At 40.2% G+C, this 57,671-nt stretch carries 52 protein-coding genes (2 of these 52 only partly in view); 30 read left to right on the top strand and 22 right to left on the bottom strand.

Translation table 11 applies throughout. The annotated features are described in order from the left end of the window. Positions 1 to 862, top strand: the end of a protein-coding gene (locus tag EHS11_RS09510) for an ABC transporter ATP-binding protein (RefSeq protein WP_135764149.1). 1,025 nt of this gene lie to the left of the window's left edge; only the last 862 of its 1,887 coding nucleotides appear in the window; the start codon falls outside the window, past its left edge; it ends in the stop codon at positions 860 to 862. On the opposite strand, the gene EHS11_RS09505 is transcribed toward EHS11_RS09510, so the two are convergent. Next, positions 859 to 1,290 carry a zinc ribbon domain-containing protein gene (locus EHS11_RS09505; protein WP_135764148.1) on the bottom strand — a complete coding sequence of 144 codons (432 nt, stop codon included), beginning with the start codon at positions 1,288 to 1,290 and terminating at the stop codon, positions 859 to 861. The two genes, EHS11_RS09510 and EHS11_RS09505, sit on opposite strands and share 4 nt — an antisense overlap. A 56-nt stretch (positions 1,291 to 1,346) precedes the next feature. On the opposite strand from EHS11_RS09505, the gene EHS11_RS20155 reads away from it, so the two are divergent. Further along, entirely contained in the window at positions 1,347 to 1,736 is a 390-nt protein-coding gene (locus tag EHS11_RS20155; RefSeq protein ID WP_246047734.1) for a sugar phosphate isomerase family, read from the top strand. Then, positions 1,733 to 2,983, top strand: coding sequence for an FAD-dependent oxidoreductase (locus tag EHS11_RS09495; protein ID WP_135764147.1), 1,251 nt, complete (start codon positions 1,733 to 1,735; stop codon positions 2,981 to 2,983). Before EHS11_RS20155 ends, EHS11_RS09495 begins: the two co-directional genes overlap by 4 nt. On the opposite strand, the gene EHS11_RS09490 is transcribed toward EHS11_RS09495, so the two are convergent. Next, positions 2,978 to 3,796, bottom strand: a complete 819-nt coding sequence (locus EHS11_RS09490; RefSeq protein WP_135764146.1) for an SAM-dependent methyltransferase — start codon at positions 3,794 to 3,796, stop codon at positions 2,978 to 2,980. The genes EHS11_RS09495 and EHS11_RS09490 overlap by 6 nt on opposite strands. Before the next feature lie 14 nt (positions 3,797 to 3,810). Here EHS11_RS09490 and EHS11_RS09485 point away from each other — a divergent pair, with 14 nt between their 5' ends. The 4 genes from EHS11_RS09485 (at position 3,811) to EHS11_RS09470 (ending at position 9,002) form a co-directional block, all read left to right on the top strand. After that, positions 3,811 to 4,077 (top strand): metal-sensitive transcriptional regulator, encoded by a 267-nt coding sequence (locus tag EHS11_RS09485; RefSeq protein ID WP_135764145.1) that lies wholly within the window; start codon positions 3,811 to 3,813, stop codon positions 4,075 to 4,077. Positions 4,078 to 4,182: 105 nt separating this feature from the next. After that, positions 4,183 to 4,410, top strand: a complete 228-nt coding sequence (locus tag EHS11_RS09480) for a YgaP family membrane protein (RefSeq protein ID WP_135764144.1) — start codon at positions 4,183 to 4,185, stop codon at positions 4,408 to 4,410. 4 nt (positions 4,411 to 4,414) lie between these two features. Further along, complete coding sequence (locus tag EHS11_RS09475) at positions 4,415 to 5,818, top strand: TolC family protein (RefSeq protein ID WP_135764143.1); 1,404 nt, start codon at positions 4,415 to 4,417, stop codon at positions 5,816 to 5,818. Beyond that, entirely contained in the window at positions 5,805 to 9,002 is a 3,198-nt protein-coding gene (locus tag EHS11_RS09470) for an efflux RND transporter permease subunit (protein WP_135764142.1), read from the top strand. The genes EHS11_RS09475 and EHS11_RS09470 overlap by 14 nt, the downstream gene beginning before the upstream one ends. Positions 9,003 to 9,048: 46 nt before the next feature. Here the strand turns inward: EHS11_RS09470 and EHS11_RS09465 are convergent, their stop codons facing one another. The 5 genes from EHS11_RS09465 to EHS11_RS19810 form a co-directional block, all read right to left on the bottom strand. Further along, positions 9,049 to 11,151: a HAMP domain-containing protein gene (locus tag EHS11_RS09465; protein ID WP_135764141.1), complete on the bottom strand. Its 2,103-nt coding sequence runs from the start codon at positions 11,149 to 11,151 to the stop codon at positions 9,049 to 9,051. 136 nt (positions 11,152 to 11,287) lie between these two features. After that, a complete protein-coding gene (locus EHS11_RS09460; protein WP_135764140.1) occupies positions 11,288 to 12,094 on the bottom strand; it encodes a hypothetical protein in 807 nt (268 codons plus the stop codon). A gap of 189 nt (positions 12,095 to 12,283) precedes the next feature. Continuing rightward, positions 12,284 to 13,090, bottom strand: coding sequence for a hypothetical protein (locus EHS11_RS09455; protein WP_135764139.1), 807 nt, complete (start codon positions 13,088 to 13,090; stop codon positions 12,284 to 12,286). A 189-nt stretch (positions 13,091 to 13,279) separates the two neighbouring features. After that, the gene (locus tag EHS11_RS09450; protein WP_167884404.1) at positions 13,280 to 14,101 is read right to left on the bottom strand and encodes a hypothetical protein; all 822 of its coding nucleotides are present in this window, start codon (positions 14,099 to 14,101) and stop codon (positions 13,280 to 13,282) included. 184 nt (positions 14,102 to 14,285) lie between these two features. After that, positions 14,286 to 14,447: a hypothetical protein gene (locus EHS11_RS19810; protein WP_167884403.1), complete on the bottom strand. Its 162-nt coding sequence runs from the start codon at positions 14,445 to 14,447 to the stop codon at positions 14,286 to 14,288. A 46-nt stretch (positions 14,448 to 14,493) separates the two neighbouring features. On the opposite strand from EHS11_RS19810, the gene EHS11_RS09445 reads away from it, so the two are divergent. From EHS11_RS09445 to EHS11_RS09420, 6 genes are all read left to right on the top strand, one after another. Then, entirely contained in the window at positions 14,494 to 15,159 is a 666-nt protein-coding gene (locus tag EHS11_RS09445; RefSeq protein ID WP_135764138.1) for a transglycosylase SLT domain-containing protein, read from the top strand. 68 nt (positions 15,160 to 15,227) lie between these two features. Beyond that, positions 15,228 to 16,430 (top strand): hypothetical protein, encoded by a 1,203-nt coding sequence (locus tag EHS11_RS09440; RefSeq protein WP_135764137.1) that lies wholly within the window; start codon positions 15,228 to 15,230, stop codon positions 16,428 to 16,430. Positions 16,431 to 16,443: 13 nt separating this feature from the next. Further along, positions 16,444 to 18,981, top strand: coding sequence for a penicillin acylase family protein (locus EHS11_RS09435; RefSeq protein WP_135764136.1), 2,538 nt, complete (start codon positions 16,444 to 16,446; stop codon positions 18,979 to 18,981). A 146-nt stretch (positions 18,982 to 19,127) separates the two neighbouring features. After that, positions 19,128 to 20,393, top strand: coding sequence for a TolC family protein (locus tag EHS11_RS09430; protein ID WP_135764135.1), 1,266 nt, complete (start codon positions 19,128 to 19,130; stop codon positions 20,391 to 20,393). A gap of 7 nt (positions 20,394 to 20,400) precedes the next feature. Continuing rightward, positions 20,401 to 21,354 (top strand): efflux RND transporter periplasmic adaptor subunit, encoded by a 954-nt coding sequence (locus tag EHS11_RS09425; protein ID WP_135764134.1) that lies wholly within the window; start codon positions 20,401 to 20,403, stop codon positions 21,352 to 21,354. 5 nt (positions 21,355 to 21,359) lie between these two features. Then, positions 21,360 to 24,494, top strand: coding sequence for an efflux RND transporter permease subunit (locus EHS11_RS09420; protein WP_135764133.1), 3,135 nt, complete (start codon positions 21,360 to 21,362; stop codon positions 24,492 to 24,494). Between the two features lie 222 nt (positions 24,495 to 24,716). On the opposite strand, the gene EHS11_RS09415 is transcribed toward EHS11_RS09420, so the two are convergent. From EHS11_RS09415 to EHS11_RS19805, 3 genes are all read right to left on the bottom strand, one after another. After that, positions 24,717 to 25,058, bottom strand: coding sequence for a HigA family addiction module antitoxin (locus EHS11_RS09415; RefSeq protein ID WP_135764132.1), 342 nt, complete (start codon positions 25,056 to 25,058; stop codon positions 24,717 to 24,719). Positions 25,059 to 25,073: 15 nt separating this feature from the next. Next, entirely contained in the window at positions 25,074 to 25,355 is a 282-nt protein-coding gene (locus EHS11_RS09410; RefSeq protein ID WP_135764264.1) for a type II toxin-antitoxin system RelE/ParE family toxin, read from the bottom strand. 107 nt (positions 25,356 to 25,462) lie between these two features. Next, positions 25,463 to 25,750 (bottom strand): hypothetical protein, encoded by a 288-nt coding sequence (locus EHS11_RS19805; protein ID WP_167884402.1) that lies wholly within the window; start codon positions 25,748 to 25,750, stop codon positions 25,463 to 25,465. Between the two features lie 922 nt (positions 25,751 to 26,672). Between EHS11_RS19805 and EHS11_RS09405 the strand changes: the two genes are divergently transcribed. Continuing rightward, positions 26,673 to 27,854: a tetratricopeptide repeat protein gene (locus EHS11_RS09405; protein ID WP_135764131.1), complete on the top strand. Its 1,182-nt coding sequence runs from the start codon at positions 26,673 to 26,675 to the stop codon at positions 27,852 to 27,854. A 4-nt stretch (positions 27,855 to 27,858) separates the two neighbouring features. Here EHS11_RS09405 and EHS11_RS09400 read toward each other — a convergent pair whose 3' ends face one another. Further along, positions 27,859 to 29,148, bottom strand: a complete 1,290-nt coding sequence (locus EHS11_RS09400) for a PilZ domain-containing protein (RefSeq protein ID WP_135764130.1) — start codon at positions 29,146 to 29,148, stop codon at positions 27,859 to 27,861. Between the two features lie 93 nt (positions 29,149 to 29,241). Here EHS11_RS09400 and EHS11_RS09395 point away from each other — a divergent pair, with 93 nt between their 5' ends. From EHS11_RS09395 to EHS11_RS09345, 11 genes are all read left to right on the top strand, one after another. Then, on the top strand, positions 29,242 to 29,772 hold the full coding sequence (locus EHS11_RS09395) for a hypothetical protein (protein ID WP_135764129.1): 531 nt from the start codon (positions 29,242 to 29,244) through the stop codon (positions 29,770 to 29,772). Position 29,773: 1 nt separating this feature from the next. Continuing rightward, complete coding sequence (locus EHS11_RS09390; RefSeq protein ID WP_135764128.1) at positions 29,774 to 30,574, top strand: enoyl-CoA hydratase/isomerase family protein; 801 nt, start codon at positions 29,774 to 29,776, stop codon at positions 30,572 to 30,574. A gap of 217 nt (positions 30,575 to 30,791) precedes the next feature. Further along, on the top strand, positions 30,792 to 31,745 hold the full coding sequence (locus EHS11_RS09385; protein WP_135764127.1) for a rhomboid family intramembrane serine protease: 954 nt from the start codon (positions 30,792 to 30,794) through the stop codon (positions 31,743 to 31,745). Positions 31,746 to 31,798: 53 nt separating this feature from the next. Continuing rightward, positions 31,799 to 32,278, top strand: a complete 480-nt coding sequence (locus EHS11_RS09380; RefSeq protein WP_135764126.1) for an LIC11177 family protein — start codon at positions 31,799 to 31,801, stop codon at positions 32,276 to 32,278. 35 nt (positions 32,279 to 32,313) lie between these two features. Beyond that, positions 32,314 to 32,931: a response regulator transcription factor gene (locus EHS11_RS09375; protein WP_135764125.1), complete on the top strand. Its 618-nt coding sequence runs from the start codon at positions 32,314 to 32,316 to the stop codon at positions 32,929 to 32,931. Further along, the gene (locus tag EHS11_RS09370) at positions 32,928 to 34,094 is read left to right on the top strand and encodes a hypothetical protein (RefSeq protein ID WP_135764124.1); all 1,167 of its coding nucleotides are present in this window, start codon (positions 32,928 to 32,930) and stop codon (positions 34,092 to 34,094) included. The genes EHS11_RS09375 and EHS11_RS09370 overlap by 4 nt, the downstream gene beginning before the upstream one ends. Before the next feature lie 8 nt (positions 34,095 to 34,102). Next, positions 34,103 to 36,364, top strand: a complete 2,262-nt coding sequence (locus tag EHS11_RS09365) for a sensor histidine kinase (RefSeq protein WP_135764123.1) — start codon at positions 34,103 to 34,105, stop codon at positions 36,362 to 36,364. A 278-nt stretch (positions 36,365 to 36,642) separates the two neighbouring features. Then, a complete protein-coding gene (gene hisB / locus EHS11_RS09360) occupies positions 36,643 to 37,224 on the top strand; it encodes an imidazoleglycerol-phosphate dehydratase HisB (RefSeq protein WP_135764122.1) in 582 nt (193 codons plus the stop codon). After that, positions 37,221 to 37,850 carry an imidazole glycerol phosphate synthase subunit HisH gene (gene hisH, locus EHS11_RS09355; RefSeq protein WP_135764121.1) on the top strand — a complete coding sequence of 210 codons (630 nt, stop codon included), beginning with the start codon at positions 37,221 to 37,223 and terminating at the stop codon, positions 37,848 to 37,850. The genes hisB and hisH overlap by 4 nt, the downstream gene beginning before the upstream one ends. 1 nt (position 37,851) lies before the next feature. After that, positions 37,852 to 38,586, top strand: coding sequence for a 1-(5-phosphoribosyl)-5-[(5-phosphoribosylamino)methylideneamino]imidazole-4-carboxamide isomerase (gene hisA / locus EHS11_RS09350; protein ID WP_135764120.1), 735 nt, complete (start codon positions 37,852 to 37,854; stop codon positions 38,584 to 38,586). Positions 38,587 to 38,608: 22 nt separating this feature from the next. Further along, on the top strand, positions 38,609 to 39,838 hold the full coding sequence (locus EHS11_RS09345) for a vitamin K epoxide reductase/DsbA family protein (RefSeq protein WP_135764119.1): 1,230 nt from the start codon (positions 38,609 to 38,611) through the stop codon (positions 39,836 to 39,838). Positions 39,839 to 39,862: 24 nt separating this feature from the next. Here EHS11_RS09345 and EHS11_RS09340 read toward each other — a convergent pair whose 3' ends face one another. The 4 genes from EHS11_RS09340 to EHS11_RS09325 are packed head-to-tail and all read right to left on the bottom strand — an operon-like array spanning position 39,863 to position 44,539. Continuing rightward, entirely contained in the window at positions 39,863 to 40,849 is a 987-nt protein-coding gene (locus tag EHS11_RS09340) for an N-acetylneuraminate synthase family protein (RefSeq protein WP_135764118.1), read from the bottom strand. Positions 40,850 to 40,879: 30 nt separating this feature from the next. Beyond that, on the bottom strand, positions 40,880 to 42,949 hold the full coding sequence (feoB, locus tag EHS11_RS09335; protein ID WP_135764117.1) for a ferrous iron transport protein B: 2,070 nt from the start codon (positions 42,947 to 42,949) through the stop codon (positions 40,880 to 40,882). Positions 42,950 to 42,954: 5 nt separating this feature from the next. Beyond that, the gene (locus tag EHS11_RS09330) at positions 42,955 to 43,218 is read right to left on the bottom strand and encodes a FeoA family protein (RefSeq protein ID WP_135764116.1); all 264 of its coding nucleotides are present in this window, start codon (positions 43,216 to 43,218) and stop codon (positions 42,955 to 42,957) included. A gap of 16 nt (positions 43,219 to 43,234) precedes the next feature. Further along, a complete protein-coding gene (locus EHS11_RS09325; protein ID WP_135764115.1) occupies positions 43,235 to 44,539 on the bottom strand; it encodes an ABC1 kinase family protein in 1,305 nt (434 codons plus the stop codon). 124 nt (positions 44,540 to 44,663) lie between these two features. On the opposite strand from EHS11_RS09325, the gene EHS11_RS09320 reads away from it, so the two are divergent. Further along, positions 44,664 to 46,664, top strand: a complete 2,001-nt coding sequence (locus EHS11_RS09320; RefSeq protein ID WP_135764114.1) for a helicase — start codon at positions 44,664 to 44,666, stop codon at positions 46,662 to 46,664. A 17-nt stretch (positions 46,665 to 46,681) separates the two neighbouring features. On the opposite strand, the gene EHS11_RS09315 is transcribed toward EHS11_RS09320, so the two are convergent. From EHS11_RS09315 to EHS11_RS09300, 4 genes are all read right to left on the bottom strand, one after another. After that, positions 46,682 to 46,975, bottom strand: coding sequence for a hypothetical protein (locus tag EHS11_RS09315; protein WP_109020391.1), 294 nt, complete (start codon positions 46,973 to 46,975; stop codon positions 46,682 to 46,684). 44 nt (positions 46,976 to 47,019) lie between these two features. Then, positions 47,020 to 48,819 (bottom strand): apolipoprotein N-acyltransferase, encoded by a 1,800-nt coding sequence (locus EHS11_RS09310; RefSeq protein WP_135764113.1) that lies wholly within the window; start codon positions 48,817 to 48,819, stop codon positions 47,020 to 47,022. Beyond that, positions 48,812 to 49,855 (bottom strand): lipase secretion chaperone, encoded by a 1,044-nt coding sequence (locus EHS11_RS09305; protein ID WP_135764112.1) that lies wholly within the window; start codon positions 49,853 to 49,855, stop codon positions 48,812 to 48,814. Before EHS11_RS09305 ends, EHS11_RS09310 begins: the two co-directional genes overlap by 8 nt. Positions 49,856 to 49,985: 130 nt before the next feature. Continuing rightward, positions 49,986 to 50,915, bottom strand: coding sequence for a lipase family alpha/beta hydrolase (locus tag EHS11_RS09300; RefSeq protein WP_135764111.1), 930 nt, complete (start codon positions 50,913 to 50,915; stop codon positions 49,986 to 49,988). Between the two features lie 401 nt (positions 50,916 to 51,316). Between EHS11_RS09300 and EHS11_RS09295 the strand changes: the two genes are divergently transcribed. Together EHS11_RS09295 and EHS11_RS09290 are read left to right on the top strand one after the other, a co-directional pair. Further along, positions 51,317 to 52,144 (top strand): ankyrin repeat domain-containing protein, encoded by an 828-nt coding sequence (locus EHS11_RS09295; protein WP_135764110.1) that lies wholly within the window; start codon positions 51,317 to 51,319, stop codon positions 52,142 to 52,144. 41 nt (positions 52,145 to 52,185) lie between these two features. Next, positions 52,186 to 52,884: a TetR/AcrR family transcriptional regulator gene (locus EHS11_RS09290; protein WP_246047732.1), complete on the top strand. Its 699-nt coding sequence runs from the start codon at positions 52,186 to 52,188 to the stop codon at positions 52,882 to 52,884. 42 nt (positions 52,885 to 52,926) lie between these two features. Here the strand turns inward: EHS11_RS09290 and EHS11_RS09285 are convergent, their stop codons facing one another. Together EHS11_RS09285 and EHS11_RS09280 are read right to left on the bottom strand one after the other, a co-directional pair. Continuing rightward, positions 52,927 to 53,412: a GNAT family N-acetyltransferase gene (locus EHS11_RS09285; protein ID WP_135764108.1), complete on the bottom strand. Its 486-nt coding sequence runs from the start codon at positions 53,410 to 53,412 to the stop codon at positions 52,927 to 52,929. After that, positions 53,412 to 54,812, bottom strand: coding sequence for a glycine--tRNA ligase (locus EHS11_RS09280; protein ID WP_167884401.1), 1,401 nt, complete (start codon positions 54,810 to 54,812; stop codon positions 53,412 to 53,414). Before EHS11_RS09280 ends, EHS11_RS09285 begins: the two co-directional genes overlap by 1 nt. A gap of 136 nt (positions 54,813 to 54,948) precedes the next feature. Between EHS11_RS09280 and EHS11_RS09275 the strand changes: the two genes are divergently transcribed. Both EHS11_RS09275 and EHS11_RS09270 read left to right on the top strand, forming a co-directional pair. Further along, a complete protein-coding gene (locus EHS11_RS09275; RefSeq protein WP_246047730.1) occupies positions 54,949 to 56,685 on the top strand; it encodes an energy transducer TonB in 1,737 nt (578 codons plus the stop codon). Further along, positions 56,682 to 57,458, top strand: coding sequence for a PrsW family glutamic-type intramembrane protease (locus EHS11_RS09270; RefSeq protein WP_135764105.1), 777 nt, complete (start codon positions 56,682 to 56,684; stop codon positions 57,456 to 57,458). The genes EHS11_RS09275 and EHS11_RS09270 overlap by 4 nt, the downstream gene beginning before the upstream one ends. Here EHS11_RS09270 and EHS11_RS09265 read toward each other — a convergent pair. Then, positions 57,398 to 57,671 carry the 3' portion of a GyrI-like domain-containing protein gene (locus EHS11_RS09265; protein WP_135764104.1) on the bottom strand. It continues 191 nt past the right edge of the window, so the window shows 274 of its 465 coding nt (coding positions 192–465); the start codon falls outside the window, past its right edge; its stop codon occupies positions 57,398 to 57,400. The genes EHS11_RS09270 and EHS11_RS09265 overlap by 61 nt on opposite strands.

The following is a 57,671-nucleotide window of genomic DNA, read 5'->3' as shown; positions in this document are numbered from 1 at the left end:
GAGCATTCTGATCAATTTGATCCAAGCGTCGGTTTCGGCAAGTGATCGTGTTTTTGAAATCCTGGATCGTGATACTGCTATTAAAGAGCCTGTCTCTCCGAAACAACTCGGCCCGCTGAACCAAGGAATTGTGTATCAGAATGTTTCTTATATCTATCCCGGAACGGAAAATTATGCATTGCGGGATCTTAATTTCACAATTCCCAAAGGGGGAACGATTGCAATTGTAGGTTCTTCCGGTGCCGGTAAATCTACGTTAGTTGATCTTCTTCCGAGACTCATAGATCCGAGCGCAGGTAGTATTCTTTGGGACGGGGTCGATGCAAAAGATCTGTCGCTAGACAATCTTCGCAAAAGAATAGGGGTCGTTTCTCAAAATATATTCTTATTCAACGGTTCGATTCGGGAAAATATCGCTTATGCAAAACCGTCCGCTTCGGAAGAAGAAATCCGAAAAGCGGCAGAGGATGCATTTGCATCCGAGTTTATCGACGGGTTTGAAGAAGGTTATGACACGGTTGTAGGAGAGAGGGGAGTGATGCTATCCGGGGGACAAAGACAGAGGATCTCCATCGCCCGAACCTTACTTGCAAATCCGGAAGTTTTGATTTTAGACGAAGCAACTTCCGCACTGGATACCGAGTCCGAACGATTGATCCAACAAGCCTTTGTTAGGTTGTATGAGAACAAAACGGTCGTTATTATTGCGCACCGCCTCTCTACTGTTAAAATTGCAGATATTATTTATTACTTGGAATCCGGTGAAATCGTGGAAAAAGGAAGCCATTCCGAGCTTGTCGGTATGGAAGGATCGAAATACAGAAGATTGTATGAGATGCAGTTTGCCCCAAAACCTGCTTAAGCGAGTTTGCCGGATCCGCAGGAAGGGCAAAAATTTGCGTTAGGTATCGAAATTGCAGTTCCGCAATTTCTGCAAGTCCAACCTTCTACTGTTTTCTGGGGCTCTAGAGTTTGGATCGTTTGTCCGGTTAGGTTCTTTGTCTCTTTGAAATTTTTAATTTCCAATTCCACTTCATCCAATTTCTGCAAGAAAGGAACCGAGAGAGATTGAAACTCTTCTTCCGTTAATTTTCTGGAATGAAAATCAGATCTGACATCCTTCAATGAATCCAAGAGGTTTTGTTTTTTTTGTACAAAGGGAAGTAAATCTTCTTCCGAATCCTTTCCGAAAGGAGAGCTATCTATTTGAAAATAATAGTAAAAAATTAAAAAAGGAGATAAGAGAATGATTCCAAATAGCAGAATATAGAAATATAGGAGAAAATCCATAGTCTCATTTTTTGGAGTTTTTATTTTTCTGCAATCTCTTTATCTTTGTCCATAACATGGCAATTACGAACCCATTTATTGAATCCAAATTGAAAACCCCGGAAGAAGTGGCACTTGCACTTCCCCGCCATGTCACTTCGGGATCTTCCGGGTTTACTCCAGCCGGTTGTCCGAAACTTATTTCTCCTCATCATTCCAGAACTTTACCTATCAATATCATTTTTCCCGAGGATCGAATCCGAACGCATTATGTTCAAGTAAAACCTGACAAGATCAAAGGGATCGTTCGTTTTGTTTCGCATACGGATCATAATGAGCATTCGACCATGATAATTGTAAAAGAACAAAGATTAACTGATATTAGAGAATACCCTCCTAAAAAAAGAACGGAACTGATCATTTCAAAATGTGCTCATCCGATTTTAAAAACCGGAAGTATGAAATGATAGCTGTAATCGGTTCCGGAATCACAGGTTTAACAAGTGCTTGGTTGTTGTCGAAACACTATCCCGTGACTTTATATGAAAAACATTCTGAAATCGGGATGGCGGCATTCAGTGCAAATCATCGGATTGACGGCAATATCTTTGAATTTGATATTCCTTTCCGTACGATCAAAAGGGATTATTATCCTACGCTCTTTCGAATTTATGATAAGGCGGGAATTCAAACGAGACCTGTGGACTATTCATTTCGCGTAGAATCAAAAGGATCTCCCGTATTCGGCTTTCGTTCATATTCCTTCTTGGGAAGTAATTTCGGATTTCCCACACTTGATTCCTTTCGGAGCGGAAAAGGAATTAAAATATTTTATGATTTGCTTAGGTTTTATGCAAATTCCAAAACGGACTGGTCGAAAGAAAAAACTTCAATTAGCATACGTCAGTTTTTGGAAAAAAACAAATACTCTTCAGAATTTATAAATGAGTTTTTGCTTCCCACTTTTGCTTTGGTTAATACTTGTAAAACGGAAACAGTTGGCAGCTATCCCGCCGATACGATCATCGGGTATCATTCCAGAGGATACGCTTATACTCCTCAAGAGACTGCAAAGTTCGGAACTAGGGATATTACAAATCGATTGGTCAGTGGAATTTCCAATATCGAATTAAGTGCAAAGATCAAATCGATTTTATTCAGAAAGGGTAAACCGGTCATTCAATTCGAATCGGGGGAAAGGGAATTCGAACATGTTATCATGACCACTCAGGCAAATCAAGCCTATCGGTTATTAGGTGATTATTTTTCAAAGGAAAAAGAAGCACTTTCTTATTTTAAATACGAACCAAGTGACGTGATCTTGCACACGGACAATTCCTTTTTTGAAAAAAGAGATGTATCTCTTGTTTTTCGGGTAAACGAAAAGTTTGATAAGCCGGAAGTGACTTTGGATCTTGGACGGATTATGCCGGAACTAAAAGGTCAAAATTTATTCCAAACTTGGAATCCTCATAAGATTCCCCCTAAGGATAAAATACTGAAGACGGCTCAATTTGAAAGACCTATTGTAGATGAAAAAACCATTCATGGAATCAAGGGGCTTGCCAATTTACATAAATCGGAAAACCGAAGACTTTGGTTATGCGGTTCCTATTCACTCTTTGGGATTCCTCTTTTGGAAGCCGGTGCCAAATCCGCAATGAATATTGCGGAAATCATTACCAACAAAACAAGTTCCGAACTGATTTTATAAAGAATATTCCGATTTCTCTACCACATAAAACTGGTAGTTTAAAAAACCGAAATGATAAAAATGTAGGATTGTATTTGCAAATATTTGCAGAGACTTCGCTTGCGATTTGGTAAATTCCGCAAATCCAGGATAAACAAATTCTCCCCATTCTGCCGTACGGATGATTTTGAAACCTATTTCATCTAATGTTTGTAAGGTTTGATTATTTGTGTTTTGATTTTCTTTGGGAACAAGGGCTACGGAAGTCAGAAACTCTAAGAATTTATAATACAAGGAAAATCTTCCGATTGATCTCGGAAAAGTAAGATCAGTAAATACAAACTTTCCGTTCGGCTTTAACAACCGTTTCACTTCCTTATAAAAAGAAGATTTGTCTTGGAAATGATAAATACAATCCAGACAGATGATATGGGTAAAAGTGGAATCCTTCAGATCAGAAATGATTTTCCAGTCGCCTTCCTGCCATATAACAGATTCTAGTTTTTCTTTTGCTATCAGATCTTTTGCAAATTTACTTTGTTCTCCTTCCAGATTGACTGCAAGTATTTCCGGTACGCAAAAATCCTTCGCCCAGACAAATACGCTTCCCCCGAGTCCGCTTCCAATTTCCAATAATTTGGAATCTTGATTTAAGCCGGCTGCATCTCCGGTTAATATTGCCATTTTTTTTGCAGCTGTCGGATAATCGAAGTCCTTTTCCCAGTAACCGAAGTTAGAGAAATAATAAGGATGGATTTGAGGAAAATCAAAGGCGGGGCCTGTTGTAAAAGGATAAGGTATCATCGATTTAAGTTTGACAATTTTAATACCCATAGGGGTATAGGTTTATGGCGCTCAGTGAAGAAAAGATAAAACTCATCCATAGACTGAATCGAATCCAAGGACAGCTGGAAGCGATCAAAAATTCGATTCTTAATGAAGAAAAAGACTGCGAGAAGGCGCTTCTACTGCTAAAAGCCTCCCACCAAGCTATGAAAAAATTCGGAGAGGCTTATGTTTTAGACAATATTGAGACTTGTTTTGATGAGAAGAAATCAATGAGTCTCCTTGAAGCAGACACCAAAAAAGCGATCCGAGCCGCATTTTCTCTTTAATTTTCAATACCCCTCTTTTTTTAAACCCGAAAAATTTAGATTGACCTGTCATATACCCTGGTGGGTATATGACATTAATAGTTATATACTATAGGGGGTATGGTAATGTATTTGGCTTCAACTAAAGAATGGTATTTGGAAAGGGTTCTCTTTCTAATTGCAGGGTCAGTGAGTTTGATCGGTTTGGTTTTGGGGTTTTACATATCGCACTGGTGGTTTGTAATCAATTTACTCATTGGGCTTAACCTTACTTTGTTTGCTTTCACTGGTTTTTGTCCGATGGCCGTCATATTAAGCGCATTCGGATTTTCTAGTAAAAACACAAGAGGATAGATTTATGTTTCGAATCCAAATATTATTCTTATTTTTGGCTTTTCCAAACCTATTGATTGCAGAACAAATTTCATTCGCCGATCTTTGGGTGCTGATAAGGGAAAACTCCTCCAATCAAAAATCAAAATATTTAGAATGGAAAGCTTCCGAGATCGCAAAGGATAGGAGCACCAAACATTGGTTACCCAGATTTTATACGGATGTTCGCAGTTATAATACGAATGATCCTACATTGAATTTTATGGGAAAATTGGGTCAGAGATCTGTTACTGAATCGGATTTTTCAACTAGTTCGATGAAAACAAGGCCTGGCAATTATTTGGATTCGAATAACCAGCCGTATACGAATATAAATTCCGATACATTGAATGTCTTTGGAAAAGACACTCTTAACTATCCCGGTTCCAATACTTATACCAAAGGAAGCCTGGGAGTTGATATTCCTTTATATGAAGGCGGCTCGGGAAAAACACTTAGTCGAATTCAAGAGAGGAGATCAAATACATTATTTTGGGAAAGGGAAGCGCTAAAAGAAAAGGAATATATTCATTCCGCCTTTCTTTACAGAGGATTACAATCGTTAAATGAATTTATTCAGCGAATTGAAGATATAAAGAAAATTGAAACTCGCTTCCGTGTTAATTATCAGTTTGTAAATAAATCCAATCCCGTCGGGTATTCGGGATATCTTGCATTAGTAGGTCTGGACAATCGTCTATCGGTTTTGATAATCCAGACAAACACCCAATCCGAACAATTTAAGAATAATCTTACGGTCCTTTCGGGAATGAATTCTGAAGACTTAAGATTGGTAAAGGAAGATTTACAATCTTTCTTGAATCGGTATTTCCCATTGGCTTCGACAGATGAATCTAGTTTAACAAAAGCTATGTCTTCTTATGCGGAAGGTGAAACTTTTCGGTCTGATCTGGAAGCAGCAAAATTTTTGCCTCGCGTGGGTTTATATTCCGAAGCGAACGCTTACAGTGGTTCAAGAAATACTCAAGCCGCCTATAATGCCGGTGTTTATCTACAGATGAATCTTTATAATCCGAAAGATACCGGTGTTGTCGAAGAAGCAAAGTTAAACGCAGAAGCATTCCAAAAAAAATTGGAAGAAATAAAAAGACAGGAAGATTTAAGCATACGGAATTTAAGAGATCAGGAAAAAACATTGACTGAGAGTTATTTGCTTTTGACGGAATCTCTGAGGTTTCAAGAAGAACAAATTTCGAATATGCTGAAACTATTTCAAACCGGGGTTATAACGGCAATTCAATTTACCGAAACCATTAATCGATCGGCAGACATCAGCAAATCATTGTTAGATGTTGAACTTGATTTAATTAAGGTTAGAACTGAAAAGTATTTATTTCAAAAAAAGGAGATTACGGATGTCGCAGATTAAAAACCCGAACAGAGATTTTGCCGGGAAACTTGCGTCAGGTTTCCTTCATTCTCAACTTACTCCTGTCATCATTATCGTCAGTTTGATTATTGGGATTTTTTCCGTGATTCTAACTCCGAAAGAAGAGGAACCGCAAATTAGTGTTCCAATGGTTGATATTCAGTTTACTGCATTCGGATTTTCTCCCGAAGAGACGGAGAGAAAACTAACCGAAGTAGTAGAGAGAGCAGTTTGGGGATTGGAAGGCGTTGAGTATGTTTATTCCTCCAGCAAATGGCACGGAGCTTTAATCACTGTTCGGTTTAAAGTGGGAGAACCAATAGAACCTTCTCTCTTTAAGATCCATCATAAATTGAAGGAAATCCGGAATGTATTGCCTAAAAATGTTTCCGACCCATCCATTAGATCATTTTCCATTGATGATGTTCCTTTTTTAACTTTAAGCTTCAGTTCCGATTCCAAAGACGATTATGAAATTAGAACGGCAGTTTCTCCCATTGCAAGAGGGCTTTCTTCAACTCCCAATTTATCTGCAATAGAAATATTAGGTGGTAGAAGAACGGCAGTTAGAGTGATTGTCGATTCAGAGAAGATGTCGAATTTCGGAATAAACCTGCTTGACGTTTCCTCCAGCTTGGAAAACCAGGGCAGCTTTTTACCTGCAGGAAAAAACTGGTCTTCATCCGAAGTGTTAGATGTGGAAGTAGGTGGAATCATTCGTGATGTAAATACGGTAAAAAATCTTCCTATAGTGCAAAGAGGCGGACGCGCTATCCGGCTGGAGGACATTGCTTTTATCCGGGAGGGGCCGGAAGAAAGAACCAAGGCTTCCATCTTGTATGATAAGGAGTTAGGTGGTATTAAAAGAAGTGCTGTCTCGATTGTTTTTGCTAAACGGAAAGGAACCAATGTAGTCGTTCTAGCTGAAGATCTACTTGAGAGGGTAAAGATCTTTCGGGAACAACTTCCAAAAGACATTAAAATGTCTGTTATGCGGAATTATGGCAGGACAGCGGATGATAAATCCCGTGAATTGATCGAACACTTGATCATTGCAACATTATCCGTTACCATTCTTATCGCAATTTGGATGGGATGGAGGGCCGCTTTTGTGGTTGCTGTCGCCATTCCGGTGACTCTCGCATTGACACTTGCTATCTATTATTTTATGGGTTATACATTGAATCGTGTAACCTTATTTGCATTGATTTTTTCCATCGGAATCTTGGTGGATGATGCCATTGTTGTCGTAGAAAACATAGAAAGGCATTTAGGAGAAAGTCCTCAGCTTGGAATCGTAAAAGCCACCTTAAATGCTGTCTCCGAAGTAGGAAATCCTACAATCCTTGCCACCTTTACAGTGATAGCTGCAATTCTACCTATGGCGTTTGTGAGTGGCCTTATGGGACCTTATATGAAGCCGATTCCGGTTGGCGCGAGCTTAGCAATGATCATCTCATTGTTTGCTGCATTTATTATTACACCTTGGGCATCCGTTCGCCTTTTGAAACATAAACACGAAAGCAAATCCAAAGTTGCTCCGAAAATTTCCAAACTGGATTCCATTTATATCCGTATTGTCAATTGGCTTTTAGTTTCAAAAAAGAATGCTAGTCTGTTCGGACTTATTACTATTTTCCTATTGTTCGTTTCCTTTTTGTTTATTGGGTTTAAATGGGTTAAGGTAAAGATGTTGCCTTTTGATAATAAGGAAGAGTTTCAGGTTTTAGTTGATTATCCTCCCAGTACTTCCTTAACTGAAAGTATAGATCGTTCTGAAGAATTAGCTGAAGATTTGTTAACGGATGAGAATGTAATTAAGATTCAGATATTCGCAGGAGAACCGGCGCCTTTTTCCTTTTCAGGTATGGTAAAACATTCATACTTGAGAAATTACGAGTATATGAATGATTTTCATATTGTTCTTAAAGATAAGAATCAAAGAAAAAAATCAAGCCATGAGATTATTGAATCTTTAAGAAACAAGATAAAAAACTTTTCTAACAAACACAAAGCAATCTCCAAAGTATTGGAAGTTCCACCCGGACCTCCCGTGATGGCGACAATGGTTGCCGAAGTTTACGGCCCTGACGCAAACCAAAGAGAAAAGGTAACAAAAGAAATATTTAATATTTTCTCCAAAGAACAAAGTATGGTCGATCTGGATACAAGTCTTCGTCCCGGAAGGGATAAAATAATTTACCCGATTGATTATAAAAAGGCTGGTCTTCTTGGAATCAAAGCTACGTCACTAACTTTGACCGGCAAACATCTATTTTCTGAATATTCGATCATAAGTTTGGCGGACACTATGGAACCTGAAGAGGTAGTTGTAAATCTTTCCGTCTCTCAAAAAGATAGATCTTCTGATTTCCCTTTCAAAAATCAAAGATTAAGTTCTAACGAAACTGGGGTGATTCCTGCAGAATCGATACTTGGTACTTCTTATCGAACGGGAGATCGAACTTTATTCCGTAAAAACCTAAAGCCTGTCTCTTATGTAACGAGTGAATTTTCCGGTGATGAGGAAGCTCCCGTTTATGGAATGTTAAAGATCGCTCCGCAAATTCGATATCAAACACAAACTGCAGAAATTCCATGGGATACGCGAAAGCCTGTGATCAAATGGGATGGAGAATGGTTTATCACTTATGAGGTATTTCGTGATTTAGGATCTGCATTTGCAATAGTGATGATCCTTATTTATATTTTAGTTCTCGGTTGGTTTAAAAGTTATTCTGTTCCAATGATCATAATGGCACCTATCCCGATTTCCTTGATCGGAATATTGCCTGGTCACTGGATCGTCGGTGCATATTTTACTGCCACATCCATGATCGGATTTATTGCCGGGGCCGGAATTATCGTAAGAAACTCAATTATACTTGTGGATTTCATAGAAGAAGAAATACAAAAAGGTATCCCTTTGAAAGACGCTGTTATTCATGCTGGGCTGGTTAGGTTCCGCCCAATGTTGTTAACTGCTTCAGCCGTGATTGTAGGTTCTTCGGTAATGTTGTATGATCCGATTTTTCAAGGACTTGCCGTATCACTTATATTTGGCGAAATAGCAGCGACCGTTCTCAGTCGTTTTGCGATTCCGGTTTTATATTATTGGTTTGTCGGCAAATCACGACAGAGCCGTCTGCAAATCTCAAAGGAATCTTTGGCAACAATGATATGATAAAGTTCTTTTTTCTGAAAAGATCAAAATGTAATACGCGTTATTATCAGATTCTTTTGAAAGAGACGATTACGATTCTTGTGTTTCCGTCTTCTGAAACATAATAATCGCCAAATTGATTTTGGATCAGAGTTTGAATGATTTCTTCTCCGATCTCAAGTGAAATGGTAAAGTTATGAGTACCCGTATATTCATCCAAGGGACTTAGGTCTATGAATTTTTCCGACTCCCATTTGATTTGAAGATGATCGGCAAAATTGCGGGTGGACACTGAAATTTTCCCTTTATGGCCTATCCAACGCAAAGATGATTTCAAAATATGAATCCAAATTTGAAGAACTTCGCTTTTATAGCCGAATATCAGCCCTTCTTTTAAGTTTTTTTGAATTACAATCTGTTTTCCGAATCTAGAGCGGAACAAGGATAAGGCGGTCCGGATAGTGGAAGCGACATCAATGGATTCCGCAGATGCAGTTTGGAAATGATCTTGCGCATATTCTTTGAGCTGGGAAACGGTTGCCTTTGTTCTTAGGCTGGCATTTTCGATCAGTTGGATGTGAAACAGGGACTGTAGGTTCCATACGATATATTCCATAATCGTAATGGAATCCGTTCGTTTCAAAATGGTTTCCAATTCCTGAGGTAATTCTATGAAACCCAAATCTACCAAGTTCTCTATAAGAAAATTAGAATCTTTGAATAGTTCATAGGCTGACATTTGTTCTCTGATTTTTCTTCTGGTATAAACTCTATCCAAGCCTGTCGGCATACTGGCGGGGGAAGGGGCATTGCGGATTATGGAAAAAATTTGAATTTTGGTATCTTCATCAATTTTAGTCCAATCGATTTTTAATGGAGGCGGTTCACTTTCGCTAAAGAGAGGATTGGACCTTAGATTATTGACACTCGCATAGATAGCGCCGATCGGATTATTGATTTCGTGGGCGATGTTCATTGACAGGATGCCTAGAGAGCTCATCTTTTCCGCCTCAATCAATTGAAGTTGGATTACTTGCAGTTCATCCGTTCTTTCCTGAATTTTTTCTTCCAGGTTGTTCTTTAATTCGTTCAATGAAACCGTCATTTTATTGAAAGTTTGAAGGATGGCCGCCACTTCATCTCTTCCTTCCGAAGTGAGTTTCGTATTCCATTTTCCGGATTCAATGTCTTGAATCCCCGCAAGTAATTTTTGAAACGGAATTTCTATTGTGGATCTAAGCACTATCGGAAATAGGAACGCAATTCCCAAAAGGCAGAAGAACAGGATGATCAAATCATGCCTTACATACTGATCAATATATACACGATAATCCAGGTAACTTGAATTTTGTGGAACTCTATTTTCAACGACAAAATAAAACTGAGACCAACTCATAAATGAAAATATGATACAGGCAACTCCGATCGCAAAGATAATCACTCTTGTTTGAATCTTAATGGATGAAATTCCGTATTTTAAAAAGGAAAGAGTAAGCGCGAGAAATAGTATAAGTGATGCGTTTCCAATCAATGTGGAGTTTAAAGAATTGGGAATGACCTTCAGATCTCTAGTGACCGATAACATCGTGATTATCATAAGGCAACCGAATGCCAGGCGAAGTTCGCTATATACATTCTTGAACTTGTTCCTGTGTAGAAGATAGTATACGATCAGAACTATATATGTTGTTAGATGAAATAAATTATACCCGAAAAAAACGATCACATGAATTTTCTGATTCGGATTAAAAACAGGAAGATAAGTATGGGAATATTCATCCAAATGGAATCGAATGTGAAAAATACACCATAGAAAAGAAACTAAAGCGAATAAAACAAATGTGCCGTAGATTTTGTAATAGTATGTGTTCGGTTTTTCTCTGGAAACTTCAAACAGTAAGCCGGCCAAAGAGAAAACAAAACCTGATCCTCCTATGCTACGCATAGCATAGAGATAAATTGCATAGTTTTCCGTAACGACAAAAAACAAACCTGCATAGGCCAAGGAAAAGATTGCGAGAAAGAAAGATAAGTATCTGTACTTTTTAAAATGAACGGATAAAGTTTCTTTTCGAAACTTAAATTGAATGAATAAGGACGCGATTGAGAAAAAAAATAATGTTACAAAGTGGATGCTATTATAATGAAATAAAAAAAGAGAGCCGCTCATTTTTGTTGTCCAAGCCTGAACAAGAATATCAGTAAATTTTTCAATACCTAGTAGAAAATCATATTAAGTTCAAAAAAAAACCCGAACAAAATGTCCGGGCTTTTCCTTTCAGATAAAGGATAATTGATCTTTCGATCTATCTGTAACCTTCTGTTTTAATTTCAGAGTGGTTCAAATACAATCCTGTTGCCGTAAGAGAAGGAGCTCTATAGTGACCAGTGTATTGAGTGTATGTCACATTAGAATTAAAAGGCCAGATTCCTTCACTTTGAGTGAGGGAAGATTGGCATTTGTCCAATCCACCTGCTTTGTTGTATCCGCAAGAAGAGTGGTAAGCCACAGCATAATCATCTTCACCAGGTAGGATGAGAGATGCACCTGCCATACCTTTGTAACCAGGAACATGGTAAACACCAACGGAACCAGTGTTGTTGTGATTGAAGGCACCGCGAGCAGTTCCAACGATCAAAGCTTTGTCCATTGCATTTCCACCGAAACCGAAAGTAGCGCCATTCAGAGCGGAAGCAAGTTCAGACCCACCGGAAGCAGCAGCAAGTGCAGTTACTTTTGTGATGTTAAAACCTTTGGAAGTAGCAGTTCCGCCTAAGCTAGCTAACCAATATTCGATTGCGTAACAACCTGCAGAGTGACAAACAACCTTACAAGAGTTGGTACCTTTACAGTAGTTAGTAAGTCCTGTAGTTACATTTGTTTGTGCACGGGAAGAACCGTAAGTTCTAGGGTCAGTCGTTCCATCGTAACCGATGAAGATTTTAGATCCTGATACAGTGCTTGTAGAAGTTCCCCAGTAGTTGTTAACGTCTGTGGTACCTACTCCATTGTGGTTAGATCCTGATTTTCCGTGAATGAACACGGTGTAAGTTTGTGCGCTGATCCCTGTTGTAAACAGAATGGCAGCAATTCCCGTAATGATGCGTCGCATACTTTTTTTCTCCAAAGTGTCTTTCCTGAAATAAGACGAAAATATTACAAATGTGGCAACATATTTTTAAAAAGGGCAGAAATAAATTTCTGAACACGGTTTTGTGGGCTTTTATGTAGAAAAGGGCAAAAAAAAGGCTAACTTGTTCGGCTAGCCCTTTCGCAGAAGAATGAAATTAAAAAGTAGAGACTATCTGTAACCTTCAGCTTTAATTTCAGGGTGGTTCAAATACAATCCTGTTGCCGTAACAGAAGGAGCTCTGTAGTGACCAGTGTATTGAGTGTATGTCACATTGGAATTAAAAGGCCAGATTCCTTCACTTTGAGTGAGGGAAGATTGGCATTTGCTAAGTCCGCCTGCTTTGTTGTATCCGCAAGAAGAGTGGTAAGCTACAGCATAATCATCTTCACCAGGTAGGATGAGAGATGCACCGATCATACCTTTGTAACCAGGAACATGGTAAACACCAATAGAACCAGTGTTGTTATGATTGAAAGCTCCACGAGCAGTTCCAACGATCAAAGATTTGTCCATTGCATTTCCACCGAAACCGAAACTGATTCCATTCAGAGCGGAAGCAAGTTCAGACCCACCGGAAGCAGCAGCAAGTGCAGTTACTTTTGTGATATTAAAACCTTTGGAAGAAGCAGTTCCGCCTAGGTTGGACAACCAATATTCGATTGCATAACAACCTGCAGAGTGGCAAACGACCTTGCAAGAGTTGGTACCTTTACAGTAGGTAGTAAGTCCTGTAGTTATATTTGTTTGTGCACGGGCAGAGCCATAAGTTCTAGGGTCAGTCGTTCCATCATAACCGATGAAGATTTTAGAACCGGAAACGGTGCTTGTAGAAGTTCCCCAGCAGTTATTAACGTCTGTGGTACCTACCCCATTGTGGTTGGAATCGGATTTTCCATGAATGAAAACTGTATAAGTTTGTGCGCTGATCCCTGTTGTAAACAGAATGGCAGCAATTCCCGTAATGATTTGTCGCATATTTTTTTTCTCCAAAGTCTCTTTGAGAAACAAGACGAATATATTACAAGTGTGGCAACATATTTTCAAAAAGGGCAGAAATAAATTTCCGAACATGATTTTTCGGGCTTTTATGTAGGAAAAGGGCAAAAAAAAGGCTAACCTTTCGGTTAGCCCCTTTCGGAGAAGAATGAAATTAAAAAGTAGAGACTATCTGTAACCTTCTGCTTTAATTTCAGAGTGGTTCAAGTAAAGACCGCTGGCTGCAACAGAAGGAGCTCTGTAGTGACCGCTGTATTGAACGTAAGTTTGATTGGAGTTAAAAGGCCAGATTCCTTCGCTTTGAGTGAGGGAGGATTGGCATTTGCTAAGTCCGCCTGTGCGGTTGTATCCGCAAGAAGAGTGGTAAGCCACAGCATAATCATCTTCACCAGGTAGGATGAGAGATGCACCGATCATACCTTTGTAACCAGGAACATGGTAAACACCAATGGAACCAGTGTTGTTGTGATTGAAGGCACCACGAGCAGTTCCAACGATCAAAGCTTTGTCCATTGCATTTCCACCGAAACCGAAAGTGATTCCATTCAGAGCGGAAGCAAGTTCAGACCCACCGGAAGCAGCAGCAAGTGCAGTTACTTTTGTGATGCTAAAACCTTTGGAAGAAGCAGTTCCGCCTAGGTTGGACAACCAATATTCGATTGCGTAACAACCTGCAGAGTGGCAAACGATCTTACAAGATTTTCCATTTTTGCAATAGTTGGTAAGTCCTGTAGTTACATTTGTTTGTGCACGGGAAGAACCGTAAGTTCTTGGGTCAGTCGTTCCATCATAACCGATGAAGATTTTAGAACCGGAAACGCTGTTTGTTGAGCTACCCCAGTAGTTATTAACATCTGTGGTACCTACCCCATTGTGGTTGGAACCGGATTTTCCATGAATGAAAACTGTATAAGTTTGTGCGCTAAGTGATCCTGCAAGTGCCAGAGTCATTGCCGCAGTTAGTAAATTTAAAATTGTTCGCTTTTGCATTTTCGTTCTCCTATGAACCTGAGTATATTGTTGTATTTATTTGGCAAAATTAAGGCAAGAATTTTTTTTGCCAGATTCGACATAAATTTATCATAAACATGCCATTTTTAGGGAACCACGATGAGATTTGGCCCCATTTGAGCCCTTGCTGAGGTAAATTTTTGGAAATCGGCAAGATAGGAACTTAAATAAGATCGGATAACATCAGATAAATCAAAGGAACGGTCAATTGGATGGCGGGAGTAACTGCTATGCTCAGAATGCTCGGTTGAATGAAAAACGATTCGCTGGATATGATCCTTTTTGGTGCACCGCACAAAAAGAAATAGACAATAGTGCGTCGCATAAAAAACTGGCCATATCTTGTGCGATGCACAAGAGGGGCGAAAACAATGCTACGCGAAAATAGAAACCGAATTTCAAAAATCATCGCTTTATGTCTAAGTCTGGGGGTATTCTTCCTAGAATCTTACGGAAAGGCGAGCTCAGAATCCGATTTTGGCTCACAAAGAACGGAAATGGCAAAGATTACCCAATACATTTCCCTGGTGCGTCCTGGTCTCGAGAGAGAAGAAAGAGAAACGCTTTCCCTTTCCATCCTTTCCGCTTCCAGAATGCTCCAATTTCCAAAACGGTCCGAGTTTGCGGGAGAAAATGAAATCGACAAAGTCGCTTTTCTCTTGGGAGTGATCCAAACCGAATCCCAATTCAAGCGCACTGCGAAGTCTCACAAAGGGGCTTTGGGTTATATGCAGATTATGCCTGCAACGGCTAAATGGTTATCCAAAACAAAAGGGATCGCCTATTCGGACAAGAATGAGCTGTTTCATGCTACCACCAATTTAAAGCTGGGGGTACTATTTTTGAATGATCTAATGAAGGAAACCGGTTCTCCTAAAGATGCACTTCTTGCTTATAATGCCGGTCTTGGCGGTTGGAAAAAGTGGGGAGGGTTGCCTTCTTACCCTAGATCGATTGCGAATCATTATCAGACTTGGAAAGAATTCGAAACAACCGGATCTCTTTCTTATGATTTAGCTCTCTTCGAAGAAGAATAAATTTTACTTTACATCCAAAGGATTGGATCCAGCCTCAAAACCGTTTTTTAAAAAAGGTGGTTTGAGGTATGGATCTTTTCCGTAAATACGGTGTTTATCTAGCAGTTGTTTTGTTATTGATTGTTGCAGTTCTCTTTTTCGTTTTAAAAGAGAGTAGTGACTCCGAGTCGGAAAAAAGACAAAAATCAAAACAAGATATAATGTCTGGATCCAATGATCCAACAAGCGGGGATTATGCGGGTCGGACCGGTGATTCCGGGGAAGCAGGCATCCCTGACGACGGGGCAACCGTGCAACATGTACTTGAGCAGTATACCGAGTGGGCTCAGTATCCTCCTTTTTCCAGGCCGATGTCGATCTTAAATCATGATTTGGCATTTCCTTTCATTATTGAAAATTCTCCCGACTACCAGTTGGATCCCAAAACAAAAGACGGAAACGGATACGTTTGTTTGTTCCAGCCTAAAACCTGGGCAGTGATCGGTAATAAAGATTCAATTTACGTTACTCTCGAGTGCAGAGACAAATCCCGCAACCGGGTGAAAGTATCCATTGATTCCCATCAAGTGTTCAGAGAGTGGGAAGGACAAAGATATGGTGCGATCAGTGCTTCCGTAAATGATAACGGAGTCGACGGAGATCAAACTCGGGGCGATAATGTTTTCACTTTCTCTTGGAAGCCTATGAAGGCGGACTGGGGACAAATGTCTCTTGTTGCCGACATCACTTACGGATCGGAAGGCAATAAAACAACTGTTACAAGTAGTTTCTTTTCGTCGCCGACGATCCCTGCCGAATTCAACGGAGTGTTCAGTGATTCATTGCAAGACGGTTCTTTGGTTGTAAAAGCAATTGTGAATGTTTATAAAAAAGGCAAATATCATCTTGAAGCGAATTTGAAAGACGAGAAAAACGGAGAATACATTGCCTATGCGATTCACGACGGTGATTTGAAATCAGGTTCCAATGAAGTGGAATTTATATTTTTTGGAAAAATCCTAAGAGATAAAGATTTGGACGGCCCGTTCCTCGCGACCTCTTTTCGGGGACATAGAGTCAATCTTCCGATTGACCCCGAATGGTTCAATCAGGGAGAGGAGGGTTTAAGAAAACTCCAAGCGGCAAAAACAACTGAGCCGGATAGAGAGCTGGTTTATCCTTACAAGGACGAATACAAAACAAAGTTTTATCAAGTGGAATCATTTTCAAAAACTGCTTGGGATTCTCAAGACAAACAGGACAGAATTCGTAGCCTCAAATCTTTGCAATAACCAGGAGTTGGTGATGAACTTTCCCATTTTAGATTCTATTTCGAAACAATTCAAAAAACACCCCTTTGTTTACGGAGGGGTTGTCTTTATTCTGGCCTTACCTGTCTTACTTCATTTTATTTTTTGGGGACTCGTTGCGTCCAAAGCTCCGGAATACAACGGTCTGAAAAAACATCCTTTTATCAAGACGAACGTGACCGTAATTCGGGATGCAAACGGGATTCCGCATATCGATGCAGGAGATTCCTTGTCCGCCTATTTTGCGTTAGGTTATACGATCGCTCAGGATAGGCTTTTCCAGATGGAATTGCAGAGACGGATCGGTCGTGGAGATCTTACCGAGTTATTCGGAGACAAGTTACTCGAGTCTGACAAATTTTTAAAATCCTTACTTCTTAAAAAAACTGCGGAAGAATATGCTAATTCCGAAAAACACCTTTATCCCGGGGCTTGGGAAGAATTGGACGCTTTCCTTACGGGTGTAAATGCATTTGTGGAAGAGGGAAATTTTCCTATCGAATATACCATTTTAGGAACCAAACCAAGACCATTTAATAGAATCGATGCGATCTCTTTTCTGTTTTATATGGGGTTTTCGTTTGCAGAAGGAATCAAGACGGATAGTCTCTATACCATTTTGGAATCGGAATTAAAGGACAGAAACGTACATGAACTTTTTCCAAGGTATGATTTGGAAAAAGGAGCGACGATCCTGGAATCGCAACCCGGGTCTCCCAAACTTTCTTCCAATTCTGATTCGGATCGTACGTTAAGGAATGATTCCACTTGGAAAGCAAGGAGTGAGTATTCGACAAATAATATCTCACCACAATCGGGAACCGATACGATCGCATTGCGCAGGTTAATTGATGAGGTCTCAAACCTGATTCTTCCGATCGAACCTTTGGAGGGAAGTAATTCCTGGTTGATTGCTCCTTCCCGTTCGGCAAGTGGCGGTGCCATCCTTGCGAATGACCCTCATATCGCATTATCAAATCCGGGAGCTTGGTATGAAGCGCATATTCGTTTTCCCGGGTATGAAAATTACGGTTATTTTCTTTCCATTCTCCCTTTTCCGTTGATTGCACATAATAAGGATAAGGCGTGGGGACTTACCATGTTGGAACAAGACGATGTGAATCTTTATTCGGAGATCGTTTCCGGAGACAAGGTAATGGAAAAGGGGAAATGGGTTCCCTTGCAAACCTATTCGGATCCGATCTTGGTAAAAGGAAAAGACCCCATACCTTTCGAAATCAAAATCTCCTCCCATGGTCCTATCATTACCGAACATATCAAAGGTTATATGGGAAAACCTGTGAGTTTGTATTGGGCACACCATCATCTACCCAACCCGCTTTTGGATGTAATTTATCAAATGGGCCGCTCTACCAGTTTCAGAGAATTGGACAGTGCTTCTTCTTTGATCGGTGCTCCTGGCCTTAACTTTAGTTATGCGGATTCCAAAGGAAATATTGCTTATTATTCCGTAGGCAGATTCCCCATTTTGAAGTCCGGGAATTCCCGTAAAATTTTAGATGGTTCCACAGGGGAAAATGATGTGATCGGTTATCTGCCTTCTTCACAAAATCCGAAAATTATCAATCCTAAGAACGGAATCATCATCACGGCAAACAATATGGTGACTTCTCAGAAATTGCCCGGTCTCGGATATCCTGAAGGAAATTGGCAACCCAGGGACAGATTTCTTCGTTTAGCGGATGTTTTGGGAAGACAAGACAAGTGGACACTGGAGGATATGGCTTCCCTACAGACAGATACTGTTTCATCATTTGCTCCCCGTTATCTGGAGATCGCTTTGCCTTCTTTGGAAAAAGTGAAGTCCCGTTCTGCAAAACAAGCTCTCGGGATTTTAAAAGCCTGGAATTTCGAACATGATTTGAATTCGCAAGGTGGTGCGGTTTACGATGTGTTCTTTTATCTTGCTTTGAAGAACATCGTTATAGATGAGTTAGGTGAAGATAAATTCAAGCTGTACGGGGATTTTGCGGAATATTGGAATGCATACAGAGGTATCATCCAAAACCCTGATTCCAAATTTTGGGATGATCAAAATACAAAAAATACGATTGAAACCAGAGAAGACATATTGATTCGGTCTTTGGAAGATACTGCTTCCTATCTCGAAGAACATGTATCAAGATCCCCATCTCTTTGGCGGTGGAAAAATTTATATAAAATCAAACACCCTCACCCTCTCGGAGTGATTCCTTTGATCGGCAAAATATTTGATATTGGTCCTTTGCCGGGTCCCGGTGGAGCAGAGGTAGTTAATAATCTCAAATACAAATTGATGAAAGAAGATTGGACCGCTACATCAGGGCCTTCCAAAAGAAGAGTCATCGACTACGGAAGGTTTGATGAATCTGTGACCCAGCTTCCTATCGGAAATAGTGGAAACCTCGGCAGCCCGTTTTACGGAAATTTGGTGAAGGATTATATAAATGGAGTGCATAGAAAGATCCTTTTTTCGGAGAAAAGCTACTCAGAAGGTAAGTATCGATTGGAATTTAAGCCCTTTTTGAAATAATTTTTCGAATTTTTCCGAGTCGCGATCAGTCTAAGGAAAACAAGGGATTCATAACGGTATTGCGCATAAACGCAAATGTATTTTATTCATTGAATACTTAATTTACGAAAATACATTTGTGTGCAATATCATTGCACACCTATTGTATGAAAAATATAAGTCTATTCATCATTTTCCTGGCATTGGCCCCCGCCCTTTTTCCGGTTTCTCTCTCTGATATAGAGAAAGAGTTTCAGGAACAAAATCTGCAGTTATTAATTAAACAATATGAGATCGAGTCTTCGAGGGCTCAAATTTTACAAGCGAGACTTTGGGAAAATCCCAGTATATCCTTTGAGCAAGGTACTTATAATAATGAAAGGCATTTTAACGTTCTTACAGAGTCTTTGACAAGTAGAAGTCAGTCTACCGTATCATTTCAGCAATTGATTGAGCTGGGTGGAAAAAGAGAAAAAAGAATTCAGGCCAAATCGCTTTTGAAGGGCATCACTGAATATGAGTTATATGACTTGACTCGCGCACTAAAATATGAATTGAGATCCGCTTTTTTCAGTCTTTATTATTCTCGTGCAAAGATGGACTTTTATCAAACAAGCAGCAAATCCATTTCTGACACGATCAGCCGTATGGAAAAATCCTACTTGGATCAGGATATTACTTTGAGTGAAATCATGAGGTTAAAAGCAATTTTATTTCAGTTGGATAATGAAAGTGCCAACCTTTCCGTACACATCCAGGAACAGGAAGATAATTTAAAGCTGCTTCTCAACCAAACGTCTTCCGATCGTTTTCCTTCTTTGAAATTGAATGAAAACAGATTGGATCGTTTTGATATTGCCGCTTTGAAAGTTAAGGAGTTGCAGGATTCCGGGGAAAAAAACCGTCCGGATGTTTTAATTGCAGAGCTTATGGTTAAATATGAAAAAACAAATTTATCTTTGGCAAGAGCGGAAGTAATTCCTGACGTCAGCTTGGGAGTTCTCTGGGATAAGAATGGCGCTTTCGGTTTTAATTATTTCGGAATGACCGCAAGTATGCCTTTGCCGATCAACGATAGAAATCAAGGAAACATCAAGTCCGCCGAACAGACGGTTAAATCTTCCGAGTTGCAGAAACAAATGATTCGGAATAAATTGAAAAAGGAAATATATACAGCATGGAAAAAAGCGAACGAAAAGGATAAGATATATAAATCCTATGCGAAAAATTTCGTTGTAGATTATCATTCTCTTGCGGTGATTATGCTTAAAAATTATAATAAAAGGTATATAACTATTATTGAATTTGCCGATTTCTTCGATGCTTACAGGCAAAGTATGGATCAGTTTTTGGATTTACAAATAGAAAGACTTCAATCCTTTGAAAATTTGAATTTTGTCGTCGGCTCTAACCTTTTGGAATTGGAGAAATAGTTGATACATGAATAAAACATTCATTTGCCTGTTTTCATTGTTGTTACTTTTTTGTTCTAAAGAAAAAGATAAGCCTGTTATAGATCATGACTATCCCGTGTTATCTGATAACGGCATGACAATCAAGTTTCCCAATCAGGAATCTATGTCAAGATTCACGTCCGTTAGTATTGAGAAAAGAACAGGATTCTTATCTGTGCTTGCAACGGCTCATGTGATTGCGAGTATATCCAATTCTGTTCGGAATAAAGAAAAAGTAATACTGTTTGAAAATCCTGAAATTGCATCTTTGTATTCCGGCTATAAAAAATCTCAAACGGATTTGATCAAGGCAAGAAAGAATATAGCAAGGACGAAAGATATGTTTGAGAATCGAGTTGCCACTAGAAAGGATATGTTTGAAGCGGAAGCTGAGTTAACGGATTCTTTGGCAGTGATAGAAGAGAATGAATCGAGATTAAGAAGTTTTGGATTCAATCCGAATCAATTGGAATCATATTCTCCCGGCACTATACTTATTGTTTCCGAGTTACCTGAATCCCAACTTTCTCAAGTGGAGCTTGGGGAGACGGTTGAGATTGTTTTTTCAGCTTATCCGGATAAGGTATTTTTGGGTAAAGCGGAGTCTATCGGAGACAGCCTGGACAGCACGACGAGAACTGCAAAAATCAGAGTTTCTTTGAAAGTTAAATCACAGAAGATTTTACCAGGGATGTTTGCAAATGTCGAGTTTGGTGACAGTACGGACGATCTTCTTATTCTACCAAAAACTTCCGTAGTGAGTGTAGAGGGTAAGGATTATGTTTTTGTAAAAACGGATATAAATACGATCGTTAGGAGGGAAATTAAATATTTATCAGGAGCCGGGAATGATATTTCGGTTCTTTCCGGTTTGGAAGCAGGAGAGGTTGTAATTACAGAAGGAGTTGTCTTGCTTAAGGGAATCAGTTTTGGACTGTAATACGAATGATTGAGAAATTTATAGAGATTAGCCAAAAACAAAAAATACTGACAGTCTGCGTCGTTTTATTGATCATTCTGTGGGGGATTTATTCCTGGAATGCTTTGAAAAAAGAGGCTTATCCGGACATCGGAGATACGCAAGTATCGGTTATTGTAAGGTATCCCGGTCGTGCTGCTTTGGAAGTGGAGCAATTGGTCACTCTTCCTTTGGAGAGGGCGCTGAGCTCTGTTCCAAGTGTAATCAGCCGGCGTTCTAAAACAATATTCGGTCTTTGTGTTTATCAACTTGTTTTTGAAGACGGTGCTGACGACTACTTTGCCAGACAAAGAGTTTTAGAAAAGATGAGCTTACTAGACCTTCCCGAAGGGGCTGATTTTGATTTGGCCCCTCTTACGAGTCCTGTGGGCGAAATTTTACGTTATGTGATTGAGTCTGACGAATACCACAGCCAAACGGACTTAAGGACTTTTCAAGAATGGATCATTATCCCTCGTTTGCTACAGGTAAACGGAGTTGCTGATGTCATCAATTTCGGAGGTTTGTCTAAACAATACCACGCAGTTATATTTCCGGAAAGGCTCTATGGTTTGAATTTGAGCTTGGAGGATGTGGTTCAATCGATTCAGAAAAATAATTACAACACAGGAGGAAATTATATTCATTCGGGCGAACAGAGTTTGGCAATCCGAAGTATGGGGGCCATCCGATCACAAAAAGATCTGGAGTCGATCGTTGTTAAAAATTCCGGAGGGACTCCCGTGTTTCTATCTCAATTAGGAAGAGTAGAAGAGGGTTACATGCCTCCGACAGGAGTTTTGGGTTATTATTATTTTAAGGACGGCATAAAAGCGGAAAACCCAACCGGAGTTCAAGGAATGGTCGTTATGCGGAGAGGACTAAATCCTTCGGAAGTAATTATTGGTCTTAAAAGTAAGATAGATGATATAAATGAAAATCTACTTCCAAAAGGGGCCAAACTTACTTTGATTTATGATCGTTCAGAATTAGTTGATCATACTGTTCACACCGTGACAAAGACGGTTTTGGAGGGGATTTTATTCGTATTGATCATACTTATTTTTTTTCTGGGAAGTTGGTCAACGGCTTTGATCGTTGCTATTACAATTCCGGTATCTCTTTTGTTTGCTTTCGGAATGATGCACATCACGGGGATCCCTGTAAACTTGCTTTCGTTAGGTGCAATTGATTTTGGTATCATTGTGGATGGAGCAGTTGTTATGGTGGAAGCTTTGCTGCGTTCACTCCGAAAGCCGGAAGATAGAACTCCTGAACGTTTTATGGAAGTTTCGAAGGATACCGGTACAGAAGTCTTTTTTTCCATCTCGATCATTATATTATCTTACTTTCCGATTTTTTCACTGCAAAGGGTGGAAGGAAGATTGTTTTCACCTATGGCATATACTCTTTCTTTTGCAATAGGAGGATCCCTTCTCCTAACATTATCCATTGTACCGATTTTGTTATACTATATTACTAAAAAATCGAAGTCGAACAGGATGGTACAATGGGAAAATCCGATTTATCTAAAGATGGAAAAATATTATTCCATGATTTTGGATCGACTCTTTCTTAAATATCGAAGATATGCTATTGGTGGAATTATTACTGCTTTTCTATCATTCACTGTTTTGTTTTATAATATTGGAGTTGAATATTTACCTGAGTTAGACGAAGGTTCCTTAAACATTAGGGCCTTTTTGCCCCCGGGGATTTCACTGCAAACGGCAAAAGTTATGTCCGATGAGTCCAGATCTATAATCAAGGGAAAAGAAGAAGTGGATTTGGTACTTACACAGTTAGGTCGAAATGATGATGGGACCGATCCGTATGGTTCGAATAGAATTGAAATTTTGGTAGGCTTGAAACCTTACGCCGAATGGAAATCCGGAAAAAGTAAACTGGAGCTAGCTGACGAAATTAAATCCGAACTGGTTCGCTCCTTTCCTGGAGCAAAGTTTCTTCTTTCCCAGCCTATTATGGATAATGTTTCCGAATCCGCTACGGGAAGTGTTGCCGATTTGGCGATTCATATCGGGGGAACGGATCTTATCAGATTAAGAGAATTAGGAAATGAGATTTTATCGGTAATTTCTGCCATTCCGGGATCAGTCGATGCAGCAATTGAGCAGGAGGGTAATCAAGCTCAAGTAGTAATCGAAATTAATAGAAGGAATGCTGCCCGTTACGGAATCAATATAAGCGAGATTCAGGATATGGTTGAAGCTTCAATAGGAGGAAAGGAAGTTTCTATTCTTTATGAAGATGTTTGGCGATTTGGGATCGTTGTTCGATATCCTTCTTCTTATAAGAATTCTGTGAAAGCTTTGGAAGGATTGTTGGTGAAATCCGAAAGCGGAGCTTTCATTCCATTAAAAGACCTTGCTTCCATAGAGGAGAAAGACGGGCCGACCATCATTCAAAGAAACGACGGAAGAAGAGTTATTTCAGTTAGGACAAATATTCGAGATAGAGACCAAGCGGGATTTGTAAAAGAAGCGCAAGAGTTGGTGAACAAAAAAGTCAAACTGGACAAGCGGTATAATTTAACGTGGGGTGGAGAATATGAAAACCTGACTAGAGCAGGTGATCGGTTGATGATCATTATCCCCTTGACTTTTGTATTGGTATTTTTGCTTCTTTATTTTCATTTCGGAGGCTTTCGTTATTCGCTTACAGTGATGATTTGTACTCCTTTTTCTTTAACGGGAGGAATTCTCAGCTTGGCATTAAGAGGATACCATTTCAATGTCTCAGCTGGCATCGGTTTTATTTCCCTATTCGGAATTTGTACGATGACCGGGGTTTTGTTTCTTTCCCGTATGAAAAAGCATCCCATTTCCGGAAGTCTGGAAGAACAAAAATCCGCAGTGAAAGAAGCTGCTGTTTTGCAGTATAAACCGAGAATCATGACAATAGTATTGGCGTTATGTGGACTGGTCCCCGCGATGTTTGGCCATGGGGTCGGTTCCGATATCCAGCGTTATATGGCGACTGTAATCGTGGGAGGGCTTGGTTTTGAATTACTGTTTGCTCTCACTTTGTTGCCATGTGTTTACCTCTGGCTTTGTTCGGAAAAGCCTGAGGGGAGAACGGCGGATATTATATCCCCGCCCTGATTTGGGAGGGGTAACTCCACTTACAATTCGAATGTGATGAACCAGGTCTACGCTCAGTCCTACTTTCTGAATTCCACGCAAGCCTGGATGGATCAGGTGCTGCGTCAGAAAGGTTGATTCCGCGCCCAGTGGGAAGCCGAGGCAGATCAAACTATTTATAATTACGTCTCGGGCATAACAGCAAGGCGTAGTTAAACGCAGTAATTCATTGTTAGACGTAAATTAAGCGACAGATTTAGTTTTTTTAATCTTTTCTTTGGTTTTAGAAACCTCTTTATAAGTTCTAATATCTTTAATTACTTCTTTAAGTTTGTATTCTTCAAATCTGATATCAAAATCATTTTGTAATCCAATCCAAAAGTGAGGATTGAGTTCAAAGAATTTTCCTAATTTAATAGAAATGGCAGCAGTAATATTTCTCTTACCATTAATAATATCCGAAATATTAGATTCAGGAATTCCCGTTTCTTTTGCCAGCCTATAAGCGGAAATATTAAGAGGGATAAGGAACTCTTCGGAGAGAATTTCGCCTGGATGAACATTAATAAAAGTATTTTTTTTCATAACTTCTCCTCGAATTTAATGGTAATCGACAATTTCGACATCGAAAGCATTTCCTTGATGAAATGAAAAACAGATTCTCCATTGATCATTAATCGAAATTGAATATTGCCCTTTTCTATCACCCTCCAGTAAATGAAGTCTATTAGATGGAGGAACTTTTAATTCCTTAATGTCTAGAATATTATTAATCATTCCAAGCTTCATCTGTGCTTTTCTCTGGATCTCCGGAGGTAATTTCTTTGAGAACTTCCCCTTCCAAATCCCTTCAGTTTCTTTATCAGCAAAGGATTTGATCACCAATAAATACATACCAAGACGGTAAGTATTGTCAACTTTAATTTCCTGTGCCTCGTAAAAACTATTTAGCTCGTATTATTTCCAAAAATCTTAGCGCAAATCGGTTTTTAAAAAATCAAATAAGCATAGCTCGTCCTTCCCCCAAAGGGCCTTAATTTTATAGAACCAAATAACGGTAAGGCTGGTTTTTTTAAGCTGCTTTTTCCCAGGAATAGGTATGATAGAGTCCGCCAAGAACCGGTGGTGGATGTTTTGGCTGTTATATCAAAAGGAAGGATTTGCCTTGTTTCCAAATCCATAAAAAATATGACTTTGTACATTTCCCGAAAGTTATACGAGAAAACTGTGAATAGATCGGAGACGATCATGGAATTGGAATGCAAATAAGAAAGCATGACCAACTTCGATCGTTCCCAGGGAGTTGTATGAAAGACTTTGTGTTTTCTTTTGTAAGCAGCAAGCTGGGTTCGAAGGAAGATATTTTCCAGGAGGAGTTCTTTATATCGTAAACACAAAATGAGATGAAAAAGAAGCAAAGAAAAGCAAATCAGGAAATCAATTATGTCCATCCGTATTTATGTCGTTTTGTGGCCACTTTCTGGTGATGAATCGGAATTTTATAAATAAGGATTATTTTAAAAAAGCAGGGAAGTATAAAAGTTTTTGAATAGTAATAGCCTAAACCCCGCAGAAACTATGTTATTGGATAAAAAGTAAATTACATCGAACAAAGTGAATAAAAAGGAATCTTGCCTTATAAAAATCAACTCCCGCGCCACCGGATCGACCAGCGAAGCGAGCGTTGCCGCCTTAGGGAGACGCCGGGTCGTTTAACAAAAAGAGGAATAGTAAAGGAAACAATGCGAGGCGCTAAAGCAAAACATAGATAAAGTCCCTCTTCTCTTAAAAGCAAGAGAGATGTTTCCTTACACAATTATTTAGAAACTATCTTTAGTTATGCGCCAGATAGGGAAACTTTGGGGACATCTCTGTAGAAAAGGAGATGGACACCCTGGAATTCTTGCTTTGGCTAGAGGACTTTACAAGTTACAATCTGCGGCAATCATGTGCAAGTTACTTACTTATGGTAATAAGATGGTTCTTGGTATAGGACGGATTTCCCCGCCCTGATTGGTTGGGGTTAACCAACTCACCACCCAATGTGTTCCTCTTATCCTATTCTTTCCGTAATTTCCAGAGCTTTCCCTTTTATGGAAAATTTTCTTAGGAAAAGTTCGCTTTTCCGCTCTTTTGCCGCTGTCTGATCTTAAATTCCGGGCTGGGGATTGGTCGAATCTGGCCGATAGAAATCTTAGAATGTGTTCCCGTATCCGAATCTTTTTTTTCGTATTTTCTCTCTTCCTGAAACCTGTGTTCCTTTGGTCTCAAACTTCGGAAGAGAGATTGGCATTCGCATTCAAAAGCCAAAATTCACTAGATCCGCTTCGTATGATCGTAGTTGGAGAAGTGGTAGGAATTGAAAAAGCAAGTTACTTTGAAGCGGATAAATTATCCGCGGAATTGGATGTGGATACGAGGCCCGATACTGTCACCTTAAAGGTGGCAAGTCCGAAGGGCTTGCGAGTGGGTCAAACCTTATACCTGCTTGAAAAAAACCAGGATCATAAAACTTATCGGGACGCAAACATTGTCGGTATGGTGACGGTTCGATCTGTTTTTCAGACGACTTTTTTCGGCTGGCAAGTAAGGGGAGACGGCTATCTTCGTTTGATTGAAGATAGGCCCGTAACGGCTGCTAGGTTACTTGACGCCACCAAATACGAAGAAGCTGTTATGGCAAAAAAACAAGGGGATCATTTTGTTGCGAAGGGAAAATGGGACGAGGCCATCCGTCTTTACAAACGTGCTATTTCTTTAGATCCTAATTATCCTGACACTCATTTTGCCTTGGGGAAAGTACACTGGAATGACGGGGAAGGTTATGTTTCTGCGGCATACGAGTTTTCGCAAGCCTGGAAGAATAAGGAAAGATTTTCAAACGGCCAGGAACAACTATTATTTTATCTTGAATATATGCGTTTTCTGATTTACCAATTTAAAACGGAAGGAAAAGAAAACACAAAAAATTTGGAGTTGCTTCCTCAGATTGCCAAGGAAGCCCGTAGTCTCAATCCTAAAAATTACGAAGCATGGTTGTATAGTTTCGAGTCCGCTTATTTGCAATTTGTACGCGCGAACGTTCTGGCTTCCGGAGTTGAATCCAGAAAGAACAAAGAGGAGTGGTCTGAAAAAGCGGAAGAAGCCTTATTGAAAGCAGCCAATTTGCGCAAATCGGATTTTTACCTGCATAAGCTTGCCTGTGAATTCTATAATTTAAAATGGAAGGAAACAAGAAACACTCCGAAAGAAAAAGAGTATAGAGATAAACTTGTGGAACATGGTAGACTCTTGCGGATTTATTATACCGGTGAAACCGGCATTGCGGATGAGATTTTAAATGCGATCCGACTTGCTGAAAAACAATCCGGAGTATTCTGAACGATTATTCAGAAAGGATTTTCATACTCTTATCAAATAAAAAATCTTCCAAATACAGCATATCGTTTGAGGACGAACTGAAATAGTTTACCCCCAGATGATAATGATCCCCTTTGTCCAGATATCTTATGATTTCTCCTCGTATAATCAAAGTTACTTCCTTTTTCAGAGGAATAAACATCTTGATGATATTATGCCGCTTCAGATACTGGAACAAACGTTTGTCGTGAATCTCAAACAAAAGACCGTCTAGGGAAATATCCACAACCCTAGTTGTACTTTGCATAGTTTCATAGCTACCGTATTGAATTGCTACTTTGGTAAATGCATAACTTATGATTTCGGCAAGTTCGTGGATGTAGATGGCTTGTGCGCTTGAAATTGTAAAACGGTCCATGGCAGTGGAGTAAGTTTTTAAATGACCGACCACATCTTCGTACAATCGGATGGGTGCGATCACATAGGACACAAAAAAATCCCTTGATTCCATCTTCCTCATGGATTCGAAAAACTCCTGAGTAAAGTCTTCTCCCAGTTCCTTAATCATATCTTTGTATTCGGAATTGAAATTAAACAAAAACTCGCTGTTTGTTTCCTGGATATAGGACTCCATTCGGCTGCAGTCGGGAATGTATATGGTTTTGCCCGTTTGTTGCAGAAATTTTTTAACAAACTGTTCCGGCTCCGAAAGCTGTTTTGTTTCATTATAAAAAACGATTTCGTAGTCTTTGGAAACTTTTTGAATCGCTTCCGTAAGGATTACATTTACAAGCTTAAGATCCGGCTGGTCCTTCCGTATTTCTTTCATTAGGTGGGGGAATCTGCTTTCTGCGTAAAGGTTTTTTCCGACCTCTCTTGATCCGCCCGTCAAGGAACGGAATAGAATGATAAAATTCATAAAAAGATCATCTACCGGAATCCTTCTGCTGGTTCTGAGCTGATAAGATTGAAGTTCGGTTGGCGTTTTTATGATTATTTTTCCCTGTTGGATATCGGTAATCACCACTTCGAACTGGTAGTTTATGTTCATCACTTCAAACCGGACACGTGCCCTTCTTGAGCCTTTTTCCACGATGTCGGGAATGAGAAGCGTGACTGTGTCCGCCTCGATTTCTTCTACGGCGGCAACCAGGTTTTCCTCTTCGTAAATAAATTCGAATTCCCTATTGTCCGCTTTTAGATAATAGAACAGATGTTTGACGATGTTTACGTCCGAGCCGACGATCGTCTCTTCAAAAAGAGATTCCAGGATCGTAATGAGTTCCTGCATAGAGTCCGTTCTTCCGATCGCCATATATATAATATCGAATCCGAAATGCCCAAAATACAAACCCAAAGCCGGAAAAATCTAAGGGAAAACGACAAAATACGTCGAAAGAGGAAGTATATGGAACTAGTTCTACCAAACCAAGTCAACCCAGAACTCCTACCGATGATCCGCCAAGGACTCATCAGTCCCGAAAAACTTGCCATCCTGGTGGATTTGGCGGAAATCGTGGATCGTTTTTCCACGACTCTGTTTACAGAGGTCGAAGTGCAGGAAAAACTGAAAGAACAGTTCGGCGTTCTTCCTGACATCATCACTTGGGGGGATTATTTCCAAACAGAAGTTGCCTCCAGATACTTTTTGGAAACGGAGGAATCCTTACGAAAGATTGTGGATACGATTCGTTTTGATTTGATTTCCGCACATTTGATCTTTGCGGGCAAACCGGAGTATTATAAAAACAATGTGCGTTCGGAAGCATTGGTAAGCAAAGGAATCGATACCGTCCTTTGGAAAAATGAAGAGGAAGAATCCATTCATCTGGAAATTCTTTTGGATTATTTCGAAAACTTGGGACTTGGCAATCGTCCTCTTTCTTTGCAGGATAAAGTTTGGTATGAGGCATTTAATATAAAGGAAGTCGCCGTTTAATATGAGTAAGTATGAGTTTATAGAAGTTGAGAAGGATACAAACTCAAACGGTCAGATCATATCCGTATTTTTAAATAACCCCGGATCTCGCAATTCCATGACCTGGAAGATGGGAGAAGAATTTGCCGATGCAATTCGTTCCATTTCAAAGGAAAAAAAACTTCCTCGTGCAGTGATCATTTCCGGAAAAAACGATGTGTTTTGCGCAGGAGGAGATTTGAATCTGCTCAGATCTTTTTCAGAGAAAACATTTTCTCAAAATAAAAAAGGAATGCGAAAGTTCTACAGTTTTTTTCTTTCCGCTCGCAATCTACCTGTTCCTGTTCTAGCAGCTGTTAATGGGCATGCGATCGGGGCCGGTCTTTCCATCGCATTCGCATGCGATCTTCGGGTGTTTGCCAATGAAGGGAAATATTCGTTTAATTTTGTTAGGTTGGGAATCCATCCGGGTATGGGGAGTTCTTACCTGGCTCCGGAACTTCTGGGCAAAAGTTTGGGAGGAAGATTATTATTTTCAGGGGAAACGTTTTCGGGCATTGACGCTAAAAATTGGGGACTTGCCTGGCAATCCCATCCTAAAGCGGAAGTGTATGCAAAAACGAAAGAATTGGCCGTCTATATGGCGGAAGCCGCTCCCCTTGCTTTGCAAGAGTTGAAACAAAATTTATATTCCTGGAAGGACTTGGATCGGGCCCTAAAAAAAGAAGCGGAGTCCCAAGCTCGCAATTTTATTTCTGCCGATTTTAAGGAAACTTTGGCAAGCATCATAGAAAAAAGGCCGCCGGTTTTTATTGGAAAGTAGGATTAGACTCTTTTTTTTGCAAAAAAAAGAGACCAAAAAACTTTCCATTCGGGTTAACTCCCCCCTCGTTTTTTCCGATCTTAAAAATGATTGATAATCGAGACAAAATCTGTTGCCTGATTTTGTCTTAAATCACTCCCGGGGGGTCACCGAAAGGGAACCCCCTTTTTTTATTTCCCTTGTTTCTTCTTTGAGAGATTAAATACTGGAAGAAGCTATGAGAGAAAAATACCGGGAGGGAACAAAATTATTTGGAAATCCCCTCACTCATCCCCTCAACCTAATCTTAATTTTCAATTGTCTTGTCTTTTTACTTCAACATTTTGCTAACCAGCAGTTAATCTTTCGTTTTGCCTTGATTCCTGATTTTGTTCTTTCGGGAACATACTGGCAATTGTTCACGTACGGATTTCTTCACGAGACTGCCGGCATTTTTCCATTCCATTTGATTTTGAATATGTACGGTTTTTATATGCTGGGTACTTATGTGATTCCGGCACTTGGAAAACTGAAGTTTACATTGCTTTATTTCGGATCTCAGTTGGGTGGCGGATTATTGGTGCTTATTTCGGCCATCATTAATAATCAATTAGGTGGAGAGATTCCTATCCTGGACCATTCCTCCGTTCCTACCATCGGCGCTTCTGGCGCCGTATTCGGACTACTTGCCGTATTCGGGCTCTTGTATCCCAATTCGGAACTATTTCTTTTGGTATTTAGAGTGAAGGCGAAAAATGCGGTTTGGATATCCTTACTCGTAGGTTATGTGATCACCCTTTTCGGAAACGGTGGTATTTCTAACACTTGTCACTTGGGTGGGGCCATCACAGGCATTCTTATTTTCAAACTAATGGAAAGAAAAATCCGGTCTGTAAATCTTCCTTCCCTTCCCGGAATGGAATGGGAGAGAGAAGAGGCCCCTGCACGCCAAAAACCAAAATCCATTCTTCCCAGAGCGGAAGATTTGTTTTCCGATCAGAAAAAAGCAAATGAAATCGTCCTATTTGAATTATCGAAACTTACTTCTTTTGAACAAGTTGAGGACTATCTTCACGATAAACAGGTGGTAAATGCTAATATTTGCCCGCCTTCTACGTACAATTCTGAAGATCCCATCTGCTTGCGCTGTGAATGGCTGCCTAACTGCGCTTTAAGGAAGGCAAAAGGGTAAATAATTTTCCGGGTAATTTCTTGACAAATTTCAAAAATGAGGACAATAAACCAATGGCTGAAAATAAAAACAGCACGATGAGTGAAGTCCTTAAGAGAGAAAAGCTCAGAAAGGAACACAAAAAAGAACAAGTCGAAACGGAAAGAAAAGCCATTGAAGCCGCAGTTGCGAAAATGGCACCCTCCGCAACGGACGAAAAACCTAGCATTGCTTCCGCAGCAAATTCCCGCAGGTATCTCAGTTCTTACGAAGTTGCTGTGATTAAAACTTCAAAAGACCTTCGATATTATTTTTTATTGGAAGAGGAATACGCTTCCAAATTCAAAGAGATTTACCAATCCAATGAAGAAACATTCAAAAGGTATGCAATCGACGGCCCGAAGTATTTGGAATACATTCGTGAGTCTTATGAGCGATATAAAAAAGTTCATTCCCTGATGCCTTTGGAACCTATGAAACCAAAATATTTTAAATATGTGGTAGATTCCATTCATGAATTGATACATATGCTTGGGCAACGTTTTGGAAGCTAGTTGATCCGCAGCATGCAAATCAATCGGAAGACCGCATGAGTAAGTCCATATTATTATTGGAAGATGATTTGGAGTTTGCCCGAGAAGTCATTCGACGTTTCCAAGTATCCGGCAGCGAATATCATGTGATTCATTTTTCCAATTTTCAAGACTTCAAATCCAACGAACCCGCATCTTTGGATTTGATTTATTTGGACTTAGGGCTGCCCGATGTGGACGGACTTTCCACCATTCCTTACCTCAGACAAAAATACCCGGATGCAAAATTATCCGTACTCTCTATATTTCAAGATGAGGAAAAAGTTTTTCAGGCCATCCGATTCGGAGCTTGCAGTTATATTTGGAAATCCGATTTAAAAGATATCCCGGAGACAACTCGTGTGATTTTGGAAGAAGGTGTTTTGCTCACCCAAAACATAGCACTTCGTATCATTCGCCATTTTCAAACACCGGCTAGCAAAAATGAAATGGTAAGTATTCTTTCCGTTCGTGAAAAACAAATTTTAGATCGTATCGTAGACGGAGAAACGGCAAAACAAATCAGTCATTCTTTAGGAACTTCGGACGGTACTGTGCGAAACCAATTGAAAAGTATTTATAGAAAACTAGAAGTAAATTCAAAGAGCGAACTTATTCTTAAATTCAAAAGATGACAAAAGACACTGGTTTAAGATATGAACTGGTGCTTCGTAAGATTACCAAAAGACCGAGAACTTATTTCGGGATCGTTTATCTATTCGCCAATACGTTGGGCGTATATTTGGAATGGAAAAGAAATGTCCCCATCCTGATGTATTTGGACGGATCCATGATGATCCTTAGTTTGCTTTTGATTTATATCTCCCGTAAAAAATTAACATTTCAAAACATTTCATTTTATATGTTCTTATTTGCTATGGGAATCGTCCTGGAGATAGAAACCCAGTTTTATGATCCTGCAGGCGAGTTTGATAATGTAAAAGTAGGTTACTCTACATTTTTGATTTTAGTCTTATCCATATTTCTTTTTCCGGGTCGACCTGTTTATTTTTCTCTATTTTGGAACTCTCTCTATCTCTATTCATTTATCCGTTATACGTTTCTCGGGCCTTTTGAAGAAATTTTTTTCCGTTTTCTCGTGATGGCAAGTTACGGTGCCCCCGCTTATATTTTCTCAATGCTAATGTTTGGTTGGTGGTATAGACTCAATCTTCAAAACGTAATTCAAAAACACAAAATCCTGCTTCTGCAGAAAAAACTGAGATTTCAGGAAAGAAAAACAATCTATGATGATATGCATAATTATCTGGGAGCCGGGTTAACTTCTTTGTTTGTGGGACTGGAAAAAATTCCGGAAGGAGAGACCGTTACTTCCGAACAAAAAGACAATCTGCGTCGGACGGCATTATTTTTAATCAGTAGTCTCCAAGCAGGAATTTCTGTTGTCGAAGAAACCAAACTGCTTTCGGAAAATTTATTTATAGGTATGAAGACTATTTTGATCCGTCGGTATTCCTATTCCGGCAGGAAGGTTCTGTTTGATTTTCCGAATGATTATGATTCCATCCCTTCCTTGTTTCCAGCTAAGGAAAAAGATTTTTTATCTCTTCTGACGGAAGTTACCAATAATGATTTAAAATATGGAATCTCAAATCCTGTTTGGAAATTAAATTCCGATGAGAAAGGACTTGAATTCAGTTTTATATCCCATACAACGTATTCACTCTCAAACGGGAGGGGTAAGGAGATTTTGGAAGAACTGATGGAAAAACTCGGCGGTGTGATAAAGGAAAATCTGAATGAAGACGGTTCCATAATGATTCAATTTTTATTTTGAATGATCATATGAATTTGACTTATATACGAATTTTTCTGATTTTTGCCGCCTATTTTAGTGTTAGCTGCAAGAAGGCGGGCCCGGAATTTCCTATTTCGGATGGCAAGATAGATTTGTCCGGTTGGGATCTTAATAGACAACCAATCGTTCCTCTTAGAGGAGAATGGAAACTTTATCCCTATCTTTGGCTGGACGGACAGACTCTTCCTTCGGAAGAACCTGTTTCCATTGATACGAGCAAACAAAACTGGAATTCGAGTATTTCTAAATGGGTGGATAAAGAAGGGAATGCTTGGGGCACGTATGTTCTCAGTCTAAAACTTCCTCAAAATATAGATACGGAAGATATTTTGCTCCGCTCCGGTGTTTACGGAGTCGCTGCAAAATTTTTTATCAACAGGAAACAAATCGGAGAATCAGGGAAGATCACCAAATATGAATATGGTGGAGAGGTCATCAGTACAACCGACCGATTGTTTGCCCTTCCGGCTGATTTGGATACGAGTCGGGAAGTTCTGCTTTATATTCAGGTTTCCAATTTTCATCATGCGCGGGGAGGGATGTGGAATCCTCCAACTCTTGGAAAAAAAGCGGTTCTTGAATCCCAAAATAATCTGGCTTTGGTGCGAGAGTCGTTCGTTGTAGGAGGTTTGATTTTACTCGCACTTTATCAATTGAGTTATTATTGTTTTCGCAGAAAAAATCCAAGCTCGGTTTTGTTTATTCTTTTTTGTTTCTTTATGGCCACCCGCCTAACAGTTACGGGAAGAAACATCTTTTCCGTTGTATCCGCTATGGAAGACAATGAGATCAGCATGCGGCTCAATTATTTTTCTTTTTTTGCCGGATCACTTACCGGACTATATTATATAAGATCATTAAACCCCGTTGCCATTCCCATCCGATTCATCCATTTTTCCGGGATTATTTATATTTTACCGATCCTGGTTTCCATTTTCGGTTCTACTTATTATTTGAGTTTGACTCTTTACCCTATGATCTCCGTTACCTTTCTGCCCATTATCGTTTGCCTCTATGTGATTTATCAAATTTGGAAATCGAAACTGGAAGGAAGAGAGGCACTCGTGATAGGGCTTCTCTTTTTTTTCGGATCGGTGATCCACGATATTATGTTATTGTTCACCGGAAGTCTGGGCGGAGAGATTATGAGTTTCGGGCTGCTTGTTTTTGTTCTCTCGCAAAGTTTTTATCTTTCCAGAAGGCACACGAGTGCAATGAATCTTGCCGAAACCAATTTGCGCGCGGCCCAGTATCAATTGGTTCAATCGGAAAAAATGTCTTCTTTGGGAGCAATCGTCGCAGGCGTTGCTCATGAAATCAACTCGCCACTAACGGTAGTTAATGTTTCGGCAAACAATCTGCAAACTTCCTTGGAAACTATGATGAAATCCCTTTCCGAGATTTCCAAATCTTTGGATGGAAAAAATCTCGCTTTGTTTTTGAAATTGATCGAGCAGGCGCGTTTGCCTGTAAAACATCTTTCCTATAAAGAAGAAAGATCCATTAGAAAAGAGATCGTCAGTTTTTTAGAAGAGAAGGGAAGTAAGGATCCTGCTTCTTTGGCAGAAAACCTATTGGAGATGGGAATTGATCACCTTCCTTTGGAGTATTCGGAATACTTGAATGATTCTTCCTATGAACCGGTCTGGAAATGGGCCTATGAATTCTTCGGGCTTATTCGGAAAACGGAAGGAATATTATCCGCTTCTCAAAGAGTTGAAAAAATAGTTTTATCTTTGAAATTATTTACTCACTTCGATCCGAAAGCGGAAAAAAAACTAACCGATATTATTGAAGGAATTGAAACTGTTCTGACTGTATTTTCCCATTCTTTCAAAACGGGAATTGAGATTGTAAAAGATTATTCGGTGGTTCCGGAAATATTTTGTTACCCTGATGAATTGATTCAAGTTTGGACCAATTTGATTCACAACTCCATCCAAGCTATGAAAGAAACAGGAGTGATTAAAATCTCAATCCGAAAAGAATATTTTGAATCGGAAAATTATATTTCCATTTCCATCGAAGATACGGGAAGAGGAATCCCCCTTTCTTTGCAGGAAAAGATTTTTGAACCGTTCTTTACAACCAAATCAGCTGGGGAGGGAACGGGTTTGGGTTTGCATATCACCAAACAAGTGATAGATAAGCATAATGGAAAAATTCTTTTGGAATCCGTTCAAGGTAGAACATTGTTTCGTATTCTCTTGCCTGAGTTGACTCTCGGATCTCCTTCTTTCTCCGAATGACATGCTGATTAAATTTGAATTCTGTCCTAATTGGGATATTTACACTACCGTAGGTGCCGTGTTAGTATAGTTTCTTGGCATTTATATGAATTCCTCTCTGAGACAAATCTTTATTTTTCTAGTCATTGCTTTGGTCTACTGCCTGTGGATTTTTGTAGGTTATGATTTGGTGGGGTTGGTGGATGTTCTTTCTTAGAGAACCCTCAGCAGAAAAGAAGAGCTAATTTTGTCCTCTTTCTCGGTTGACAGGGGGCTTTTGGGCAAAGCATGCTTCGATTATGATCGAATCCCGTAAAACTTCGGAAACGGATATCAAATTGGATCTCAATGTTCGTGGAACTGGGAACTACCGCTTTGATACGGAAATCCCGTTTTTCGACCACATGCTTTCCCATATTTCAAAACATGGGCTGATAGATATGGATCTTCACCTCAGAGGAGATATAGGGATTGATTGCCACCATTCCGTAGAGGATACGGCCATCCTTATGGGTCAGATGATCCACAAGCAACTGGGCGACAAAAAAGGGATTTTCCGTTACGGTCATTTCACCATTCCCATGGATGAGGTATTGACCACAGTTGTAGTGGATTTGGGAGGAAGATTTTTCTTCAAATACACAGGCCCTCCGATCGACGGAAAATTCGGAATTTATGATGCGGAACTTTCTCTGGAGTTTATGCAAAAACTCGCCCTCAACGCAAAGATGAACCTCCACATCGTAGTTCATTACGGCGAAAACAGGCACCATATTCACGAATCTATTTTCAAAGGTTTGGGTAAGGCGCTTCGGCAAGCAATTGCAATCGATCCGAATGCCTTAGGTCAGATTCCTTCCACCAAAGGGATGTTAGAGTGATCGCAGTTCTCGATTTTGGAATGGGCAATATCCATTCCTTGTTGAAAGCGGTTTCCCTTTATACTGACAAGTTTGAATTTACATCGGATTTGGATAAGATCCGTAAAGCGGATAAGATCATTCTCCCCGGAGATGGTCATTTTAACAAAGCCATGGAAAATCTGAATGCTTCCGGTTTTTCGGAAGTTTTGAAAGAACACGTGGCGGAGAACAAACCGCTATTAGGAATCTGTATCGGCTATCAGGTATTATTTGAAGACTCCGATGAAACTTCCAAAAAAGGTCAACTGATCGGCGGACTCGGCCTTATCCGTGGCAAAATCCGTAAATTCGAAGGCAAACCCTCTCTCACAAAAGTTCCCCACATGGGCTGGAACAAATTATTCGAGATCAAAACAAAATCTACAAAACTTCTCAAAGGGATTCAAAACGAATCCTTTATGTACTTCATTCATTCTTATCGTCCGATCGGTGTGGATCGAATGGATACAACGGCAAACTGCCGTTACTATGGGGAATCTTTTCCGGCGGTTGTGGAAAAAGGTTCCGTGTTCGGAACCCAGTTTCACCCTGAAAAATCGGATAAACTCGGTCTCCAAATCATCAAAAATTTTATAGAGTTATAATATGTTTATCATTCCTGCAATCGATCTTCTGGACAACGAGGCGGTTCGTCTTACCCAAGGAGATTATTCTCAAAAAACGGTTTATTCTTCCCATCCGGAAGAGATGGCAATATCATTTGAAAAAGACGGAGGCAAGTTGCTTCATATAGTGGATTTGAACGCTGCGAAAACAGGTCAGTCCAAAAACGAAGTTGCCATTCGTAATATCCGTTCCTCTTGTAGTATGAAATTGGAATTAGGCGGTGGGATCAGATCCCTTGAATCGATGCTTTTTTTCGATGATTTGGGGATAGATCGTTTTATTTTGGGAACGATTGCCGTGGAAAAACCGGAAGTAGTCAAAGACGGAATTTCCCGTTTCGGTGTGGATCGGATCGTTGTGGGTGTGGACGCAAAAGACGGATATGTTCGCACCAAAGGTTGGGAAACCAATTCCGGTATCACTTCGGCAAAGTTTCTGGAACAAATGTACGAGGCAGGTGTCCGGCATATCATATTCACGGATATTTCCAAAGACGGAATGATGCTCGGTCCCAATTTCGGAATCTATAAGGAATTTTTGGATCAGTTTTCCGATTTGAAGCTGATCGCTTCCGGAGGAGTTTCTTCTCTTTCCGATTTAAAGGAATTGTCCCGCATTACAGAAGGTAAACTCTACGGAGCAATCACCGGCAAAGCTGTGTATGAGGGAAAAATAAATCTAAAAGAAACTTTTCTCGAATTTTCAAAAGTCTAATTTGGGGTAAAAAAAGGATTAAATGGATACTAAAAAATTAAGTATTATCGGTGTGATTGTATCTGCTATTGGCGTGATACTTTCCTTTCTCTTGGCGATCGAGTATTTCGGCCAAGGTACTGAAAATGTGGGAAATTCCTTCTGTAGTATAACCGGTGGCGGTGACTCTTGTCTGCAAGTGGCGCAAAGCAGTTATTCTGCGATCAGAGGTATTCCTTTCATAGGTGATATCCCTGTCGCATTACTTGGATTTGGTTTTTACGGAACCTTGATTTTTCTATTCGGTTTGAATCTTTCTCCCAAACACCAGGATTCTCTCAAACAAAGAAGTTTGATCATTTTTTCTCTCACCGCATTGGCCTTGTTTGTTGATGTCGTTTTGTTTGGAATTTCCGTAGGACTGATCGGAACTGTTTGCAGGCTTTGCGGATTTACTTATATCGTTACGATCGCACTTGGCGTTATAGGTTTTTTACTGATCAAACAATCGGGTGCCGATTTTAAAGAATTGCAATCTTCCGTTAAAAATTCGATTGGAACTCTTTTCACCGCTTTCCTGGTTACGTTCTCTCTAGGATTTGCAACTTCCAAACTTTCCACAGCACCGTCTGCCGGCACGATGGGTTCCAGCAGAGGACTTGATAGTTCGGATATTTCCAAAAAGATTTCCGATTATGAAGCGGGTGAAAAGTTAAATATAGATTTATCCGGTTCTCCCAGCCTTGGCAAAAAAGATGCCCCAATAACGATTGTTAAATATGCGGACTTCAATTGCGGCCACTGCCTTCATACTTCCCATATTTTACGCACAGTGCTCGGTGAATACGACGGAATGGTTAGAGTCGTGTATCGCAATTTTCCATTGGATGGATCTTGCAATCGTTTTGTAGGAGAACCTAGACCGGGAGCAAGTTCTTGCGTTGCCGCCGTTGCTTCCATTTGCGCCGACAAACAAGGCAAGTTTGATGCGATGTATACCGGTTTATATGATAACACTGAGAAAGGTGTAGGTCATACTACTTCCACAATTCTTAACTTGGCAAATACTCTTTCTTTGAACGTAAATCAATTGAAAACTTGTATGAGTTCGAAGGAAGCTGCGGATCAACTCAATAAGGAAATCGAAGAAGCAGGAAGATTAAAAATCCAATCCACTCCTTCCTTGTACATCAACGACAAACGAATTGATAGCGGAACTCCCGATCCGAAATTCCTGAAAGCTCTTTTGGATCGTTTGATCCAAAAGATATAATTCCTCGGGTTTTAGTTTAAAACTTCAGTCTGTGTGAAAACGAATAGGCCCTTCTTTCCGAATGGAAGAGGGGTCTATTTTTTTATAGTCCCAAGCTTCCAAAACGGTTTTGTCTTTTGTATGGAGTGCCGGTCGCATAGCAACGATTCCCGATTCTTTTTTATACAAAGATCTTCTTCCGTAAAACCATCCGTTCGTTTCTTCCGAATGGGTATTTTTTCCGAACACACCTCGCATCGAATGAGCGTCATGGATGTATTTAGTGAGAAGTTTGAAACCTTCCGGGTCAAGAGAGATCGTATGATCGGGGCCGGGTAAACTCCGGTCCAATGTAAAATGTTTTTCAATGATACTTGCTCCGAGTCCTACGGCAACACTTGCCGCGAGAAATCCGTCCGTATGATCGGAGAATCCGACCACATAAGGAGTCGTTTCTAAAAAATAAGGAATGGTTTGCAGATTGGCTTTGTTTGCTGGTGTCGGATAAAGGGAAACGCAATGCAATAAGGCAATTTCTGCGTTCTCTTCTTTGAAAAGATCCAAGGCACGAGTCACTTCAAAAGGCAAAGCTGCACCTGTGGAGACAACTAATGGCAGTTTTGTGTCGATCGCTTTTTTAAGAAGAGGATAATTTACAATATCGCCCGAGGCAATTTTCAAAACAGGGACTTTCAAACTGACAAGCAAATCAACGGAGATTGAGTCAAGCGGAGTGGAAAAAAAATCCAATCCTTCTTCAATGGCTGTCTTTTGGAACTCTCTGTGTTTTGTTTCGGACAATTCGTATTCTTTGAAAATATCAAATAGAAACTTGGCTTCCTGGTTTTTGGGATCTACGAAATCTTCCGTAACATAGGATTGAAATTTCACCGCGTCCGCACCGGCTTCTTTGGCAGCGCGAATTGTTTTTTTACCGATCTCCGAATCGTTGTTATGATTGAGTCCGATTTCTGCGATTAGGTAAGGTTTGGTATTTCTTGTTAAAACTTGATTGTCGATTCTAAAATCCAAGGAGAGCCTCTTAGTTTCATTTTCGGTAAATTAAACGAAACCAAGAGCTTTTCCCAGCTGATAGACCAGTGTGGAGGAAAGAAGAGCGAGTCCCGTCATATACAAAAACTGAACCGTAGGCCAAAGAAGGCTGTCTGTTTCCTTTCTGACCACTGCAAGTGTTGACATACATTGGCTTGCAAAGGCAAAAAACAGCAGGAGTGAGATTCCGGTCAGAGGGGTCCAGAGTTTGGATCCGTCCTTTCTTTTTTCCTTTCGGAGAGATTCCCGGAGACCCTCGCTTTCTTCGCTATCTTCCGTGCCGTATAATACGGCTAAGGTGGAGACCATCACTTCTCTGGCTGCGAAAGAAGTTAGAATAGAGATTCCTATTTTCCAATCGAATCCCATGGGAACGAGTGCCGGTTCAATGGTCTTGCCCAGTCTTCCGATATAGGAATCTTCGATGGGACTTGTTTTCCATTCTTCCTTTTCGTAACTGGCGGGAAATGTGGATAGAAACCATAATACGATGGAGATATAAAGGATGATTTGCCCTGCGGATTGCAAGAACGCTTTTACTTTTTGATACACCGAATTTGCGATACTTTTATAAGAAGGCCACATATAATGAGGCAATTCCATAATGAAATAAGAAGAGTCTTCTTTAAACACTGTTTTGCGGAATATAAGCGCAACTACAAGAGAAGTGAGAAGGCCCAATAAAAACATTCCGAATAAAACAAGTCCCTGGATATTGATAATTCCGAAAAACGATGGGAATGTAAAAATCGTTCCTACTATCAGAATATAAACAGGATATCTTGCGGAACACATTACCAAGGGAGAAACCATAATCGTAGTGAACCTGTCCGACTTGTTTTCGATGGTCCTTGTCCCCATGATGGCAGGAACTGCACAGGCTGCAGAAGAAAGAAGAGGTATAAAGGATCTTCCCGACAATCCGAATCTTCCCATCAGTTTGTCCATAAGGAAGCTGGCACGTGCCAAATACCCTGACTCTTCCAAGAGTCCCAAGAAAGTAAATAAAAGTGCGATTTGAGGAACAAATACTACCACGCTCCCCACACCACCTAATATGCCATCTATGAATAAGGATTTGAGAGGACCATCCGGTAAATACAAACTGATGTTTGTTTGCATCCATTGGATTCCCGACTCTATGAGGTCCATCGGATATTCCGCCCAACTGAACAGGGTTTGGAATAGAATTCCCATAATGGTAAAAAAGAATACGAATCCGAAAAAGGGATGCAGCAAGACCGAATCCGCTTTCTTTTCCCAAAGGAAATCTTCCTTATAAGTAAATGTCAGGATTCTAGTTACAACGGATTTTATGTAAAAGGATTTTTGAATGATTTCTTCCTGGTAGGTAAATAGATAATCCGTCTTTTTCATTTCCTCTTCTAGCCAAACTCTTGTTTCTTGGGGAAAGGAGTCCAGATAATCGGACTCTTTCAAGCTCGGTTCTTTGGAAAGAACCTTAAGGGCCTGTGATAAAAAGAATTCGCTCGCGTTACTTTCAATTCCCAAATGTTCTTTTGCTTTCGCAAAAAAACTTTCTTCCTTTTTTCCCCAAGTCCAAAGTCGTTTTTGAATTCGAAAAGAATTCGGATCAAAGATGGCTTTTTCCAATTCGCCGAGTCCGTCTCCCGACTTGGCATTGACTAAAAATATCTTCAAACCCAAAATCTTTTCCAATAAAGCTATATCGGGTTTGATGTTTTTTTTCTCCAAAACATCTTTCATTGTCAAAACAAGGAAGATGGGCACTCCCATATCCATAACTTGTAATAAGAATTGTAATCCCCTTTCCAGATGGAGAGCATCCAATACATAGATTGCTCCCGTGTCTTCCGTTCTTTTCAGTAGAATGTCGTAGGTAATCCGTTTGTCTTTGGAACCTCCTCCCGGACCGAAGGTTCCGGGGAGATCTACTATTTCCGCACTTTCCTCTCCGCGAAACATTCTACCTGACTTCCGTTCCACAGTCACTCCACTGAAGTTTCCCGTTTTTTGCCGAAGTCCTGTTAGTTGGTTGAATAGAGTGGTTTTTCCGCAATTGGGATTTCCAACAAGATAAATGGGTAATTGTGACATATATGCTACGAGTGATCTACTTCTAAAACTTTGACTGAGATGAACCTGCAATCAAGCAAACGTAATCCTATTTTGGTTCCGTTTGTAAGAACTATCATCTTTCCCAAACTTTCGATTTTATCCAAAACTTTGAAGTTGGCTCCCGGAAATAATCCCAATTCCAAAAGTTCGGTGATAAAGGAATCTGAAATGGACTCTCTTTTCATCTCAATGATTTCACCTCTTGCATCTTTAGGCAGTTCGGACAAAACAAAAAATTCTTTTGACATTGTATATAGGACGGACTCAGGTATTTACAAATTTTTTCGTATCTCGAAAGAGATTGATTTCAGGTGCCATAGTTTTTACATAACGGTCAAAATAGAGCATCTGTTTCATAAGAAGCGCAAACTCTCTCGGGATCTTCAGTCCGTTTTGTTCCGCTACATCTTTGAGATCATACATCAAACGATTAAGTTTGGATTCATCAAAGGAACTTGCTTCGCCGAGAGCCATCGCTTGGTAAACTGTTTCCATTTCATTAAAAACATTTTCCAATTGTTCCCCGAGAACTTTGGGATCTACTCCTTCCGAAGTGGAGTCCATGGCTACGAGTCCTTGAGCAACAAGGCTAGGCTCTCCCATCCCGATTCCTTGTGTGAATAACATAAGTCCGTTCCAGACATTGGGTGAAATTCTTCCTACAATCCCGAAATCAATAAACCCGATTTGTCCGTCTTTCAAGATCATTACATTTCCTGCATGAACATCCGCATGAAAAAAACCTTTGGAAGCAAGGGAAGAGAACCAGATCTCCAGGGCATCATTCAATACCTTTCTCGGATTGTTCGAATATTGGCGAAGCCCTGCTTCATCCGTGATGGGAACTCCGTGAAAACGTTCCATAGTGAGCACTCGTTTGTTGGAGAGCCCGTGATAGACTCTTGGGACTCTTGCTCTTTCTTCATTTACACTCAAGAGATACGCTTCAAACTCTTCTATGTTTTTGGCTTCCTGGATAAAATCCACTTCTTGCATGATGGATGTTTGGAATTCAGAGAACATTCCGGTAAGTCCCGATTTTTTGAATTCGGGAGCAATCCACTCTAAAATTTTGGTAAGTAGTCCGAGTATCTGCATATCCGTTTTCAAAGTGGTATGTACATCCGGTCTTTGTACTTTTACCACAACATCTAATCCTTCTTTGGTGATTGCTGCGTGGACCTGAGCGATTGATGCGGAAGCAAGAGGGGCTTCTTCAAAATAGCGGAATAGATTTTCCAGTTTGTCACCTAATTCCCGCTCTACAATGGACCGAATGTCTCTGTAAGCTACCGGGCGGACCGAATCCAAACATTTTTGCATCTCCTCCACATACTCTTCCGGAAAGAGGGAGGGAGCGCTCGCTATGAATTGACCCAGCTTGATATAGGTTGCACCTAAGGATTCGAATGTTTGTCTGAGCGTAATTGCGATTTCTTTATGGTTTGCTTTGCCTGTGGCAAGTTTGGTAAGAATCTGGGCCGCTTGGCCGAGGAAAACGATACTTGAGTGCATCACCCTTGCACTGGAGTGAATTCCAAAAGAAAAGTAGTCTGATAGAGATTCCATAGGGCAAATTTAGTGGGGGAACTTGCCAAAGAAACACGAAAATCCGCATCCTTCCTCTAATTGAAATAGAGTTGCAGGATTAGCCGACCTCTAAAAACTAATCCAAACACGAAAAATGCCCACTATGAGCCAAGAGAGTGTATTGTACCAAGAGCTGGAAAAGCTCGATCTGAACGAAATCAAGAAAGTCGCATCTCTCTGGAACATTCAAAAATTACCAGGTAAGGACAAAAAATCTACGATTTTAGGCATTTTGGAGATTTTCCAAAATGAGTTTTACCTAAAGGGGATTTTAGAAAAATTCACCCCCCTCCAAGTCAATATATTGACTTCGATTTTGAAAAACAAAGGGGTGATGACTCTCGGAGAAATTTCCCGAAAAGTCAACATTCCTCCCATCAACGTAGAGATGGAATTGAATGTTTTACGCAAATACTATCTTCTCTACCAAAGAAAGAACAGAGAACGTCTTACTAATAATTTAGATAAATACCATGCTTACGATGAGTATCTTAAACTCATCAAAGTCGAGCCCAATCCCAAAGGAGAAAAGTTCAAATTCTCCATTGAGAAGGCGCTCGCAAAAGCTACCTATGCGGAAATTCCATCGGAATGGAAAGAAGCAATCGGTGCTAAAAAATCAGACACTATTGAAAATTTTCTTCAATATGCTCTTTCCAAAGATGTTTTACAAGCGTTATTGGATTCTTTGGGTGACTTTGATCGTGATGTTCTTCATAAGATTTATACTCATGGTGGTGTGATTGAAGCGGATACGATCCGAAATTATATCACTGTCAATCGCGGGCGCTTTGAACAATCGATTCCTCTACTGACATCGTTGTATTTGGTTCGGGATATTTACTTTGTAGAAGACCGTTTCATTCGTGTCGTAGTCATTCCGAAAGAAGTTTTGGATCATTTGCAATTTTCTCCCATCCACCCTCCCGTCAAAAAGGGAACAAGGGTCCGTCAGGAAAAACTCAGTGCCAATGGTTTGGATTTTTTCCTAAACGTTAAAAAACTCATTTCCTATATCTCCAGAAAAGGTTTGAACCTCGCCAAGTCTGGAAAAATCAAACAAGCCGATCACAAACGTACTGAGACCGAGTTACTTTCTCCTGACATTGAAATTTTTCCGGAAAAAAGCCAAGTATATCAAATCGAACTGATCCTTCCCATCTTGAAGCTGTTAGGTTATGTTGATATCAAAGGCGAAAACGTAATTTTAACCAGCGAAACGGATGAGTTTCTCAAAAAAGATATTTTTGAGATTATGAAAACCGTGATTCACGAAGTGAATGAAGCGCGCACCAGAAGACTTAGCCCTCCGGAGGTTTTCACTGCGGCAGAGGTTCCTTTTTATGAAAAAGGGATCTTAGACAAAACCGTAAAATTGATCATGGCACACGGAAAGATCAACGTATCCGTTATTTTTTCCCATATAGTCCGTGATCATTTGGTTTTTTCTCCTACGTTTCAGATCAAAACCTATGAAGAAGATCTTGCCGATCTTAGAAAAGAAATCATCTCCGCCATCTTCTATCTTCAGTTATTCGGTCTCATCGAAGTAGAATATCCGCAGAGAAATCTTACCTTAGCCGAACTTGGAAAACATTATTTCAACCATGATCCTCTTACTACGGTAACGGAGAAGGGCGGAATTACAATCAACCCTGACTTTTCCATTATTGCGTTCCCTGATCGTGTTTCCATCAATGGAATTCATCTACTCAAAGCTTTCTGCGAATTGAAAGATTATGATCGGGTGTATACGTTTGTATTGACCAAAGATTCTTTCCAATTGGGAATTTTGTTGGGATATGAAAAAGACACCTTTGTTCAGTTTTTAAGAGAGTCGAGCAAAGCCGAACTGGCACAGAACTTATTATTTTTATTGGATGATTGGGGAAACAATTTACCGATCGTTACGATCACTGAAGATTCCGTTTTGCTCAGAACCAAAGATCCTCTGGTGATGGAGCTACTTTTGGGTCAGATCAAAGGCAAAAAGTTTGTTCTGGAAGAAGTGAGTCCGACAGGAATCATCATTGAAAAATCGAAAGTGATGGAAGTGATAGCGATCGCTGAGAAATTGAATATGATCATTCGCCTCAATCGCTAAAATCGGTATTTAAAAATCTATTTTTTATCAGAGACCAATTCAGGATCAGTTACTTTGATCTTGGATTTGAACTCCCATTTGCGAAATGCGGATACCGCATCCAAACGTTCTTGGGAAACAAAAAATAATCTGTCTCCGTATTTCACAAGTCCGCCTTTATAATAGGCATACTTTGTTTTGTGATCTACCATTCCCAGTTCGGAAACTTTATTCCAATCTTCACAAGTTTTGAGAGAAGGTACCTTCCTTAAGTGTAGCTCTTTGATTGAATTCTCTTTCACAGCGTCGCGAAGTACTTTTTCCCATTCCATATTCGAATAGCCTTTCTTTACCTACAGAAATTTCAATTTCATTTTTATATTCGGTTGGAAAGAGTATAACCATAATGTCCCATTAAAAAAGTAAAAATCAGGGTAAGAATGGCAAAAATTCGAAGAGGAATTCGTCCAATGCTCCGATAAATAGTCGGAATCCCTCCTTTTATGATGGGAATCTCCGCATAGAGAATCGTTTGTTCTTCCATCGGACCGGGAGGAACAATTTCTCTCCCCCAAGGGTCATTCACTCTTGTCACTCCGGTCACCGCCGAACGTATCAGTGGTGTTCCCGTTTCAACAGCCCGCAACATGGCGCTTCCCGCATGTTGCCAAGTCTCTCTTTCCGATTCGAACCAACTGTCATTGGTGAGATTGACCAAAAGGTCCGGGGAAGTCGTATGTTGGTTTGCCAAAGGAGGGACCTGAAACAATTTCAATACAAGGCCCGGATCCATCGCCTCATAACAAATCAAAGGTGATACCGTAAAATCCACTTCCCTGGTTTGATTTGCATTGGGATCATTTTGCCGCTCCTCAAGATTTTCGGGATTTTGGATAAGTCCAGTGTAGGGCAATGGATTTTCATTTTTGGAGAACAATTTGTCCGCTTGGACCTGGGAAATATTTTTCCGAATTTGGAAAAGACCTGAACGCAAGCCAGGTGTATGAGAGGATGCTTCCGGAAATATCTTTCTTAGAATTGGGAAAGTAGATTCCATCGGCAGATATTCACCAAACGGTAGTAAGTTTTGTTTGTAATAGTGTTCGATGGAAAGGGTGTTCATCTGGAGTAGGCTAGCGGTGTTATGCATCTTTCCTTCGATTATTAGCTCATTATAAAGGACTGGGGCGTTCGCCGTTTTGGACAGATATTCCAAGATTCCTAAGAAAGTCGGAGAGTATGTGGATTTGGATTCCGGTTTGGAAGAAGTTCCGTGAAAGGGAACACTTGATTCGGGAAATACCAAGAGATCAATCGGTTTCGGAGAACGAAGGATCGCTTCTTTACCAAGATCCAAGATCGATTGTAAGGCCGTTTGGATAAATCTCTGGTCTTCTCTTTTCTCCAAGGTAGCGTATTTGGTATTGGGTTGAATGATCGCTGCAAACAGACTGGAGCTTGTTTCAGGGATTCGAAACAATGAGTGAATATTATAAAATAGTATAAGAGAGGAAATCCCTAAATAAACGTAGATCGGAGCCTTTGAGAGAATGGGTTTGACCAGTTTTGTTTTTTTATTTGCCTTCGCAGTTTTTGCGGTACGGCCGGATCTCCAAAACCGGTAGGAGTGGATTCCTCCTGCGGCGAGAAACCATCCGAAAAAACTTAAAAACTCCACTCCGGAAAGTGATACTGTTTGTCTGAGAATCAAATTCCCTCGGAAAAAATCTCCCCAATAGACGGGAAATACCATGGGAGAAAGCCAATCGCTGAGCACGGCAAGACAGGGATAACCTAAAAACAAAAAGAAAGGAAAATCATATCCTTTTCCTTTGGAAACGGTCTTTTTATAAATCCAAACTCCGACAAAAATAAAAAAAATTTTATAGAAGGAAAACGAAGCGTAAACGATAAATACGGGAACCGATACAAACCAGCTTGCGCCCGTTAAGTTGCCAATGGAAGTATATACCCAGGTAAATGCGAAAATGGTAATGGAAAGGGAAAAGAAAAGACCGAGGCGGATTGGCTTTAAGATGGAATCCGAGGTTTTGATCTCCTCGGAAATCAGTATCAAACAAACAAGCCCGAGTGCGCTTGCCAGACTTGAGCCTATCGGTTCAAGTCCAAGTGCGAGAAATATGCTTCCGAGCAGGATTAAAAATAGATCATTCACTCAGATTTTTCATTTCTGTTTCGTACTGTTTGCGTCTGGAATATTCTTCTGCAGATTCTTTGCTTCCTAAGACTTGTGTACGAAGTTCCATCAATTTTCGATTTTTTTCATCACCTTTCAGATTCGGATTTTTCCGAAGAAATTCGGCTTCTTCCTTTGCCAGTTGGTTTTCTTTTTCTTCTTCTTGTTTCAACTCCCGCGTTACTTTTTCCATACGATCATTTCCGTCTTTACCGAAGTAACGGGTTCGAACTTCCCTTTCTTTCGATTCCTTTGCAGTAGGATCCAGTTTTGCCAGTTCGTTGTTTCTGAGTTCCAGTTCGGTTTCATAACGATCGAATTTCGGTTCTCTTGCCGAAACGGAATCATAATAATCTCCGAATGTTTTTTTGCGGTAATTTTCATACTGACGCATTCTTTCGTCACCGCTTACATTTTTGGTTTCATCCAAAAATTTCCTACGATTGAAACTGAAATCCGCCGTGGCCTCTTCCAAACCGAAAACAAAATCCGCATCGTCTCTGGAAAAAAAAGTTCTGCGGAAGGTTTTGACCAATTCGTATTTCTCTTCATTACTTGCGTTAGCTGGAAGTTCGTAATGGGACATGGCTTCTTCATAACGAAGGTAACTGTTGAGTAGTGAGATAAGCTTATTCGCTTCGTCCCCGGAATATTCATTTTTGAGAAATGCCTTTACGTATTCATTGCATTGTTCTCTTGTGCTTCCTTCCGGGCATTGGCGTCGCAGTGTCCAAAGTTCGGATACCAGATTGATTTCCCCTGTCCTTGCACGTGCCATAATTTCATCGAATCTGAGAAAACCACCGTCCGATTGGAAAAGATTTTTGGAGCTTTCCAGATAAAACGAATCCACTTCGAATCCGTCACTCGCTTGGGAAAAATAAGATTTTGCCTTATCGTTTTCACTCCTTTCCGAAGAAGTCGCTATCTGGGCTTGGGTGAACAATCGGTAAAAAAGATAGAAGGCGAGGAAGAGAAGGGCGATTCCGATCGATAGAACTATTTTGCGATTCATAAATAATAAAATGTTTCCTGGTGATAACTTGAGAACAATAGAGATTATATAAGATAAATCTTATATGAAAACAAAAAAAAACCCAGACTAAGTTGTCCGGGTTTTCCTGAATCGTTTTGTTTGATTGTATTTATTGGTTCGACTTCATGTTTTTTGCAACATTAAGGAAGTGACCTTCCACGTCGTACCATAGGTTACCTGAATTCAAAGTATTGGCTATCTGTAAGTGGTCGATACCTGTTGTGAAAATTCCGTAAGATGGTCCGCCTTTCCAAGTTCCCCATTTTTGAGAAGAAAGTGGAACTAAACCGTCGTTAGTGAGTCCTTGTCCTTGGAAAACTCCACCGGCTGCCGTAGCTGGGTACAAGATTCCCATAAGAGGGTGTTGGATAAGATCCGGAATTGTAATGCTTGATCCGTAAGAGAAATATTTTACTGCGGAACTGTTAGGAGTTGCTGCATTGAAAGCTACAAGTCCTTCTTTTGTTAAAGAAGAAAGTGCCGCCAGAGCATCTTGTTGGTTGGTTCCACCCCAAACTATTTTTACTAAAGTTTCCAGAACGACTGCAACGAAGGGTTGGAGCCAGCTAGGTAGAACAGATTTTACTATGTCTGCAATCGGTGAACCGTAGTGAGGTGTGTTCAGAGTGGTCAAAGTGGAAACTCTGGAAGAAAGTCCAAGGTTGGAAATGGTATATCTGCTATCCAATCCGCCTTGAGAGTGACCGAGGATGTGGAATTTGCCAGTATAGTTGTTTGCTGCAGCATAGTTAAGGATTAATGTTTTGAGTTGTTGTCCGCGCACTTCATTGGAGTTAGCTGCTGATTTTGCAGGTGCAAATACAGTTGCTCCTTGGCCACGCAGATAAGTGTCCATTCCTCCCCAATAACTGAGGATACTGATCACTCCACCGGAGTTTTCGCCCCAACCGAATAGACCATGGGATAATACGATAGGATAAGTTCCTGCCAATGGTTTGGACGAAGATCCTGAACTTGCGAATGCGGGAGCTGTTAATAATGCTGCCGTAATTAATGCTAAAATTGCCTTGCGATTCATACTTTTTTCACCTCTGAATTTTCTAAGGAATAATTATGGCAAAAATAAGGAAAGTGTGCAAGAAAAAATTTGAATCTTGTTCAAAATACTTAAAAAAAATGTAAATTTTGATCTTTTTATCACTCATTCTGTAATTTAATGAAGTTTTTAATCGTCGAGACCGTCTTTGGAGTCTCTTTTTCACATATCTACAGGATTCTATCCTCAATTTGATTGGTTTTAACTTAGGCTTTATTTTTGCATCTTTCGCTTAGGAGAAGGGAATTCCCCGGTTCACCTGCTTGGTTTTTGGATGAGGTGCTGATTTCTTTTGTTTATTTCATATTTGAACGCGTTCAAAAAAAGTTGACAAAAATATTCCTGTCCAAGATAATTGAACGTGTTCAAAAAAGGAGTTTTTTATGAAAAGTTTTCTATCGTTGATTTTACTTTTGGCTTTGTTATCGGGCGGGAGCTTATTTGCAGAGTCTAATGAGAATTGTGAAATCCAAAATTTAAAATGTCTGAATCACCATTTAACAAACAATCTCTACGTGGATTTATACAGAAAGAATGGTGTAGGGAAAACAAGTTTGCACATTGCAGTGGAGAACAACAATACGGAAGTTGCCCGACTCATTTTGCAAAACGATTTGGGAGTCATCTCTCTTGTGGATGCAGGTGGGAATACTGCCCTTCATCGTGCGGCGAACTTGAACGAAAAAGAAATGCTTCAGACGATTTTGGATTTTAGCCCGGATGTGAACTTGGAAGACCGAAATGGAGAAACAGCGCTTGATATAGCGCGTGCTGCAGGATATCTCGATTTGATCGATTTACTTAGCACTCATGGCGGGATTTCAAAAAAACGAAATGATTCATCTACCACTACCATTTGGTTGTATCTTGTTTATATAATACTAAGTATTCTAGTTACGGTTTGGGTGGCACGAACTCTTTCCAATAATGGAAAAGTTTTTTTGATAGATGCATTTAAAGATATGGAATTGGCAAATTCCGTAAATCATTTGTTAGTTGTAGGGTTCTATTTAATCAACTTAGGTTATATCACAATGGCTCTTAAAATCGGTTTAAAGCCGAATGATATGGTTGAGGCAGTAGAAATTTTGAGTAACAAAGTAGGGATTGTCATTCTACTGCTGGGTTGTATGCATTTTTTCAATTTGTACTTATTCGGAAGGCTGCGTAAACGAACTCTCTTGAAAAAAGAATTGGGAGTTGAATCCTAAAATTGATTTTAAACAAAGTTGGAAAGCAGGAGATGGAAAAGTTGAAAAAAAAAGATATATTGCCGGAGACTCAAGGAAAGGATACGGAAAAATCCAAAAAAACCAAGGAGTTGATTTACAATACGGCAATTTCTCTTTTTCAAAAAGACGGGTATGAAAAAGCCACAATGAGAAGCATCTCCTCCCACGCAGGTGTTTCTTTGGGTTCCGCCTATTATTATTTTCAATCGAAGGAAGACATTGTTTTGCAGTTTTATTATTTTTCTCAGGAAGATGCCAAGATCCAGTCTGAAGAATTCAACAAATCAACTAACGATTTCAAAAAACGATTCAAAAATATAATCCTTTATAAAATCGATTCCTTTGCGAAGTATAAAAACTTTGTATCTGTCCTTGCAAAAAATGCCGGGGACCCCAACCACTCCATCTCTCCTTTCAGCGGAGAAACAAAACACATCCGGGAAGATGCCATCCAAATCATCCGAGAAGCTTTGGAGTCGTCCAATCTGAAACTCAAAGGTGAAATTGTTTCTTTGCTACCAGAATTACTTTGGCTGTACCAATTGGGCATTGTCTACTTTTGGATTTCCGATAGTTCGAAATCAAGCCAAAGGACAAAACTCATTGTAGATGAATCATTGGATATGGTTTTTAAATTGATTCAAATTTCCAAGTTCCCTTTTTTTAAAACCGTGATCGGTTCCATTCTAAGGTTGTACAGGTTAGTCAAAGGAAATTAAAAAATTCGAATCATTTGAAAAGTGGAGTATTCTAAATTTGTTTTAGAATACTTTCTTTCTGTATCTGATATAAAACCTTTCAAATTCGGAATGATCCCAAAATTGAACCGCTTCTTCGTTTCCTAAAATAGCGCGGAGTTCAATGGCGGGGATTCCCTTTTCTTTGCACCAAAGATCCACGTCCGAAAGCAAACGTTTCATATGGCCTTTCTTTTTTTGTCCCAATTTCGTGACGGCAAGGTCAACAAACAAAGATCTTTCTTCCGTTAGGTGGGGCTTCTCTTCGATTCGTCCAATTACCAAGGAAACCAACTCTTCATTTTGGGAATTTTCTTCCGTCTCGAAGATTCCTTTCATGTAAACTTTCCCGGAGCCTAAAAGTTTAAAATAAATATCCGTAAACTTTGTAGCGGCTCTGGGGCGGATCTGGAAAAGTCCGTCCAGGGTGAGCTGGTTGACCTTGCGAAAGAACTGATTTACGAGTTCAATCGTTTGGTTTCTATCTGATTCGTTTAACTCTCGTAACACTAAATCATTCGATCGATAATGTAGGATTTGATCGCAGTGATTGCAATCCGCTCCTGCTTCATGGAATCTCTTTCCCGAATAGTGACTGTTCCGTCTTGCAAACTATCGTAGTCTACTGTGATGCAGAAAGGAGTTCCGATTTCATCATGGCGTCTGTATCTTTTTCCGATGGCTCCGCCATCATCATAATCCGCATACCAGTGGTTGCGCAGATCTTCGTAGATTTCTTTTGCTTTCGCATCCAACCCGTCTTTTTTCATCAAAGGAAAGACTGCTACTTTTATGGGAGATACTCTTTTTCCGAAACGAAGCACGGTTCTTACTTCTTCGTTTTCCAATTTTTCTTCTTCGTAACCGTCACATAAAACGGCTAGGAAAAGCCGGTTGAGTCCGAGTGCGGGTTCCACTACATAAGGAAGGTATTTTTTCTTTGCTTCCAAATCATGATATTTCAAATCTTCAGAAGAAAATTTTTCATGTTGGGTAAGGTCGTAGTCCGTCCTGGAAGCAACTCCCCAAAGTTCTCCCCAACCAAACGGGTATTTGTATTCGATATCGCTTGTGGCATCACTGTAAAAGGAAAGTTCTTCCTTTTCGTGCTCTCTTACCCGCAGGTTTTCCTTTTTGATGCCCACAACGTTCACGAGCCAGTTCATACAATAGTCCACCCAATACTTGAACCATTCTTTTTGGGTGCCCGGTTCGCAGAAAAATTCCATCTCCATTTGTTCGAATTCACGGGTACGGAAGATAAACTGGCGTGCCATGATTTCGTTTCGGAAGGATTTTCCGATTTGGGCGATTCCGAAGGGAATTTTTTTCCGAGCGATTTGGGAAACATTCTTAAAATTGATAAAGATACCTTGTGCTGTTTCCGGGCGAAGATAAATATCTACTGCCCCTTCTTCCGATGCACCATGGGAAGTTTTGAACATCAAATTGAATTGGCGTGCTTCCGTAAAAGTTCCCGCAGTTCCGCAAGTAGGGCAGGCGTATCCTTTTTCCAAAATATGAGAAGTGAGCTGTTCCAGGGTTTTTCCCGTGGCAGCACCTTCTCCTTCCTTGTCTTCGAGGAATTTGTCCACACGCACTCTGGCTTTGCATTTTTTGCAATCCATAAGAGGGTCGTTGAAATTGGAAACATGGCCGGATGCCTCCCAAACACGGGGGTGGAGCAAAATTGAGGAGTCAAGTCCCAGAATATCATCTCTTCTGTGAACAAAATACTCCCACCAAAGCCTCTTTAGGTTATTTAATACCTCTACACCGTTCGGACCATAGTCAAATGTATTGGAGAGCCCCCCGTAAATCTCGGAACCGGGGAATACAAAACCTCTCCGTTTGGAGACTGCAACGATGGATTTGAGGGACTGCTCTTCTTTCTCTTTCGGCTGTGCCATATTCGCCAAATTTTTTGTTTTCCACTAAAATTCAAAGTATTTTCCTAGAGATTGTCACTGAATGAACCACCCAAACCAAAGTCATTTGTCTCGATTTCATGAGAAAGGTCTTAGCTTTCTCATCTGGATGTCGCCCATGTTTTCCCTCGGCATCTTTTTTGCACTGGGAGTACTATTCGCATTTCCCAAAGCAGTTCGTTTAAAAAGAAAAGCCCTGGTTGTTATCTTCATTCATTTGCTTTCCTGGATCTTTTTTTATCCGATCGAGCTTTTTCACAGATCAAGCCTGGCATGGGAAACGAGAATCAATGAATTTTTGAGCTTAGAATCCAATGTTAACCTAATCAAAGTTTGTGTTTTTGTGATTGTAGGTATTTTTCTTTTTCTCAATTACATACATTCTTCCGCAAGGCAGAATGCCCGGGATAAAAAAAGAAATCTGCTTTTGCAAAGAACTTCTCCAGGCTCCACACTTCGGACTGAAAAAAGAGTAAGGGACTCCAAGTTTGATTATTTTTTACTCGTATTGTTTCTCAGCTTGTTTCTGACTTTCGCCTTCGATTTGTTAATCGATTGGATTCGTCCGAAGTCGGCTTATAATCCGATTTTGCCTCTCGCAAATCTATATATGTTCTTTTTCAATTATCTGCTTTCCTGCGGTATTTTGCTTTTGGGTTTCAACCGCAATAAATCCCCTTCGATTTTGTCTTCTTCCTTTATCAGATACGAACAAGGGATACGATTGAGGGAATCCTGGAAGGAAGCGGCAAACAAATCGGAAAAATTTCCTTTCCTAAAAGAAATTGAAGTTAAAAAAAGAGCATTGTTTCGAGACAGGCTGGTCCCGGGATGGGGTCATATTTATTTGGAAGATTTCTGGCGGGGTTTTCCATTTTTATTTGTTACGCTGCTTCTCTGGCTTTTTCTCGCGGTTTGGACTTTCTCTTTTATCAGCCCTGTTTTCGGGCTTCAGTTCCTGGGAGGAATGGGTTTGAAGCCGGGGATCCCGGATAAAAGTTTCTTTCTTGCTGCGCAAAACATTGCTTATTCGGTCTTGACCTTGTCTGCTTTGGTTTTTATTTATTTTTATTCAAATCATTTGCTCACCCGTAGTTTCTCTTTGGAAAATCTAGGGCTTAAAAATCCCGGTGAAAAGGAATTGGATCCTGTTTTCGAACCTGGAATTCGCAGAGGGTTTCGAAATACTCTTCCCATGTCCCTTCTCTTTCATTTGATTTTGATTTGTTTGGTATTTATCATTCCTATTTCACTTCAAAGAAACCAACAGAAGAAAGATAAATCTTCCGACAAAAAGAACCACTTCCAACCTGAGAAGATGGAGTTTTATTTTATCGACCCGAACATCCCGGACGAGATGGACGGATTGAACGGAGGAGTGGTCACCGGAACCGATACGAATAACAAAACCCAAGGTGAAAAGATCAGCGACGAAAAAGCCGCAGATAACGGACCCAAGGCGGGGTATGTAAAAAAAATCCGAGGTAAAAAGATACCGCCCACTTATTCCAATTACATTTCGGCTAAGATGCGAATTCCCGAAAGTTATATGGATTATTGGGCCAAAGCACCTCATCCTTATTCCAGCGTGGTTGCTTATACGATCACACAAGACGGAGATATCATTGATGTGGAACTCGTGGAAGGATCCGATTATCCGGACCAAGATCTGCGTACTTTGCAACTCGTGGAAAGTTTGGGCCCTTTGATACCTCCGCCTAACTCTAAGAATGATATCCGGGTTACCGAACTTTTCTGGAACGGGCCCATTGATCCCGAATTTGTTCCTACTCCGCTTCAGAAAGAAATGATCAATATGTTTGACGGAAGATACATGGAAGAGTTACCCGAATGAAAGAAATCGAATTGACCTTATTGGATTACCTGATCGGTTCGCTTAGCGTGCTTCCCTGGGGGATCGTGCTGTGGAAGTCCTTTCCGAAAAAATTATCACGCAATGCGCAAATCGGTATCGTGATGGCGTTGTTACTCGGTTGGGTCTCAACGGTTCTTATCCTTTGGCTTCACCCTGTCATCTGGCCTCAGACTGATTTTGTTACCAAAAAAAAGGTAAGTATGCTCACGCAGACCGCTCATCTTGCTTTTATTCAAGCGGGAATGATGGAAGAGAGTTTTAAAATTTTATTTATTTTGCTACTTAGTTTCGCACTGAGTTTTGATTTTAAAACCAAATCTTTTTTGCCGGAGTCAGCATTGTTTGCGGGCTTTGTGGCAATGGGATTTTCCTTTATTGAAAATACTCATTATATTGTCCGCGAAGTTTCGGAAAGAAAATTGGATATATTTCTGGCAAGAACGATCCATTCCTCTAACATTCATTTGTTGATCAATTTGTGTTTTGGTATGTTTCTATTAAAGTCTAATTCCAAAGAAGTAGGAGAAAAAGTCAGATATCTCTTTTTCGCATTTTTACTCGCAGTTCTCCAGCACGGAGTCGTTGACTTTCTTTTGATCCCCGGAGCATCCTTCGGGCAGTGGGTCGCCTCAGCCATGTTTGTTGGGATCTGGGTATGGGTTGTTCGTGATTGGCGAGTCTATGTGACTGCTTATCTACTTGATAAAAAAACTCTGATTCCCGCTTCCGAGTATTCTTCCCAGTCTACTTGAAAACTTCTGATCTTGGGAATTTCCGGATGGCTCCAAATTTCCGCCCAAAATTTGGGAACTACTTCCTCAGGAGCGCCCGGGTGAATGGCAAAATAACGGCCGCTTTGTGGAGAGAAGGTGATTTTTTCCAGACCGTCCAATATCATTTCCTCTTCTTTTACCGCGTAACCCAGTAAAAAATCGTAAGCTCCCGATTCGTCTTTTTCGTAATTG

Source organism: Leptospira ilyithenensis (genome assembly GCF_004771005.1).
Lineage (GTDB): Bacteria > Spirochaetota > Leptospiria > Leptospirales > Leptospiraceae > Leptospira_A > Leptospira_A ilyithenensis.
The sequence above is the reverse complement of the archived record's forward strand: the minus strand, read 5'-3'. Positions and strand labels throughout refer to the sequence as shown.

What these genes read in the sequence shown, in the direction of transcription:
- EHS11_RS09505 (WP_135764148.1), bottom strand. Translation starts at nt 1,290, where the DNA reads ATGGATTTTCTCCTATATTTCTATATTCTGCTATTTGGAATCATTCTC.
- EHS11_RS20155 (WP_246047734.1), top strand. Translation starts at nt 1,347, where the DNA reads ATGGCAATTACGAACCCATTTATTGAATCCAAATTGAAAACCCCGGAA.
- EHS11_RS09495 (WP_135764147.1), top strand. Translation starts at nt 1,733, where the DNA reads ATGATAGCTGTAATCGGTTCCGGAATCACAGGTTTAACAAGTGCTTGG.
- EHS11_RS09490 (WP_135764146.1), bottom strand. Translation starts at nt 3,796, where the DNA reads ATGGGTATTAAAATTGTCAAACTTAAATCGATGATACCTTATCCTTTT.
- EHS11_RS09485 (WP_135764145.1), top strand. Translation starts at nt 3,811, where the DNA reads ATGGCGCTCAGTGAAGAAAAGATAAAACTCATCCATAGACTGAATCGA.
- EHS11_RS09480 (WP_135764144.1), top strand. Translation starts at nt 4,183, where the DNA reads ATGTATTTGGCTTCAACTAAAGAATGGTATTTGGAAAGGGTTCTCTTT.
- EHS11_RS09475 (WP_135764143.1), top strand. Translation starts at nt 4,415, where the DNA reads ATGTTTCGAATCCAAATATTATTCTTATTTTTGGCTTTTCCAAACCTA.
- EHS11_RS09470 (WP_135764142.1), top strand. Translation starts at nt 5,805, where the DNA reads ATGTCGCAGATTAAAAACCCGAACAGAGATTTTGCCGGGAAACTTGCG.
- EHS11_RS09465 (WP_135764141.1), bottom strand. Translation starts at nt 11,151, where the DNA reads ATGAGCGGCTCTCTTTTTTTATTTCATTATAATAGCATCCACTTTGTA.
- EHS11_RS09460 (WP_135764140.1), bottom strand. Translation starts at nt 12,094, where the DNA reads ATGCGACGCATCATTACGGGAATTGCTGCCATTCTGTTTACAACAGGG.
- EHS11_RS09455 (WP_135764139.1), bottom strand. Translation starts at nt 13,090, where the DNA reads ATGCGACAAATCATTACGGGAATTGCTGCCATTCTGTTTACAACAGGG.
- EHS11_RS09450 (WP_167884404.1), bottom strand. Translation starts at nt 14,101, where the DNA reads ATGCAAAAGCGAACAATTTTAAATTTACTAACTGCGGCAATGACTCTG.
- EHS11_RS19810 (WP_167884403.1), bottom strand. Translation starts at nt 14,447, where the DNA reads ATGCGACGCACTATTGTCTATTTCTTTTTGTGCGGTGCACCAAAAAGG.
- EHS11_RS09445 (WP_135764138.1), top strand. Translation starts at nt 14,494, where the DNA reads ATGCTACGCGAAAATAGAAACCGAATTTCAAAAATCATCGCTTTATGT.
- EHS11_RS09440 (WP_135764137.1), top strand. Translation starts at nt 15,228, where the DNA reads ATGGATCTTTTCCGTAAATACGGTGTTTATCTAGCAGTTGTTTTGTTA.
- EHS11_RS09435 (WP_135764136.1), top strand. Translation starts at nt 16,444, where the DNA reads ATGAACTTTCCCATTTTAGATTCTATTTCGAAACAATTCAAAAAACAC.
- EHS11_RS09430 (WP_135764135.1), top strand. Translation starts at nt 19,128, where the DNA reads ATGAAAAATATAAGTCTATTCATCATTTTCCTGGCATTGGCCCCCGCC.
- EHS11_RS09425 (WP_135764134.1), top strand. Translation starts at nt 20,401, where the DNA reads ATGAATAAAACATTCATTTGCCTGTTTTCATTGTTGTTACTTTTTTGT.
- EHS11_RS09420 (WP_135764133.1), top strand. Translation starts at nt 21,360, where the DNA reads ATGATTGAGAAATTTATAGAGATTAGCCAAAAACAAAAAATACTGACA.
- EHS11_RS09415 (WP_135764132.1), bottom strand. Translation starts at nt 25,058, where the DNA reads ATGAAAAAAAATACTTTTATTAATGTTCATCCAGGCGAAATTCTCTCC.
- EHS11_RS19805 (WP_167884402.1), bottom strand. Translation starts at nt 25,750, where the DNA reads ATGCTTTCTTATTTGCATTCCAATTCCATGATCGTCTCCGATCTATTC.
- EHS11_RS09405 (WP_135764131.1), top strand. Translation starts at nt 26,673, where the DNA reads ATGTGTTCCCGTATCCGAATCTTTTTTTTCGTATTTTCTCTCTTCCTG.
- EHS11_RS09400 (WP_135764130.1), bottom strand. Translation starts at nt 29,148, where the DNA reads ATGGCGATCGGAAGAACGGACTCTATGCAGGAACTCATTACGATCCTG.
- EHS11_RS09395 (WP_135764129.1), top strand. Translation starts at nt 29,242, where the DNA reads ATGGAACTAGTTCTACCAAACCAAGTCAACCCAGAACTCCTACCGATG.
- EHS11_RS09390 (WP_135764128.1), top strand. Translation starts at nt 29,774, where the DNA reads ATGAGTAAGTATGAGTTTATAGAAGTTGAGAAGGATACAAACTCAAAC.
- EHS11_RS09385 (WP_135764127.1), top strand. Translation starts at nt 30,792, where the DNA reads ATGAGAGAAAAATACCGGGAGGGAACAAAATTATTTGGAAATCCCCTC.
- EHS11_RS09380 (WP_135764126.1), top strand. Translation starts at nt 31,799, where the DNA reads ATGGCTGAAAATAAAAACAGCACGATGAGTGAAGTCCTTAAGAGAGAA.
- EHS11_RS09375 (WP_135764125.1), top strand. Translation starts at nt 32,314, where the DNA reads ATGAGTAAGTCCATATTATTATTGGAAGATGATTTGGAGTTTGCCCGA.
- EHS11_RS09370 (WP_135764124.1), top strand. Translation starts at nt 32,928, where the DNA reads ATGACAAAAGACACTGGTTTAAGATATGAACTGGTGCTTCGTAAGATT.
- EHS11_RS09365 (WP_135764123.1), top strand. Translation starts at nt 34,103, where the DNA reads ATGAATTTGACTTATATACGAATTTTTCTGATTTTTGCCGCCTATTTT.
- hisB (WP_135764122.1), top strand. Translation starts at nt 36,643, where the DNA reads ATGATCGAATCCCGTAAAACTTCGGAAACGGATATCAAATTGGATCTC.
- hisA (WP_135764120.1), top strand. Translation starts at nt 37,852, where the DNA reads ATGTTTATCATTCCTGCAATCGATCTTCTGGACAACGAGGCGGTTCGT.
- EHS11_RS09345 (WP_135764119.1), top strand. Translation starts at nt 38,609, where the DNA reads ATGGATACTAAAAAATTAAGTATTATCGGTGTGATTGTATCTGCTATT.
- feoB (WP_135764117.1), bottom strand. Translation starts at nt 42,949, where the DNA reads ATGTCACAATTACCCATTTATCTTGTTGGAAATCCCAATTGCGGAAAA.
- EHS11_RS09330 (WP_135764116.1), bottom strand. Translation starts at nt 43,218, where the DNA reads ATGTCAAAAGAATTTTTTGTTTTGTCCGAACTGCCTAAAGATGCAAGA.
- EHS11_RS09325 (WP_135764115.1), bottom strand. Translation starts at nt 44,539, where the DNA reads ATGGAATCTCTATCAGACTACTTTTCTTTTGGAATTCACTCCAGTGCA.
- EHS11_RS09320 (WP_135764114.1), top strand. Translation starts at nt 44,664, where the DNA reads ATGAGCCAAGAGAGTGTATTGTACCAAGAGCTGGAAAAGCTCGATCTG.
- EHS11_RS09315 (WP_109020391.1), bottom strand. Translation starts at nt 46,975, where the DNA reads ATGGAATGGGAAAAAGTACTTCGCGACGCTGTGAAAGAGAATTCAATC.
- EHS11_RS09305 (WP_135764112.1), bottom strand. Translation starts at nt 49,855, where the DNA reads ATGAATCGCAAAATAGTTCTATCGATCGGAATCGCCCTTCTCTTCCTC.
- EHS11_RS09300 (WP_135764111.1), bottom strand. Translation starts at nt 50,915, where the DNA reads ATGAATCGCAAGGCAATTTTAGCATTAATTACGGCAGCATTATTAACA.
- EHS11_RS09295 (WP_135764110.1), top strand. Translation starts at nt 51,317, where the DNA reads ATGAAAAGTTTTCTATCGTTGATTTTACTTTTGGCTTTGTTATCGGGC.
- EHS11_RS09280 (WP_167884401.1), bottom strand. Translation starts at nt 54,812, where the DNA reads ATGGCACAGCCGAAAGAGAAAGAAGAGCAGTCCCTCAAATCCATCGTT.
- EHS11_RS09275 (WP_246047730.1), top strand. Translation starts at nt 54,949, where the DNA reads ATGTTTTCCCTCGGCATCTTTTTTGCACTGGGAGTACTATTCGCATTT.
- EHS11_RS09270 (WP_135764105.1), top strand. Translation starts at nt 56,682, where the DNA reads ATGAAAGAAATCGAATTGACCTTATTGGATTACCTGATCGGTTCGCTT.